Raw genomic sequence first — 54,905 nt, forward strand, 5'->3', positions numbered from 1 at the left:
AGAGGGTGACGACCGGGCCGGGGCGCACCGCCAGGATGTCGCCGCGCACGCCGAAATCCTGGACCGTCTGCTGCAGGTTGAGGGCGTTCTGCTCCAGCACGTCGGCATCGACCTCCTCGGTGCCGGTGGCCGGCGGCTCGGCCAGGAGGTCGAGGGCGGGGTGCTCGTAGTCGGCGTTCTCCACGAAGGACATCGGCACGTGCCGGCCAGCCGGGATGAGGAGCGGGCGCTCGGGCAGGATCGCGCGCGGCATGTGCACGGCCGGAACCTCCGGCGCGGCGACGGCCTCCGCCTCGGGGGCAGGCGCCCCGGCCTCGACCGCGAGGGCTTCCTCAACCGCGAGAGCCTCCTCGACCGGGTCGGTCGACGCGACCGCCTCGCTCGACGCCACGGGCGCGGAGACCTCGATCTCGGGCTCGGGGGCGGACAGGCCCTTGGGGTTGCGCAGCAGCACCGGACGCGTCGGGATCGGGGTCGGCACGAAGGCGGGCTCGGCCGCCCGGGGCGCCGCCGGTACAAGGGCCGGCATGCCTGAAGCCGGAACGCCGGAAGCCGAGACGGTGGAAACCGGGACAAAGGGAGCCGGGACGAAGGGCGCGACGGGCACGAACTGCATCGCCCCCGGCAGGGCAGGGGAGGGGGCCGCGGCCGCCATCGGCGCAGCGGCCTCGGCGCCGACAGGGGCGGCCGGACGGCCGGCGCGGATCGCCGCGCGGGCCGCCATGGCGTGGAGGGGAGCCGGACGGGCCGGCGCGGCCCCCGGAACCGCATTGTCCTGGCCCTCGACCGGGCACGGCGGGCCGAAGGTCTCGAACCGCACGAGGTGTTCCAGGCGGTAGCCGGCCCGGGCCGGGGCCGTCTCGGCGGTCACGGACGCGTCGGCCGGGGCAGGGGCCTCGGACGCGATCACCGCCTCGACGACGTCGAAGGCCGAGCGCGCGGGCGTGTTGCTCGCGGGGGTGTCGATCGCGGACACCGGCAGCGGCGCGGGCTCGGCCTGGATCGCCGACCAGGCGTCGAGGGCCGCGCCGTCGCGCCCGTCGAACCAGGCATGGACCTCGGACCAGTCCGGCACGTCCGACCAGTCGCGATCGTCGGGGATCACGGCCGCCTCGACAGGCACGATGCTTCCGGAGGCGGTCTCGGCCAGGGTGGTCTCGGCCAAGGTGGTCTCGGCCAGGGTGGTCTCAACCAAGCCGGTCTCGGCCAAGCCGGTCTCGGCGTGAGACGGTTCGGCCGGAGACATCTCGGCCGAGACGGCCTCGACGGGCGCGGGCTCCGGCGCGAGCGCGGCGGGCGCCTCCGCGTTGGGGCGGCCCTGGCGACGGTCGGGGCTGCGGAAGAAGCGCACGCCGGGGGGGGCGACGAAGGGCTGGCGCCACAGGGGCTCGGGCACCTGGGCGGCCAGGGCCTCGGCCTCGGCCTGCGCCGCGAGGGCGGCCTGCGCCCGCGCCTCGGCCTCGAGCCGGAGCGCCTCCTCCTCGGCCTGGAGGCGCAGGGCCTCGGCCTCGGCCTCCGCATGGGCCTGGGCGCGGGCGGCACGCTCGGCATCCAGCGCCCGCTGGCGGCGCTCGTGCAGCACCGGGTCGGGGGTGCGGGTGTAGCGCACGGCCGGGCCGGCCGTCTCCGCCGCGACGGAGGCCGGGGCCTCGCCCGCCTCGGGCATGATCGCGGAAGGGCGGCGCGGGGTCCGGATCAGGACGCGGGGCGCGGGGGCGTCGGCCTCCATCAGGCCGTCATCGAACCCGGCCGTGGGGGCGGCGCGGCGCGGGATCATGTCGAGGGTGGCGCGGTCGTCGAAGACCTGGGCGGGCCAGGCCTGGATCGCGGGGGCGGGCCGGAAGGCGAGGCCGACCTCGTTGCGGCCGACCAGGGCCTGCGGGCTCGTCATCCAGCTCGGAGCCGGGCGGGTGGCCGCCACCGTGTAGTCCGGCCGCTGCGGCGGGCCGGCGAGGCGGCGGGACAGGGTCGCCCGCAGATTCATCAACCGGTGCGCCAGGGCGCCGATCGACAGGCCGAGGCGGTCGCCGCCGCGAACGGGGCGCGAAGGATCACGATGGGAGTAGGGGAGCCGTCCCGATGCGCGCATGATTGGCCGGATGTACTCAAAACGGGTCCGCCGCCGGGAGCGGCGCGGTTCAGCGCTGAGTTAGGGGCATCGTCGTTAACAGACGCTTGATCCGACCCCGCGACCGTGGCCCGATCGCCTCGACCCAGGCGCTTAAAACCGTGCCCGCCGGCCCCGGAGCCTCCTGGCCCCTGCCCTTCGCTTGCCCTTCTCTTGCCCTTCTCTTGCCCTTCGCCTGCCCTGCACCAGTCCATCGCATGCCCTTAAGCCTTGCGCTGGAGGCGGATGGCCACAGGCGTTAAGGTGCGGCGCGACCAGCCCGGAGCCCCGCCCCTTGCCCAGTCCCTCGGCGACCACCCCCGCCCCGGCCGATCCCGGCTTCCGCTCCCTCTACCGGCACGGCTTCGCCCGGGTCGCCGCCTGCACCACCCGCAGCCACCCGGCCGACCCGGCCCGCAACGCGGAAGGCATCCTCGCCCTCGCCCGCTCGTGCGATCGCGCCGGGGCCGCCGTGGCGGTGTTCCCGGAGCTCTGTGTCTCGGCCTATGCCATCGAGGACCTGTTCCTGCAGGTGACGGTGCTGGAGGCCGTGGAGGCGGCGGTGGCGCGCCTCGTGGCGAATTCGGCCGCGCTCCAGCCCGTCCTCGTCGTCGGCGCGCCCCTGCGCTGGGGCCACCGGCTCTACAACTGCGCCCTGGCCATCCACCGCGGCCGGCTCCTCGGGGTGGTGCCGAAAAGCTTCCTGCCGACCTACCGGGAGTTCTACGAGAAGCGCCACTTCGCCTCCGGCGCCGGGATCGCGGGCGAGACCATCCGGGTCGCCGGCCTGGAGGCGCCCTTCGGCACCGACCTGCTGTTCGCCGCCGCGGACGTGCCGAACCTGGTGCTCGGCCTCGAGGTCTGCGAGGACCTCTGGGTGCCCGCCTCCCCCGGCACCGACGCGGCGCTGGCCGGCGCCACCGTGCTCGCCAACCTGTCGGGCAGCCCGATCACGGTGGGCCGGGCGGAATCCCGGGCGATGCTGTCGCGGGCCGCCTCGATGCGCTGCCTCTGCGCCTACGTCTACGCCGCCGCCGGCACCGGCGAATCCACCACCGACCTGTCCTGGGACGGGCAGACCAGCATCGACGAGAACGGGGAGCGTCTCGCCGAGGGGCCGCGGTTCTCCTCCGAGCCCGTGATGACCCTGGCCGACATCGATCTCGGCCGCCTCGCCCAGGAGCGGCTCCAGATGGGCAGCTTCGACGATTCGGGCCGGGCCGTGCCCCGCGGGCCCACCTATCGCCGGGTGGCCTTCCGGCTCGATCCGCCGGCGGCCGACCTCGGGCTGAAGCGCGCGGTCGAGCGCTTCCCCTTCGTGCCCGCCGATCCGGCCCGCCTCGCCCAGGATTGCTACGAGGCCTACAACATCCAGGTGGCGGGCCTCGCCCAGCGCCTGGAGGCGACGGGGACGAAGAAGGTCGTCATCGGCGTCTCGGGCGGACTCGATTCGACCCACGCCCTCATCGTGGTGGCCAAGGCGCTCGACCGCCTCGGCCTGCCCCGGTCGAACATCCTGGCCTACACCCTGCCGGGCTTCGCCACCTCGGAGGGCACCAAGGCCAACGCCCACGCGCTGATGGAGGCGCTCGGCACCACCGCCCGCGAGATCGACATCCGCGAGGCCGCCACCGTAATGCTCAAGGGGATGGACCACCCGTTCGGGCGCGGCGAGCCGGTCTACGACGTCACCTTCGAGAACGTGCAGGCGGGCCTGCGCACGGACTACCTGTTCCGGCTCGCCAACCAGAACGGCGCTCTCGTCATCGGCACGGGCGACCTGTCGGAGCTGGCCCTCGGCTGGTGCACCTACGGCGTCGGCGACCAGATGAGCCATTACGGCGTCAATGCCGGCGTGCCCAAGACCCTGATCCAGCACCTGATCCGCTGGGTCATCGCCTCGGGCCAGTTCGCGCCGGATGTCGGCGTCACCCTGCGGGCGATCCTCGCCACCGAGATCTCGCCCGAACTGGTGCCGGTGGAAGCGGGCGCGGCGCCGCAGAGCACCCAAGGGGTGATCGGCCCCTACGCGCTGCAGGATTTCAACCTGTTCTACACCCTGCGCTACGGCTTCCCGCCCTCGAAGATCGCCTTCCTGGCCCTGCACGCCTGGGGCGACGCGGGCGCCGGCTCCTGGCCGCCGGACTTCCCCGACTCCGAGCGCGGCGCCTACGACCTGGGAGAGATCCGGCGCTGGCTCGCGGTGTTCCTGAAGCGGTTCTTCGGCTTCAGCCAGTTCAAGCGCTCCGCCCTGCCCAACGGACCCAAGGTCTCGGCCGGGGGCTCCCTGTCTCCGCGCGGCGACTGGCGCGCGCCCTCCGATGGAAGCGCCGCGCCCTGGCTCGAAGACCTGGCCCGTAACGTTCCGGAGACCTAATCGACACAGTGCTGTCCGATTGCCTGCTTAGGGCGTAGCTTGGGTGGGCGAATCGGAGGTTGACCGATGCAGAATTACAACGTTTTCTGCCTCAGGAGCGTCGAGGGCCTGTGCTGCGCCGTGCCGGAGAGCCGCGCCGTGCCGCCCTTCCTCGGGAACGACCGCTGGGCCTTCGGCGGCAAGCTCGAGGTGGCCGGCGACGCCCCCGCCGATTTCGACGACCGCGCGGCCGAGACCGCCGTACGCTTCAACGGCTTCTACCTGTTCCAGACCATGGACAGCCGCTTCCACTGACCCGATGGGCGAACGCGGCGTCAGGTCCGACGCCGGGCGCGCCGTCGCGCATCGCGGCGATCATTCCTTAAGGGCCCCCGTGCCAGGGTGCCCCGCGTGTGACGCGGAGTCGGAGACCGACCCAGGGTGGAGCAGCACGGCATGTCGGAGCATCGCAGGGAGTCGCGCCTGAGGACCTTCCTCAAGGGCCGGATCATCTTCAACAAGGGTGCCTCGACCATGGACTGCCTGGTCCGGGACCTGTCCGCCTCCGGCGCCCGGCTCGCCCTGACCGAGACCACGACGCTGCCCGAGAGCTTCGACCTCTACATTCCGCAGAAGGACCGGACCTACCGCGCCACCCTGTGCTGGCGCCGGGCGGACGGCATCGGCATCACCTTCGTGGACGAGGCCGCGCCGGCGCCGGTCCCCGTGCCCGTCCCCGCCGCGGCGGCTCCGCCCCCGGCGGACGAGGCCGCCGCGATGCTCGCCCTGGTGCGCCGGATCAGCGAACTCGAGGCCGAGAACGCCGCCCTGCGCCGGCTCCTCGCCAACCCGCCGGTGAGCGGCGCCGCCTGACTCAGCCGGCCGCGAGGGCGGCCCGGATGCGGGCGGCGTGCTCCGCCAGGACCGCCCGGTCCGCCATGCCGCCGGTGTGGCGCTGAAGCGGCACGCCCTCGAAGCGCGGCACGATGTGGACGTGCAGGTGGAACACCGTCTGCCCCCCCGCCGGCTCGTTGTACTGGAACACCGTCAGCCCCTCGGCCGCGAAGGCCGCCTTCACCGCCCGGGCGACGCGCTGCACCGTCCTGGCCAGGGCCGCGAGAGAATCCGGGTCGGCGTCGAGGAGGCCGCGGGCCGGAGCCTTGGGGATCACCAGGGTGTGGCCGTCCCCCTGGGGCATCACGTCCATGAAGGCGAGGGTGTCGGCATCCTCGTAGACCCGCTCGGCGGGGATCTCCCCGCGCAGGATCTTGGCGAAGATGTTGTCGGGATCGTAGGCGGGCGTTGGGCGCGTCTCGGTCAAGGCAGCCGGCTCCGGGTCTGGGGCGTGCGTTTCGGCGCGCACGATGCACAGGCCGACGCGCCGCGTCCACCGTCCCGGGCGCCTCCGGGCCGGCCCCTCGCCGCCGCGTAGCGCCGCGACGGGACCGCGCCGGCCCGCCCTTGACCTTCCCACGATGGGAAGCCCCATCTGAGGCAAACGCCGCGCCGCTCACCCCGGCGCACCCCGGCATGGACCGGCCGCGCACCGCTTCGGACGCGCCGTCCACGCCCCGGACCGCATCCCGTGGCGGCAGGCCTCGCCACCGGATCCGCACGGAGTTTCCGATGTCCAACCCCACCCAGACGACGCACCCGACCGGCACCCGGACCGCCATCCTGTTCCGCATGGTGATGCCGGAGCACACCTGTCCCTACGGCCTGAAGGCCAAGGACCTCCTGGAGCGCCGGGGCTTCACGGTCGAGGACCATTGGCTGACGACCCGCGCGGAGACCGACCGCTTCAAGGACGAGCAGGGGGTCAAGAGCACGCCGCAGACCTTCATCGACGGCCGGCGGGTCGGCGGGTTCGACGACCTGCAGCGGCATTTCGGACAAACCGTCCCCGACCCGGACGCGACCCGCTACACGCCGGTCGTGGCGGTGTTCGCGATGACGGCGCTGATGGGGCTGGCGGCGAGCTACGCCGTGTTCGGCACGCCCTTCACGGCCCGGGCGGTGGAGTGGTTCATCGCCTTCAGCATGTGCGTGCTCGCGATCCTGAAGCTGCAGGACGTGGAGACGTTCTCGTCGATGTTCCTGGGCTACGATCTCCTGGCCCGGCGCTGGGTGCGCTACGCCTACGCCTATCCCTTCCTCGAAGGCCTGGCGGGCATCCTGATGGTCGCCGGAGCCTGGAACGGGATCTCGATCCCGGTGGCCCTCTTCATCGGCAGCGTCGGCGCCGTCTCCGTGTTCAAGGCGGTGTATCTCGACCGGCGCGAGATCAAGTGCGCCTGCGTCGGCGGGTCGGGCAAGGTGCCCCTCGGCTTCGTCTCGCTCACCGAGAACCTGATGATGGTGGGCATGGCCCTCTGGATGCTCACCCGAGCGATGTGACCCGCGGGCCGAACGAAGGGGTTCCGGGGACCGGCGGGCGCCAGCACGAACGCGGCGCCCCGATCATCCGGATGGGGCGAGCGGAGGGGCGAACCTTCCGGGCGCCCCGTGCGTTGCCTGCGCTTTGCCCCCCACCGGCGACGCATGGCCGGACGCGCGGCCCGCAGCGGCGCCCGTCGGGACCGCGCCGTCCGCCCCAGAAGCCCGAGAGATCCGTCCCGCATGGCCCACGAGAGCACCAGCGCCATCTATACCGCGGCCGGGGCCAACCTCGCCATCGCGGCGGCCAAGTTCGTCGGCGCCTTCCTCACCGGCAGCTCGGCGATGCTGGCCGAGGGCGTCCACTCGGTGGTCGACACCACCAACCAGATCCTGCTCCTCATCGGCATGAAGCGGTCCCGGCGTCCGGCCACGGCGAAGCACCCGTTCGGCTACGGCCGCGAGGTGTACTTCTACGCCTTCATCGTCGCGCTGTTCATCTTCCTGGGCGGCGGCGCCTTCGCGGTCTACGAGGGCATCCACAAGCTCCAGCATCCCGAGCCCTCGGCGGACGCCGTGGTCTGGGGCTACCCCGTCTCGGGCTTCTGGGTGAACGTGGCGATCCTGGGCTTCTCGGTGATGGCCGAGGGCTATTCCTGCTTCGTGGCCATGAAGGCGTTCTGGGCGGAGAAGGGCCAGCGGCCGCCGCTCGCCGCCATCCGCCGGAGCAAGGACCCGGCCCTGTTCACCGTGCTGGCCGAGGACGTGGCCGCCCTGATGGGCCTCGTGGTGGCGCTGGCCGGCGTGATCCTGGCCCGGCTCCTCGACATGCCCGCCCTCGACGGCTGGTCCTCCATCGGCATCGGCGTGATCCTGATCGGGATGGCGGCCCTCCTGATGATCGAGACTCACGGCCTCCTGATCGGCGAGGCCGCCGATCCGGAGCTCGTGGCGGCGATTCGCGCCGTGGTGCGCGACGAGGCGGGCGTCCACCACGTCAACACCGTGCTGACCCAGCATCTCGGCCCGTCCGACGTCCTGGTGAACATCAGCCTCGACATGGACGACGACCTCAGCGCCGGTGAGATCGAGGCGATGGTCGCCCGGGTCGAGACCCGGCTGAAGGCGCACAGCCCCGACGTGACGCGGGTGTTCATCGAGGTCCAGGCCCGGGCGACGACGGCTCCGGACGCCCTCGGCGGCGCCCCGGCCTCGGCCAACGCCTGACGCGGACCGTCAGCCGCCGTCCGACGGGTCTACCGCGATCAGCGCCCGGATCTGCGTGGCGCGGATCTCGATCGAGAAGGGCTTGGTTACCACCGCCATGCCGGGGGCGAGCAGGCCGCGGTTGCGGACGGCGTTCTCGGCATCGCCGGTGATGAACAGCACCGTCAGGCCCGGGCGCAGCGCGGATTGCAGCACCGGGAGGCCGGACGCCCTGTCGCCAGCCTCGACGGGGGTGCAGCCGAGGTCCTCGAGGATGTTGTGCGCCCGCATCCGCCCTTGAGGCTGGCGTACCGGTCCGGGTCGTAGACCGTCGCGCTGGCGCAAACCCGCATGGCCTCCGATCGAGGGCTGCGTACGGCCCAATCGTCCGACATCACCGGCCCGTCGATCAGCCCCAGCTCTTTCCGACGGCATGCCGGACGGCATCGGAGATCACCGTGTCGAACGCGACCATGTCCCGCGCGGCATCGACCGATCGCAGCAGGGTCGCGAGCGACAGGACGTCCTCCGAAGGCTTCGGATGCGACATCTCGATGGGGGCAACCCCCAGGCGGTCGAGGAGCGCGGTATAATACTCGTTGGTATAGTCGCTGTGCCCCACGACCTTGATCCGCGAGATGATCTCCATGGCGACGATGGAGTTGCCGGGCCCGAACGGGTCACTGGGCGAGCGTGTTCCGAACTGCCGGCAGAGCGGGTTGTACAGGAAGCGGTAGCACGGCTCGGGCAGCATCCGCAGGAAGCGCTTGATGTTTCGGCTGTTCGACAGATCGTACTCCGCCGCGAAGCGGACGGATTCCAGGAGCGCGCCCAGGCGCCAGTTTTGCGCGGGATCGTCCGCGACCGCCTTCTTCGCTTGAAGCCACCGCATGCGGGCGGCCATCTCCACGAAGGGGTCCTGCACCAGGACGCCGCTGACGCAGTTGTCGTCCTGGAAGAACACCTCGTAACGCGGAAAGATCACGGCCCCCGTGATGAGCGACGACGTCAGCCAGGGGCCCTGCATGATGCTCTGCACGACCTCTTCCGAGAGCCGGTCGACGTTGAAGTAGCTGTACTGGAAGAGGTCGAACAGGTTCTGCTCGACGAAGGTGTTCTTCTGCACGGTCGTGGTGATGTTGATCAGCTTCGCGGGCAGGAAAACCTTCTCGCGAAGGGACCGGAAGATCAGAATGTTCGTGTCGGCATCGAAGATTTCGATCCGATTCGCGGAGAAGAGCTCCGGCAACTCATTCTCGGTGATCATGTAGACGCATTGACCGGTCGAGTGCCAGCCATGCGCGCGAATGTTATCGTCCGTGATCCAGGCCGACAGCTCCAAGGTCCGGCGCCCGTCGACGGAGATGAAGACTTTGCTGATTGCGCGCGGATTGTCGGGCGCCAGCCAGAAGTGTATCCCTCCGCTCACTTCCTTGTTGACGAAAAATCTCATCGTTGGGTCCTAAGGAACACCTGCGCGGATCGCTCGACCGGCAGGCCTGACACAAGCCTGGATTGAGGAAGACACGGCGACGTCGAAACGCCGCGCAGCGGACCGTCGCGCCGCACCGGATGCGCCGCACTGGATGCCTGGGCTCGCCCGTCCGATCGATCAAGGGGCCCGGGTCCCGGGTCCCGCGGCAAAAACAGACATCCCGCTCGGAAGATCCGCACCTCGACGCGCCCATGCCGACACCGGGGCTTGGATCACGGCCGGGCCCGAACCCTGACCCCACCCGGGCGCGCCCGGGTGCGGGGCCTGGGACCGGAAGGCGGATCAGGAAACCCTGCCGTCGTTTCGCATCCCCCCGGCCCCATGAACGGACCCGCCGCCGGACGGCCCCCCGACCCACCTCGGCATCGAGGGCCGCGTTCTCGCACACCCTGGATTCTCTCGTCCAGCGCCTTCGGGTCTCAGGGAGAAATCCGGGCGGCCGAGCGCGCCCTTTGGGCGGGGTTCGCACGCGCACGGCCCCGTAGAGCTTGCGGCTCCGCAGGGGAGGGCGCGGCGGACGCCCCGCTCAGGCGAGTTCGAGCTCGAGGGCGACGTCGGTCAGGTAGTAGGCGATGCGGCGGCGCGCCTCCGGATCGGCGCAGGCGACGCTGAAGCCGACGGTGAGGGTCTGGCCCGCGTAGCGACGCAGGACCGATTCCGCCATCAGGGCGGCCTCCCGCTCGGCCATCGCGGTCAGGACGCGGCGCCCGTCACGGGTCTCCAGGGTCACGCGGTAGGTCGGGGCGTTCATCATGGATCAGTCCCTGCGCGTGGGAACGGTGACATCGACCGGATCCGCGCACGGTCCTAGCAACGGCGGAGACGGCAAGACCGATCCCCATCGATCGATCCACGGCACGGCAAACGGTGATGCAAGGTTCGAACCTGCGGCCCCGCCCCCGGTTCACGACATCTCGATCCCGTGAAGACGGGGCGGCGCCAGGCGCCGAGACGGACGGGCCGGGCAACACGCCGCCTCGGGGGCCGCGCTGATGCCCGACGCTCCGGCCCCCGCCAGCATCGCCCCCGCCAGCATCGCCCCCGCCCGGGTCCAGCCCGAGCGACGGGCGGGCCGCGCGTAAGGGGCGGCTTCGCGCCGGTGACGCCCCGGGGATGACGGCTCAGGCGGCCGTCGCCCCGCGCGCCTCCATCCCGAGGGAGCCGACCAGGAAGGCCCGAGCCCGGCTGACGCGGCTCTTCATGGTGCCGACCTGACAGCCGATCAGCGCGGCGGCGGCCTCGTAGGTCATCCCCTGGGCCGCCACGAGCACCAGCGCCTCCCGCTGGGCGGGCGGCAGCTTGCCGAGATGCTGCCAGACCCGGCGCAGGTCGCTGCTCGCCTCCTGCGCGGCCGGCGCCACCACCTTCGCGGCGAAGGCACCGTCCGCATCCTCGACCTCGCGCTTCCGCTTGCGGCACTCGGTGTAGAACTGGTTGCGCAGGATGGTGCAGAGCCAGGCCTTGAGGTTGCTGCCGGGCTCGAAGCGGTGCCGGTTCGCCCAGGCCTTCAGCAGCGTCTCCTGCACGAGGTCGTCGGCCGCGTTCGGCGCGACGGCGAGCGACAGGGCGAAGGCGCGCAGGCCGGGCAGGGCGTCGAGCAGTCCGGCGCGGAAGTCCGCGGCGGCGGGCGGATGGACCTCCAGCCGGGCGATCAGGTCGAGCAAGGCCGTCGGAGGCGCCTCGGCCAGAACCGTGGCGTAGAAGACCTTCAGCTCGGATCCGAGATGCAGCCGCACCCCCTCGGGCATGGCCCGGACTGGAGCCGCAGCGTCTGCCTCCCCGTTCGCCGCTGCCGATCGCCCCGTGCCTGCAGTCATGCCGTATCCCCACCTCCCCGGATCGCACCGCAAGCCGGGACGATCCGGCAACTCGGTCGGGAGCTTCTGGCATACCAAGGCTGAACGTCGGCTAACGAACTCTTCACCCGATCGTCACCTGCCCGGGCCGGACGGGCCGGTATCGGGGCCGGGACGGCCGCCTGGTCCCGCCGGTCGGCCGGCTGTTCGCGCTCCGATGCCTGTCGGGTCAAGCGGTTCCGGGGCCTGTCGGATTGGGCCAGGACTTTCCTAACCTTGGCCACGGATCGCGCCCACCGGGCTGGGGATGACGCCGACGGGTCCGGCGCATTCCGGCCGGCGGGACGGCGCGGGGCCCGACGCGGCCGGTCCGAACGCCCCGTCGCCGAGCCTCCGCCCCGAGTCTCCGCTGCCGAGCCTCCGCCGCGGCGGCTGGCCCTTTCAGGAGGCGGGCGCCGGCTCCGCCAGGGCGGCCGCGACGGCGGCCTCCAGGGCCTCCGGCTTGGTGGAGGGCGCGTAGCGGGCGATCACCCGGCCATCGCGCCCGACGAGGAACTTGGTGAAGTTCCACTTGATGGCGCGGCTGCCGAGGAGGCCGGGCTTCGCCTGCGTCAGGTGCGCGAAGACCGGGTCGGCCGCGGGGCCGTTCACCGCGACCTTGGCGAGGACCGGGAAGCTGACATCGTAGGTCAGGCTGCAGAACCGGGCGATCTCGGCCGCATCCCCCGGCTCCTGGGCGCCGAACTGGTTGCAGGGAAAGCCCAGCACCACGAGCCCGTCCGTCCGGTGCTTCTGCGCCAAGGCCTCCAGCCCGGCATATTGCGGCGTGAACCCGCATTTCGAGGCGGTGTTGACGATCAGGATCACCTGCCCCCGATGCTGGGCCAGGGGGTAGGGCGCCCCGTCGGCTGCCCTCGGAATCAGGTCGTGCAGGCTGTTCATGGACATCGACCGTGCGGCGTGCGGAAGGGGCCCTCTCCTAAGACCCCGCCGCCCCGGTTCGCAAGCGCCGTCGCCGGGATGCCGCGGATCGTCCCCGCCGCCGGCATTCCCGCTGCACCGGCGTGTACCGATGCGGCGATCCACGCCCTCGAGGACGCCCAAACTCCTCGCCCGCACGCGCTCAGTCGCCGTTCAGGCCTCAACACCACACCTTTCGATTGCAGATCGATCGGAGCTGCTCGCATAACGACAGCGGCGACGACAGCGGCACCGGCCCCGGCGACGCCGGCACCGCGCACGCCTGCGGGCGCGGCGGCACGGCCCTCGTCCGCCGAGGCGGGGCGCGGCGCATCGACGACGGGTGGGCGTCCGGAAACCGCCGCCCCCAGGGCGGCGGGCGCGGCGGCGGCGGTCGATCTGAGCGCGGCCGCGCAGCGGCAGATCGCCCAGAGGGGCACGGGGGCCGCCGGTCGTGTCCGGTCCCTTGATGAAATCGTCCAGGCGCGCACGAAGGCCCTGGCCGGTACGCTGACGGAGCGCCTGACCCGTCTCGGGGTACCGGAGGACGAGCCCATCGTGCTGCGCCTCGACGATCTCGGCCAGGTCAAAACCGACAGCCCCCACCGGGAGGGCATCGAGACACTGTTCCGTGAGCCCCCCGAGATGAGACAGGCGTTCCGGGACGTCGCTGCACGCAACGCCATGCAGGCAGCCCAGACGGCCCTCGAGGCCTTCGCCGCCGAGACGAAGGCGGCCTGGGACGACGCGGCGCGCTCTGCGGCCTCCGGGCGCTACACAACCCGGCTGAAGACGTCGCAGGCGTTGGCGGGGACGATGACGCTGAGTGACGGCGACCTGCACGCGGCGAGCGTGGCGTTCATGGACGCCGCCGTGGGCGACGGGGCTCCGGCCCGGGCCAGCCGACGGGCCGAACAGGTCGCCGCGAAGCGGGTGTCGCTGACGGCCTGAGCCATCGGCCGGCCGGGGAAACCCGGATCCGCTTCGGGGTCAGCGAGCCGGAGCCGATCCGGCGCCGGCCCGCAGATCCGCATCGGCGCACGATTCACCCGTCCGGAGGCGATGCGGGCCCTCATCGGGCTCGTCGCGCGCAGTCCGTGCGGGGACCCGCCGGGTCCTGCCGTCGGGTCCTGCCGGCGGACATGGTCACCATCCGGCCCGACCACGCCCCGCGATTCCGGCTGGAACCGCGGGGGTGATCCCGGCGGTCCGCTCCTCAGGCTGCGGAACGCCGCTCCACGAGGCGGGCGAGGAAGGCCGAGCCGAGGGGAATGATGCTGTCGTCGAAGTCGAAGCTCGCATTGTGCAGGCCGGGGCCGGGCGTCGAGCCGATCCAGGCATAGGCGCCGGGCACCCGCGCGACCATGTCGGCGAAGTCCTCGCTGCCCATGCGCGGCTTCGACTGGTCGTCGACGCCCTCGGGGCCGAACAGCTCGCGGGCGATGTCGGCGGCGGCGGCGGCGTGCTGGGGGCTGTTCATCAGCACCGAGAACACGTCGCGGATGTCGACGTCGATGGTGGCGCCGTAAGCCGTCGCGATACCCGCGGCGATCTCCCGGATGCGGGTGGTGACGAGGGTGCGCAGGTCCGCGTCGAAGGTCCGCACCGTGCCGGTGATGTGCGCGCCCTCCGGGATGACGTTGTAGGCGGCGCCCGCGTGGAACTGCGTCACCGACAGGACCGCGCTCTTGAGCGGGTCGGCGTTGCGCGAGACGATCGACTGCAGCGCCTGGACCAGGGTGGAGCCCACCACGATGGGGTCGATGCCCTGCTGCGGCTGGGCCGCGTGGGCGCCGCGCCCGGTGATGCGAATGTCGAAGAAGTCCGCCGCCGCCATGGCCGGGCCGGGGCGCAGCTTGATCTTGCCGTGCGGGCCGTTGGGCTGGTTGTGAATGGCGTAGATCTCGTCGCAGGGGAATTTTTCGAACAGGCCGTCGGCGATCATCGCGCGGGCGCCGCCCTGGCCCTCCTCGGCCGGCTGGAACACGAACAGGGCGGTGCCGTCGAAGTCCCGGGTCTCGGCGAGGTAGCGCGCGGCGCCGAGCAGCATCGTGGTGTGGCCGTCATGGCCGCAGGCGTGCATCTTGCCCGGCACCGTCGAGCGGTAGGGCAGGTTGGTCTCCTCCTCGATCGGCAGGGCGTCCATGTCGGCGCGCAGGCCGATGCGCCGGCCGGAGCCGGTGCGGCCCTCGAGCACGCCCACCACCCCGGTGCCGCCGATGCCGCGATGGACGGCGATGCCGTAGCGGGCCAGCTCCGCGGCGACGATGCCGGAGGTGCGGACCTCCTCGAAGCCGAGTTCCGGATGGGCGTGGAAATCGCGGCGGATCGCCACGAGATCGTCGGCGAAGGTCTTGATGCGGTCGATGGGGCTCACGGATCGTCCTTGGGCTCTCGCGCCTCTCGGGGGCGGGCTGGGCTGGGTCGGAGGGGCGTCCTCAACCGGAAGGATTCGCCTCCGGCGCGGCCCCAGGCAAGTCGGATGCCGTTTCGTCGGACGCTTCGGGCCAAGATCCAGGCACGATTTCCCGCCGGAAGGGGGTCATCGTGTCCAGAACTTCGGCGGCCTCGAGCACGTGTTCGCGCTCGCGCGTCAGGTAATCGGCCACCGCCCGGCGCAGGGCCGGGTCGGCGATGTCGTGAGCCGAGTGCATGAGGACTGGGCGGTAGCCGCGGGCGAGCTTGTGCTCCCCTTGCGCGCCCGCCTCCACGCGCTTCAATCCGTGGGCGATGGCGAAGTCGATGGCCTGATAGTAGCAGACCTCGAAATGCAGGAACGGGTGGTCCTCGATGCAGCCCCAGTTGCGGCCGTAGAGGGCGACGTCGCCGATGAGGTTGATGGCGCCGGCCACGTAGCGGCCCTCGCGCTTGGCCATCACCAGCAGCACCCGCTCGGGCATGCGCTCGCCCAGGAGCCCGAAGAACGCCCGGTTCAGGTAGGGCCGGCCCCACTTGCGCGCGCCGGTATCGGCGTAGAATTCGTAGAAGGCGTCCCAGTGGGCGGGGGTCAGGTCGGCACCGGTGACGTGCTCGATGGTCAGGCCGGTCGCCAGGGCGTCGCGGCGCTCGCGCCGGATCGCCTTGCGCTTGCGGGAGGCCAGCGCCCCGAGGAAATCCTCGAAGGTGGCGTAGCCGGCATTGTCCCAGTGGAACTGCTGGTCGACGCGCTGGAGGAAACCCAACGCCCCGGCCTGGGCCCACTCGCGCTCCTGCATGAAGGTGACGTGGATCGAGGAGGCCTTGGTCTCGGCGCGCAGGGCGCGCAGGCCGGCGACGATCGCGGAGGCCGCCGCGTTCACGTCCTGCCCCGGCGCGATGAGGAAGCGCGGGCCGGTGACGGGGGTGAAGGGCACGCTGACCTGGAGCTTCGGGTAGTAGCTCCCGCCCGCCCGCTCGTAGGCGTCGGCCCAGCCGTGGTCGAAGACGTACTCGCCCTGGCTGTGGGACTTCAGGTAGCAGGGCGCCACGCCCACCAGCCGTCCCTCGCGCTCCACCGCCACGTGCAGGGGCAGCCAGCCGGTCTTGCGCGAGACGCAGCCCGAATCCTCCAGGGACGACAGGAAAGCGTGCGAGGTGAAGGGGTTGTGGGTCTCGTCGCCCCCCGCCAGGGTCTCGGCCGAGGTGGCGCAGGCATCCCACTCGGCCGCCGCGATCCCGGTCAGCCCCGGCACCGCCCGCACCTGCAGTTCCGTCACGGTCTCGGCCGGAGCGTCGGCTCCGTCGCCGGCCTCGGATGCGTCGCCGGACCCGGATTCATGGCCGGACCGATCTGTCTCGCCGGGTTTCATCATCGCCGGGCAATCTAGTCCCCGGGGGCGGGCGGGCCAAGGGCGGCCCGGCGCCCCGCACCGTCGCAGGGGGTCGACCGGGGCCCTACGGACGGAACCCCTCGAACACCATCTGGTCGGCATGGGCCTCGGCATGGCGGCGCTGGTCCGGGTTGCGCACGGTCCAGGTCATCACCGGGCGCCGGCCCAGGAGCCGGCACAGGACGGTGGGCGCGCAGGGCAGGTCGTCCACCCGCCAGGACAGGAAGTCCGGCCGGGTCTCGTCGAAGTGCAGCAGGTCGGAGAGGGCGCGCCGCAGGCTCGGGGGCAGCGTCGCGTAGGCGGGGTCGTCCTGGCGCGTCTCGGCAACGATGCCGCGCGGGAGCCCGGGCGCCAGCGTCCGCAGGGCGGTGACGATGTGCGGATCGAAGGATTTCAGCGCCACCGGGCCGTCATAGGCGACCGCGAGGGCGGCCACGCGCTCGGCGAGCCGCAGGTCGCCGCTGTAGCGCGACTTCACCTCGATCACGAGGGGCGTGCGCCCGCCGATCCGGGCGAGGAAGTCCGGCAGGGTCGGGATGCGCTCGGCACTCCCCGCCACCGCCAGGGCGGCGAGGGCGGCGGCGGGCCGCGTGCCGACCGTCTCCCCGGCCGCGGTCAGGCGGCCCAGGGTCTCGTCGTGGAACACCATCGCCTCGCCGTCGGCGCTGAGCTGCACGTCGCACTCGATGGCGTAGCCGTCCCGGATGGCCGCCTCGGCGGCAGCCCCCGTGTTCTCCGGTACGCCGGCGGCGCGGTCGTGCAGGCCGCGATGGGCGATGGGCCGGGCGATGAGCCAGTCGGGGGCGTTGGGACCCGTCACCGGGCTCACTTGACCTCGAACATCGCCTCGACCTCGACGGCCGCGTCGAGGGGCAGCTCGGCGACGCCGACGGTGGAGCGGGCGTGGCGGCCGCGGTCGCCCAGGATCTCCACCATGAGGTCGGAGGCGCCGTTCATGATGCCGGCGAGTCCCGCGAAGGTCGGGACCGCGTTGATGAAGCCGCCGAGGCGGACGCACTGCACGACACCGCGATCGAGATCGCCCACCGCCGCCTGAAGCTGGGCCAGCACGTTGAGGGCGCAGAGCCGGGCCGCGGCGACGCCGTCCTCGGCCGAGACCTCGGCCCCGAGCTTGCCCTTGTGTGCGTCGGCGATTCGGCCGTCGGCCCCGAAGCAGATCTGCCCGGAGATCACCACGAGGTTGCCGCTGCGCACGAACGGCACGTAGTTCGCGACGGGGGCCGCGGCCTTGGGCAGGGTCAGGCCGAGGGCCTCCAGGCGTTCCGTGACGGTGCTCATGCTGCGTCGTTCCTCTGCTGGGCGGCCGCGGGTCGTCCGGCCGGCGTGCCGCGGCTCTGAGCACTTCCGGGGGCGGGGTGCAAGGCATGGTACGAGGCATGGCTGAAGGCAGGCCGCGCAGCGCGCGCGCAACAGCCTAATTGGCAGGCATGTCAGGACTGTGAACCCGGTCTGTCGTTGACAGAATTGGGCATTTCTCTAGTAATCGCGCGCGTGCCGCCCCATCCGAGGCGGCACTTTCATTTGGTGCGGTCGCGTTCCTCGCGTGCCCGCGAGACACACGGGAAGACGGGATCGTGACATCCGCCCTTCTGCCGACCTATGCCCGGGCTCCCATCGCCTTCGAACGCGGCGAGGGTGCATGGCTCGAGGCGCGCAGCGGCGAGCGATACCTCGACTTCGGCGCCGGTATCGCGGTGAACGCCCTGGGCCACGCCCATCCGCACCTCGTCCAGGCCCTGACCGCGCAGGCGCAGAAGCTCTGGCACACCTCGAACCTGTTCGAGATCCCGGAGGGTGAGCGGCTGGGCCGGCGCCTCGTGGACGCGACCTTCGCGGACGTGGCCTTCTTCGCCAATTCGGGCGCCGAGGCCAACGAGGCCGCCATCAAGATGGCGCGCAAGTACCACGCCGCCGACGGCCATCCAGAGCGCTTCCGGATCATCACCGTCGAGGGCGCCTTCCACGGCCGGACGCTCGCCACCATCGCGGCCGGCGGCCAGCAGAAGTACATCGAGGGCTTCGGCCCGAAGGTCGACGGCTTCGACCAGGTGCCCTTCGGCGACCACGAGGCCCTGCGGGCCGCCATCGGCCCGGAGACGGCCGCGATCCTGATCGAGCCGATCCAGGGGGAGGGCGGCGTGCGCCCGGTGCCGCCGCAATGCCTGCGCGGCCTGCGCGAACTCTGCGACGCGCACGGCATCCTGCTGATCATGGACGAGGTCCAGACCGGGGTCGGGCGCACGGGCAAGCTGTTCGCGCACGAGTGGTCAGGGGCGGCCCCCGACATCATGAGCGCGGCCAAGGGCATCGGCGGCGGCTTCCCCCTCGGCGTCTGCCTCGCCACGGCGGACGCCGCGCGCGGCATGACGGCGGGCAGCCACGGCACCACCTTTGGCGGCAACCCCCTGGCCATGGCGGTGGGCAACGCCGTCCTCGACGTGGTGCTGGCCGACGGCTTCCTCGACCACGTCCAGCGCATGGGCCTGATCCTGAAGCAGCGCCTCGCCGCCCTGCAGGACCGGCATCCGGCCGTCATCGCGGACATCCGCGGCGAAGGCCTGATGCTCGGCCTCAAGCTCCACGTGCTGAACACCGAGTTCGCCGCCGCCGCCCGCGACGCGCACCTGCTGGTGATCCCGGCGGGGGACAACGTGGTGCGCCTGCTGCCGCCGCTGATCATCACCGAAGCCGACGTGGCGGAGGCGGTCACCCGCCTCGACACGGCGGCCGGCCGGCTCGGAACGCGCCTGCGCGGCGCCGCCGAGTAGCCGCGGGGAGTCGGACACGTCACCGGACGGCCGCACGACCCGGCCGCGCGGCCGGACCCGCCCCGACCGAAACTGCCCAGACCGAAACTGCCCAGACCGAAACTGCCCAGACCGGATTTGCCCAGACCGGGACCACGCACACGAAGAACGGACCGATGACCACGACACTGAACGGGACCGGCCACGGAACCCGCCACTTCCTCGACCTCAAGGATTTCTCGGCCGAGCAGCTGCGCACGGTGCTGGACGCCGCCGCCCGCATCAAGGCGCACCGCCGCAAGGGCACCCTGGCCGAGGACCGCCCCCTCATCGGCAAGACCCTGGCGATGGTGTTCGACCGGCCCTCGACCCGGACCCGGGTGTCGTTCGACGTCGGCATGCGCGAGCTCGGCGGCGAGACCCTGATGCTGACCGGCAGCGAGATGCAGCTCGGCCGGGGCGAGACCGTGGGCGACACCGCGCGGGTGCTCTCGCGCTACGTCGACGCGATCATGATCCGCATCCTGGACCACGGCCTGATGCTGGAGCTGGCCGAGTACGCCACCGTGCCGGTGATCAACGCCCTGACCAAGGTCTCGCACCCGTGCCAGATCATGGCCGACCTCCTGACCTTCGAGGAGCATCGCGGGCCGATCCGGGGCCGCACCGTGGCCTGGTCGGGGGACGCCAACAACGTGCTCGCCTCCTGGGTGCACGCCGCCGCGCGCTTCGACTTCACCCTCAACATCGCGGCCCCGCCGGAGCTGTCGACGCCCCAGCCGCTCCTCGACTGGGCGAAGGCGCAGGGCGCCACCGTCAACGTCACCACCGACGCCTACGAGGCGGTGGACGGGGCGGATGCGGTGGTCACCGATTGCTGGGTCTCCATGGGCGACGAGGACGACCAGCACCGGCACAACCTGCTGGTGCCCTACCGGGTCGATGCCCGCCTGATGGCGGCCGCGGCCCAGGACGCGATCTTCATGCACTGCCTGCCGGCCCATCGCGGCGAGGAGGTCACCGCCGAGGTGATCGACGGGCCGCAATCGGTGATCTTCGACGAGGCCGAGAACCGCCTCCACGCCCAGAAGGGCATCCTCGCCTGGTGCCTGCAGGCCCACGGCCTCTGACGGCCGCGACCGCCCCGGGGACGAGCGGCCGCCCGAAGACCTGGTGGGGGAAGACCTGCTGGGGGGGGGGGAACCTGCTGCGGGACCACCCGTGCACGGGCCGCATCCCGGCCCCGTCGCGCCGCCGCGCCCGGATGCCTATATAGGGACCATCCTTCCCTGAGGGTTGGGCGCGGACGCGCAACGAGCGCGGCCGTTCCGACCGGTGCGCCGCCGACACCGTTCGGCGATCTCATGACCCTGCCCCCGAGGGTCACGTGGTTCATGGCCCAGCCCTCGCGTTCGTCGAGCCCGATCGGAGCTGCCATGACTTCTGGAATGCCTGCTGGAACGACCGCCGGATCCGTCCCCCCGCTCCTCATCGAGGGCGACGACGACGTGGTGCTGCCCTTCGCCGTCGAGGCCCTCGACGTGCGCGGCCGCGTGGTCCGCCTCGGCCCGTCCGTCGACACCATCCTGCGCCGGCACGGCTATCCCGACGCGGTGGCGCGCCTCCTCGGCGAGGCGGCGGCGCTCACCGTGCTCCTCGGCTCGTCCCTGAAGTTCGAGGGCCGCTTCCAGCTCCAGACCAAGACCGACGGCCCGGTCGAGATGATCGTGGTGGACTTCGAGGCGCCCGACCGCCTGCGCGCCACCGCGCGCTTCGACACCGCACGGGTGGACGCCCTCGGCGCCGGCCCGCTCCGGGACCAGGACCTGATCGGGCAGGGGCACCTGGCCATGACCATCGATCAGGGTCCCACCAGCAGCCGCTACCAGGGCGTCGTCGCCCTGGAGGGCCAGAGCCTGGAGGAGGCGGCGCACCAGTACTTCCGCCAGTCTGAGCAGATTCCGACCCAGGTCCGCCTCGCGGTGGCCGAGCAGTATGCCGGCGGCGCCCGCACCTACCGGGCCGGCGGTCTCCTGGTTCAGTTCCTGCCGCAATCCATCGACCGGGCGCGGCTCGCCGACCTGCCCCCGGGCGACATTCCCGAGGGCCACGTCCATCTCGACGCGAACGGGGTGCCGGAGGACGATGCCTGGGTCGAGGCCCGCAGCCTCGTCTCCACCATCGAGGACCACGAGCTCGTCGACCCGGAGGTCTCGGCCGAGCGCCTGCTGTACCGCCTGTTCCACGAGCGCGGCGTGCGGGTGTTCGAGGCGCAAGGGGTGCGCGAGCAGTGTCGCTGCTCGCCCGAGCGGGTGATGGGCATGATCACCTCGTTCTCGCCTCAGGAGCGCCGGGACATGATCGCCGATGACGGCCGCATCGGCATCACCTGCGAGTTCTGCTCGCGACGCTACGACCTCGATCCGGCGGCGGTGGAAGCCGAAGTCACGGCCCAGTCGGGCAACTGATCCAGGGCTGCCGCGACAGATGTCGCGGCAGCATTGCCAAGCTTGACTGTTGTAGATTACAAGACGCTGCAAATTCTCGTCCCTACAGCCGGGATTTGTATTTGAACCGTTTCTGAGGTTTCGACGTTTGGGGTTTCTCAAGAGTGCTCAACAAGAGCTCAGGAGGAACGTCGATGAAGAAATTTGTGGTCGGCAAGAACCTGATCGGCAAGCGTCTGGTCAGCAAGCATCTGGTCAGCAAGAATTTCGTCGTTGGTCTGACGGCACTGCTGATGACGACCTCGGCCTACGCCCAGGGTGCGGGCCAGGCCGGCACCGCCGGCGGCAGCGAGGCCGGGGGCCGTGGCGGGGCCGCCGTACGCAGCCAGGGCGGCGAGGGCGCTGCGGGCGGCGCCCGCAGCGAAATGGGCGGACGGGCCGAGGCCGGCGGACGCCGCGAGGGCGGCCGCGGCGACACGGCGGCCCGAGACTCCCAGGGTCAAGCGTCCCAGAACCAAGCGTCCCAGGGCCGGGATTCGCAGAACAAGGATTCGCAGTCCCGCAGCGCGGACCGGGGCGACCGGGATGGCGTGCGCGGCGACCGGGCGACCCGGACCTCGTCCCGCCAGGATTCCTCGTCCCGAGAAGACCGGGTCGGCGGCCGCGAGCAGCGCGACCGGATCTCGGTCAGCAGCCGCAGCGAGTCGCGCAGCGAGCGCTTCGAGGGCGGGCGCCGCTCGGGCCGCTTCGTCTTCATCGGCGGCCAGCGCGTGGTCTACGGCTCGCCGGAATACCGGCGCCTCGTCACCGTCGAGCATCGCGGCGGCGACCGCGTGGTCGAGCGCTCGCGCCGGCGCTACGTCACCATCCGGGGCCAGCGCGTCCTCTACGGCTCGCCCCAGTACCGGCGCCTCGTGCGCGTCGAGGAGACGACCACCCGCCGTCCCGGCACCCGCTACGTGGTCGTGCGCGGCCAGCGCGTGGTCTACGGCTCGCCCGAGTATCGCCGCCTGACGGTGACCGAGCGGCGGGGCGGCACCGTCGGCGCCCGCTTCGAGGAGCACGGCTTCCGCGGCAAGGCCGTCTCCTCCCGTACCGACGAGCGGCGCGATACGCGCAACGTCCGCGCGAGCCAAAGCGAGTCGCGGGAGGGCATCCGCAACGCCGAGACCCGCCAGCAGGGGGGCCGCACCGGCGCCGAGGCCGAGCGCAGCATGAACCGCGACCGTGGGACCGAGGGCTCGGGGATCCGCAACGCGGCCGACCGCTCGGGGGGCGCCGAGCGCGGCACCCTGAACACCGGCAGCCGGACCGGCGGCGCCGAGCGCGGCCTGAATGCCGGCGCGCAGGGCGGCAAGGCCGGCAACACGGGTGGGGGCAGCATGGGTGGCGGTAACATGGGTGGCGGCGAGCGCACCGGCGGGCAGGGCGGCGCGGGCCGCAACTGATCGCCGAGCCGATCGCCAAGCTGATCGCCAAGCCGATCGCCTGATGGGAAACGGCGCCGGGCCTCTTCGCGGAGGTTCGGCGCCGCGCGTCGCGCTCAGGCCTTCAGGACCGGATCGGCGATGTCGCCGCCGCCCCGGCGGGCGAGGTAGGCGGGCTGGAACAGGCACATCCGCACCGCGTCGCGGTACTTGCCGTTGACGAAGAACTCGTCCTTCAGGATGCCCTCGGGCTCGAAGCCGCAGCGCTCGTAGATCCGCACCGCGCGGGCGTTGTCCTTGTCCACGTGCAGGTAGAGCTTGTGGATGTTGAGGACGCTGAAGGCATAGTCCATGGCGATGCGCGTGGCCCGCGGGGCGTAGCCCTGGCCCTGGAAGGCCGGGTGGATCGCGATCTGGAATTCGCAGCGCCGGTGCAGGTGGTTGATCTCCACGAGCTCCACGAGGCCGGCGGGGGCCCCCTCCGAATTGGCGATGATGAAGCGCCGCTCGGTCTGGTTGTGAATGTTGCGCTCGTAGAGCTGCGCCAGTTCGGCGAAGGACTCGTAGGCCTCCTCGAACCAGTAGCGCATGATGCTGTCGTTGTTGTTGAGCTGATGCACGAACATCAGGTCCTCGCGCTCCAGCGGGCGCAGCTTCACCGGCCCGTCCGCCGCGATGGTGCGGGACGTGAAGGCCGTCACAGGGTCACGCACGCCGCCGCGAGGCGGTCCATGAAGGCCTCGCCGGCCTTGAGCGCCGCGAGCGTGATGTACTCGTCCGGCTGGTGGGCCTGGTCGATGGAGCCGGGGCCGCAGACCACGGTGGGGATGCCGGCGACCTGGAAGCGCCCGGCCTCCGTGGCGTAGGGCACCGAGATCGTGTGGTTGCGCTCCGCCACCCGGAGCGCCAGCCGCTCGGCGGCCGAGCCGGGCTCCGGCGCGAGGCCCGGCACCGCGACCTCCTCCAGCGTCTCGATCCGCCCGTAATCGCCGTAGCGGTTGAGCCGGTCGCGCAGCACGCTGCGCACCTTGGCCTCGAACAGGGCCGGGATCTCGCCCATGTCGAGGTCGGGCAGGCCGCGGAACTCCCAGTGGAAGGTGCAGACCTTGGGCAGGATGTTGCGGGCCGTGCCGCCCGCGATGGTGCCGACATGCACGGTGGTGGCGGGCGGGTCGAAGCGGCCCGAGGCGTCGCCCCGGGCGATCATCGCGTCGGCGATCCGGTTCAGCTCGGAGACCAGGTCGGCCGCCGCCATCACGGCATTGGCCCCGAGCATCGGCTTGGCCGAGTGCGCCTCGTGCCCGTGCACGGTGGTGAGGTAGGTGACGATGCTCTTGTGCGCGTCGGCCACCTCGAGGTCGGTGGGCTCGCCGACGATCACCGCGGCCGGGCGCGGCAGGTCGGCCCCGAAACGCGCGATGGTGTCGGTCACACCCAGGCAGGTGGTCTCCTCGTCGTAGGACAGGAGGATGTGGATCGGGCGCTTGAGGTCGGCGGCCTGGAAGCGCGGGATCGCCGCCAGGGCGAGGGCGCAGAAGCCCTTCATGTCGACGGCGCCGCGCCCGTAGGCGCGCCCGTCCGCCACCCGCAGGGTGAAGGGGTCGGCACTCCAGGCCTGCCCCGTCACCGGCACCACGTCGGTATGGCCGGAGAGCACGATGCCGCCGTCGACCATCGGGCCGATGGTGGCGAACAGGGCCGCCTTGTCGCCGCTGGCGTTGGGCACGCGGACGAAGGGCACCCCGAGCCCGTCGAGGGCGGCCGCCACGCTGTCGATCAGCGCGAGGTTCGATTTCGAACTCTCGGTGTCGAAGGCCACGAGCCGCGCCAGCCAGTCGAGGGTCTCCGGACGCGGGCCTTCGGTGGACATGGCCCTAGTGCACGCTGCGGCGGACGTGGGGCGAATCGAGCGAGAAGGCCGGGATCTCCGCCTCGAAGCTCTCGCCGCCATGGGTCGCCATGGTGTAGCTGCCGGCCATCAGGCCGTCGGGCGTGGTGAGCGGGCAGCCGCTGGTGTAGCTGAACGATTCGCCCGGCTCGAGCACCGGCTGCTTGCCGACCACGCCGGCGCCGCGGACCTCCTGGGTCTCGCCGCGTCCGTCGACGATGCGCCAGTGGCGGGAGCGCAGCTGCACCTGCTCGGGGCCGTTGTTCACGATCTCGACCGTGTAGGCGAAGAAGTAGCGGCTCTCGGCCGGCGACGATTCTTCCTCGACGAAGCGTGGCATCACGGTCACGCTGATTCCGCGCGTCTGAGCCTTGTACATCCTCGTCATGCCTCCCTGGCCGGACCTGAACCCCGAGCGCGCTGCGTCCGCGACAAGCACAGGGCGTCGTGGTACGGCCCTCGCAAAACCGCGTCAATCGTGGCGAATGCGGGGCTGCCCGCGCAAGATCGAGGTCCGTGTCCCGTGGTCGAGGAGACCGTTTCGCGCCTGTCCGTCCGGTCCGCCGGCCGGGCCCTCCTCGCCAGCCTCGCCCTCGCGGGCCTGACCGTCGCCTTCGCCTGGGCGGCGCCCGAGCGCAACGGCTGGGCCGCCCTGGCCCTGGCCGTGGCGCTGGCCCTCGACGGGCTGGCGCAGGCGGCGGGGGCCTGGCTGGCCCGCCGCGGGGGCGGGGCGCCGCGGATCGCCGGCCTGCCCTCCGTGGTGCTGGCCTTCGGACCGGCCGCCGGCCTCGGCGCGGTCCTGTTCGGCGTCGCCCTGGCGGTCTGGCCGGCCGGCTTTCCGATCCTCGCCAGCGCCCTGGCGGGGCTGGTCGCCATGGGGGCCATCGCCCGCCTCGCCCTCGCCTGGATCGTGCTGCGGATCGACCGGGACCCGGAGGTTTAACCGGACCTTAGGCGATCCGGCCGCATTTCGTGCAGGATGCGGCGTTCCCGCCCCGGCCGCCGGGGCGGTGCCCGATGGACCAGCGGGTGGTGCGAGCGGATGCCGGACGGGATTGAGGACGGGGCGGGACGCCACCAGCACGGGATTCTGGCCGCGAGCGGGATCCAGGCCCTGACGCGCGCGGGCGCGATCCGGCCCGACACGCCCTACGCTCCCGACCAGATCCAGCCCGCGAGCCTCGACCTGCGCCTGGGCGCCCGGGTGTTCCGCGTGCGCACCAGCTTCCTGCCCGGCACCCGCACGGTCTCCGCCTGCATCGCCGCCTTCGCGCTGCACGAGATGGACCTGCGCCACGGGGCCGTGCTGGAAACCGGCTGCGTCTACATCGCCGAGCTGCAGGAGCACCTGGCCCTGCCGGGCGACCTCGCGGCCAGCGCCAACCCGAAGAGCTCCACCGGCCGCATCGACGTCTTCACCCGGGTCATCACCGACCGGGGCGCCGCCTTCGACCAGGTCGAGCCCGGCTATCACGGGCCGCTCTATGCCGAGATCTCGCCCCGCACCTTCCCGGTGAAGGTCCGCACCGGCTCGCGCCTGTCGCAGATCCGGTTCCGGCGCGGCGAGCCCCGCCTCACGGACACCGCGCTCGCGGCCCTGCACGCGGCCTCGCCCCTGGTCGACGCCCCGAACCCGAGCTTCCAGGGCGGCATCGGCGTCTCCATCGACCTCTCGGGCTTCTCGGGCCTCATCGGCTACCGCGCCCGGCGTCACACCGGCCTCGTCGACGTCGACGCCCCGGGCACGCACCGGGCGGCGGATTTCTGGGAGCCCCTGCACGCCGACCCGTCCAGGGCCCTGATCCTCGACCCGGGCCAGTTCTACATCCTGGCCTCGAAGGAGGCTGTGCAGGTACCGCCCGACTTCGCCGCCGAGATGGTGCCGTTCGATCCCCTGGTGGGCGAGTTCCGGGTCCACTATGCCGGCTTCTTCGATCCGGGCTTCGGCTTCGCCGCCGCCGGCGGGGCGGGGGCCCGCGCCGTCCTCGAGGTGCGCTCGCGCGACGTGCCGTTCCTGCTCGAGGACGGCCAGATCGTCGGCCGCCTCGTCTACGAGCGCATGGCCGAGCGCCCCGCCACCCTGTACGGGGCGGGCGCCGGCTCGAACTACCAGGCCCAGGGGCTGAAGCTCTCCAAGCACTTCGTCTGACGCGCGGCCCGCGCGCCGACGGCCGGCCCTTCGCCGGTCAGGGCGGGCCTCCCCCCGCGACCGATCCAGCTGCAATTCGAATGGCACCGATCGGAACTATGCGTTTCCCCGATGCCGGGACGCGTGGCACGGTCCCGGGGCTCCATCGCCGATGGAGCGCGCGCCGATCCCGGATCGGGGGCTCGCCGCGATCCCCTTGCGCCGTTCGAGAAGCCCCCGTCAGCCTCGGCCCTCGCCGCGACCCAGCCGTCCCCGTCCGCCGCGCCGTCGCTCGGGCCGCGGGCAAGGGGAAGGGGAAGGAGGGTCGCGCGCCCGACGCCGGTCCGCATCTCCTTCGACGCGTCCCCCATCGACACGGAGACCCCCATGAAGGCCGTCGGTTTTCACACCTCCCTGCCCATCGGCGATCCCCAGGCGCTGGTCGATCTCGCGCAGCCCCGGCCGGTGCCGCGCCCCCGCGACCTGCTCGTCCGCGTGCAGGCGGTCTCGGTCAACCCGGTCGACGTGAAGGTCCGCGGCCGGGTGACGCCGGCGCCGGGGGCGCCGCACATCCTCGGCTACGACGCGGCCGGCCTCGTCGAGGCGGTCGGCCCGGAGGTCCGCCTGTTCAAGCCGGGGGACGCGGTGTTCTATGCCGGTGCCCTCGACCGGCCAGGCACCAACGCGGAGTTCCACGCGGTGGACGAGCGCCTCGTCGGGCCGGCGCCGCGGACGCTGACGCCGTCGCAGGCCGCCGCCCTGCCGCTGACCGCGCTCACCGCCTGGGAGCTGCTGTTCGACCGCCTGCGCGTCCCCTACGGCGCGATGGCGGGCGGCGACGCGCTCCTCATCATCAACGGCGCCGGCGGCGTCGGCTCGATCCTCACCCAGATCGCCGCCCGGCTCACCGGCCTCACCGTCATCGCCACGGCCTCGCGCCCCGAGACCGAGGCCTGGTGCCAGGCCATGGGCGCGCACCACGTCATCGACCACCGCAAGCCGATCGATCGGGAGCTGGCGCGCATCGGCCTGCCCCAGGTGCGCTACGTGGCCAGCCTGAGCGGCAGCGACCAGCACCGCGACGCCATCGTGGCGGCCCTGGCCCCGCAGGGCGCCCTGGCGCTGATCGACGATCCGGAGACGTTCGACATCGTGCCGTTCAAGCGCAAGAGCCTGTCGGTGCACTGGGAGCTGATGTTCACCCGCAGCCTCTTCGGCACGCCGGACATGGACCAGCAGCACCGCATCCTCACCGAGGTGTCGCGCCTCGTGGATGCCGGTCTCCTGCGCAGCACCCTGCGGGAGGAGATGGGCGCGATCACCGCCGAGGCCCTGCGCCGGGCGCACGCCGCCCAGGAGAGCGGGCGCAGCATCGGCAAGACGGTGCTGGCCGGCTTCTGAAGCCGGTCCGGGGCCGTTCAGGCGATCCTGAGGGCCCAGATCAGGGACAGGCTGACGAGCAGGAGGACGACGAGCGAGCCGGTCACCGCCAGGGTGACCCGGCCGCCGACCCGGGCCAGGACCCGCACGTCGACGCCGAGGCCCAGGGCCGCCATCGACACCACGGTGAGCAGGCCGGCGAGGCGCGTCACCGGCTGGGAGGCCGCGTCGGGGACGAGCCCGACCGAGCGCAGGGTCGCGAGGGCCAGGAAGCCCAGGATGAACCAGGGCACGATCTTGAAGAAGCCGAGGCGCCCGGGCCGGCCCTTGGCCGAAGAGCCCTCCGCCGGCAGGTGCGGCGCGATGAAGGAGAAGGCCACCACCACGGGCCCGAGCATCAGGACGCGGACGAGCTTGACCAGGGTGCCGACCTGGGTCGCCAGGATGCCCACCGGCACCGTGGCGGCGAGCACCTGCGGCACCGCGTAGACCGTGAGGCCCGCCAGGGTGCCGTACTGGTGCTCGGACAGGCCGGCGAGGGGGATGAACAGGGGCAGGCCCAGCACCATCAGCACGCCGAGCACCGCCGTGAAGGCGATGGCGGCCACCACGTCCTTGCTGTCGGCCCCGATCACCGGCGCCACCGCGGCGATGGCGGAGTTGCCGCAGATGGCGTTGCCGCAGGCCACCAGGATCGCCATGCGGGGCGGCAGGCCGAGCACCCGGCAGATGGCGTAGCTGGCCACGATCGCCAGCACCACCGTGGCGACGATGCCGACGAGGAGGCTCGTGCCGGAGGCGACGATCGCCCCGAGGCTGATCGAGGCGCCGAGCAGGGTGACGGCGAGCTCCAGCACCTGCTTGGCCGAGAAGGCGATTCCGGCCCGGAAGCGCTCGCCCGGGCTCCACAGGGTGCGAAGGGCGATCCCCAGCAGGATCGCGATGACCAGGGCCTCGACGTAGGGGTGGCCGGTGGCGCGCTCCTCCAGGGCCTGCACGGCCAGGGCCGCCGCCGTGACGGCGAGACAGACGAGGAGGCCGGGCACCAGCGAGGCGATCCGGCCGCCGGCGGCCTCCGGCTTGCCCGCGCCGGCGGGGGCCGTCGTGATGCTCTTGGTGCTCATGCTGCCTTTCCGCGAGGCAATCGGAAGGAAATTCTGCCCCGGGCTCGGCGGCGAGAACAATGCTCTCCCGTGGCGAAAATCTTCGCAAAACCCATCCATTGATTGGGCAGGGTCAAAGCGCGACATTCACCCCTATGAGCAACCGTTCCGACAGCCCGGCGATGGCCTACGATCCCTTCGGCGAGCCCGTCGAGATCGCGTGCCAGGGCGCCCCCAACGCGGGCGACCGTCGGGCGCGCAGCGTCGCCGTGATCGGCTTCTGGCTGATCGCCGCGACCCTGACGGCGAGCCGCGTCTACCTGGCCGACGAGCCGGTGGCGCAGATGGTCGCGAACGCTCATGCGCAGGTTGCCGCCTTCATCACCGCCATCCTGTAAGGGTCCGGCGCCGCTCGGAGCGGCGCCCGTCATCGTGTCCGAGGCCTAGTACGCCGCCGCGAGGTATTCCGCGATGGCCTTGCCATCCGCCTCGTCGACCGGCGCGTGATAGACCTTGCGCATCTTCGTCACCTCGCTGGTCCAGAAGGCCGCCCCCTGGGCCGGCGGCTGCATCGCGATGTAGTCGACCGCGTGGCAGCTCTGGCAATGGGCCTCGGCCGCCGCGAGGCCGGCCTCGTGACCGGGCGCCGGGCGCAGCTGCGCGGTCGGCTCCGGCAGGTCGTAGGTCCGGGGTGCGGCGGCGGCCGGGAGGCTCGCGAAAACGTATCCGGCCAAGACACATCCGGCCAAAACACATCCCACCCGGACATATCCCCTCAGGAGGCCGGTGGCGGCCCGTGCCGCCGCGGGAGAACGCACGGTCATCCTGATTCTCCTCATGCCGCCCGCACCCGGACGGTCTCGACCCCGTTGCGCATGTAGCCCGGCGGATTCCAGCGCGACTCCATCGGCTGGGTGGCGCCGTCCTGCCCCGTCGCCCGGACCCGGAGGGCGTGCATCCCCGCGGGGAGATCGACCGACAGGGTCCAGGGCCGGAACGAATAGCGCCCGAGATCCGGGCCGAGGCTCGCCTCGGTCCAGCTCTGCCCGTCATCGGTGGAAACCGCCACCGCCCGGATGCCCGAGCCGCCGTCGAAGGCGATGCCGCGCAACGCCGTGCGCCCGGCCGGGATCGCGGCCCCGTCGGCGAGGTTGGTGACGAAGGAGCGGATGACGAAGCGGTTGATCGGCACGGTGGCCTTGGGGGTCTGGCCGGGCTCGACGCAGGCGCAGGGATTGTCCGGGATGCGGTAGGCCGCGCGCATCCAGAAGCCCTCGTAGGGCTTGTCCGTCACCGTGATGGCGTTGAGGTGCTTGACCCAGTAGGTGCCGTAGAAGCCCGGCACCACGAGGCGTAACGGATAGCCGTTGAGCCAGGGCAGGTCCTCGCCGTTCATGGCCCAGGCCAGCATCACCTCGCCGTCGCGGGCATGGTCGATGCCCAGCGCCTTGGCGAAGTCGGGGGTCTCGGGTAGGACCGGGCCGTCGAGCCCCTCGAAGACGACCTGCACCGCCCCGGCCTTCACGCCCGCCCGGTCGAGCACGGCCTTCAGGGGGACGCCGGTCCAGCGGGCATTGCCCATGGCGCCGTTGGCGAGCTGCCCGCCCGCGACCCGCGGCGCGACGAAGCCGCGCGAATTGCCCGAGCACTGGTTGACCGCGACGATCTCGGCCCCCGGCATCGCCTTCAGCTCGGCCAGCGACAGCGCGACCGGCCCGTCGACATGGCCCGACACCGTCAGGCGGAAGGCCTCGGGATCGATGGTGGTCGGGATGTCGGCCAGGTGGTAGCGGACGAAGAAGGCATCGTTCGGCGTGATCACCCCCTCGTCGAACACCCCGAAGGGCGTCTCGAGCTGCGGCGGCCGCGCCGTCATCTGCAGCAGCGGGCGCTTGCCCGGATAGGCCACGAGGGGGCGCTCGCCGTTGCCGAAGGGCAGGGTGACGGACTCGCCGGCCCGGGCCGCCCAGGGCGCGAGGGCGGCCCCGGACGCCGCGAGCAGGCCGGCCCCGGCCTGCCGGAGGAGCGTTCTGCGATCGGTCTCGGTCATCCCGGTCATCTCCCGTCCGGCTGAAGGCGTCCGCGCGGTCAGCGCAGGACGGAGGCGTAGTGGATGTCCTCGGTGAGGCAGGTCGACAGGCGCCACTCCACCGGCCGGTCCTCGAGATCGACGGCGACGCGGTCGACCTCGAGCACCGGAATCCCCGCCGGCACCCCCAGCAGGGGCGCCTTGTCGGGGCCCAGGGCGATCGCCTTCAGGCGCTCGTGCGCGGTGGCGATCGTGATGCCGAACCGGGTCGCGTAGAGGCTGTAGAGCGTGTTCGGGAGCTCCATCGCGGCCAGGCCGGGGAACAGGCTCGACGGGACGGCGATCGTCTCGACGAGGCAGATCCGTCCGTCGAGGGCGCGCACCCGCTCCAGCCGCACCACGCGCGCGTTGCGCAGGAGGGCGAGCCGGTCGCGCTCGTCGATGGTGGCCGCGGCCTCGGCGATCGCGACGACGCGGCTGGTCGGGGTGCCGGCGACCGCTCCGTCGGGGCGCAGCTTGAAGAAGCGGAAGACGCTCTGCTTGTCGTCGTGCTCGGCCACGAAGGTGCCGCGGCCCTGGCGGCGCACCAGCAGGCTGTCGGCGGTGAGCGCGTCGAGGGCCTTGCGGACCGTGCCCTGGCTGACGCCGAGCTCGGCCGCCAGCACCCCCTCGCTGGGCAGGATCTGGCCCGGCTGCCAGACGGCGTCGGCGAGGCGGCGCAGGAGCGTGTCGTAGACCTGCCGATAGAGCGGCCGGAAACCCACCGCATTCCCACCTGTGCGTTCCATGTCGGTGCGCCGCTGCTCCCCGGGCGTGGGCGGAGGAAAGGAGAGGTTTCCCAGCACGGTGTCCCGTCCCTCGTTAAGGCCGAGCCCGGCTCCGGGCAATCGGTCGATCCGCAGGGCCGGCGGCCGGGGGCGGGTCCCGCTCGGGAGCGCGGCCTTCATCGTCAGAGCGCCGCGATCTCGGCCACGAGGGCGTCCGGGACGCTGAGCCCCTCGGCCTCGGCCCGGGCCCGGAGGGCGAGGCGACGGGCCCCGGGCAGGCGGGCCCCGTCCTGCACCTCGATGGAGCCGGCGAGTTCCGCGAACCGGGCCAGCGCCCCGGGGCCGAAGGCATCCGCCGCGAGGGCGATGACGAGCTGCCCGGTGCCCGGCGGATCGCCCTCGGCGTCGAGGAACGAACTCGCCTCGCCGGCGAAGCGCCCGCCGGTCAGGCCGGCGGCGAGGAGTTCCACCATCAGGGCCAGCGCCGTGCCCTTGGCGTCGCCGAGGGGCACCATGGTGCCCTTCAGGGCCGCGGCCGGATCGGTGGTCGGCGCGCCCGCGGCATCGAGGGCCCAGCCCTCGGGGATGGCCTCGCCGCGCTGGCGGGCGGCCATGATCGCGCCGCGGGCGACCTTCGAGAGGGACAGGTCGACCACGATCGGCGGGCGGCCGGGCAGGGGGCAGGCGAAGGCGAGGGGGTTCGTCCCGAACACCGCCCGGGATCCGCCCCAGGGCGCCATGGCGGCGGGGGTGTTGGCCAGCAGGATCGCCATGAGCCCGGCCTCGGCCAGGGCCTCGACGGGGCGGCCGGCCGCGCCGCAATGGTGCGAGCGCCGGAGGCCGGCCGCCGCGACGCCCTGCTCCCGGACCATCGCCGGCAGTTGCTCCACCACGGCGTCGAGGGCCGGGTAGGCGAAGCCGTGGGCGGCGTCGACGGCGAGGAGGCCGGGTCGGGGCCGCGTCACCGCGACCGCGGCGTCGCCCACCACCTTGCCGGCCCGGACCTGGGCCGCATAGGAGGCCACCCGCGAGAGCCCGTGGCCCTTCAGGCCATCGGCCTCGGCCCCGACCAGGGCGCGGGCGACGCTGTCGGCGGCGGGCGGGCGGGTGCCGCAGCGGACCAGGGCCTCGCTGACGAGGGCGTGGGCGGCGGCGAGGCTCAGGGTGGTCATGGCGGTTCAGTCCTCGGCGAGGTGGCGGCGCACGGCCTGGGCCGTGACGCGGGACACGCGCACGTTCGATTCCCGGGTCACCCCGGCGATGTGCGGTGTCAGGATGAGGTTGGGCAGGTCGCGGAAGAGGGCGCCCGCGGCGGCATCGAGGGGTTCGTGCGGGAAGACGTCGAGGGCGGCCCCGCCGAGATGCCCGGCCCTGAGCGCCGCCGCAACCGCGGCGCCGTCGACCACCTCGCCCCGGGCGGCGTTGATCAGCACCGCCCCGGCGGGCATCCGGGCGAGGACGCCCGCATCGATCATCCCCCGGGTCTCGGGCGTGAGCGGCACGTGCAGGGAGAGGACGTCGCTGTCGGCGATGAGCCCGTCGCGATCGGCGCGCACCACCGGACCGCCGTCCGGCCGCCAGGCCGGGTCGTCGGCCGGCAGGAAGGGGTCGTAGGCCGAGACCCGCATCCCGAGGGCGAGGGCGCGACGGGCGGTCTCGCGGGCGATGGCACCGAAGCCGACGAGGCCGAGGCGCTTGCCCGAGATCTCCCGGCCCATCAGGGCGTTGCGCGGCCAGGTCCCGGCCGCCATCGCGGCGCTGGCCCCGTAGGCGCCGCGCAGGAGCAGCATGGCGGTGCCGATGACGTACTCGGCCACCGCGACGTCGTTGGCGCCGGTGGCGGGATAGACGGCGACGCCGCGGGCCCGGCACGCGTCAAGGTCGATGTTGTCGAGGCCGACGCCGAGGCGACCGACCACCTTCAGGTCGGGGGCGGCGGCCAGCAGCGCCGCGTTCACCTGGGTGCGGTTGCGGACCACGAGGGCGTCCGCATCGGCCAGGGCCGCCCGCAGGTCCTCGGGCCGGTCCACCAGGGCCGGGTCGTAATGTGTGGCGAACCCGCCGAGCTCGGCCGCGATGGCGGCCTCGTCCATGAACTCGGCGATCACGACCTTCGGCACGCGGCCGGTCCGGGTCGGGGGTGGGGTCAGGTCTGGGGGCGTCATATCTGGGGGCGTCATGGCACTGGGCCTCCGGTTTGCGGGGACGCGGCGCGTCAGGTGGCGGGGAGCGCGGCGGCCATCGTCCGGTGGCGGGCCGGGCTCGGGGCGCTGGGGGCGGGCGCCTCCTCGAACGCCTCGTCCGGCTCGTCGAGGCTGTCGAGGTCGGGCTGGATGCGCCCGTCGAGGACCGCGCGGGCATGGGCGAGGTCGATCTTGCCCTCCCAGCGGGCGATCACCAGGGTCGCCACCATGTTGCCGATGGCGTTGGTGATGCAGCGCAGCTCGTTGAGGATGCGGTCGACGCCGATGATCAGCGCGATGCCGGCGACGGGCAGGAGCTGGGACGCCTGCAGGGTGGCGGCGAGCACGAACAGGATGGCCCCGGCGACGCCCGCGACCCCCTTCGAGGTCACCAGCGCGATGGCGAGGATCCCGAGTTCCTGCTCCCAGGTGAGCGGGATGTTGAGTGCCTGGGCGATGAAGCCGATCGCCATGGTGAGGTAGATGCACGAGCCGTCCATGTTGAAGGACAGGCCGGCCGGCATCACCAGGCCGGTGACGCCCTTCTCGACGGAGAGACCGCCGAGCTTGGCCATCAGGCGCGGCAGGACAGATTCCGTGCTGGTCGTGCCGAGCAGGATGAACATCTCCTCGCGGACGTAGAGGAACAGCTTCCACAGGCTCAAGCCCACGTAGAACCGCATCACGCCGCCGAGGAACAGCACGATGAACACGAAGAAGGTCAGGTAGAGGGACAGGATCAGCATGCCGTACTGGGCCAGGATGCCGAGGCCGAACTTGCCGATGGTGAAGGCCATGGCGCCGAACGCCCCGATGGGGGCGAAGCGCATGATGATGCCCACGACCTTCATCAGGATATCGCCGAAGGCGTGGATGACCTTGAGCGGGAACTGCCCCTTCGGCCCCATGGCGGCGAGGCCCATCCCCACCAGCACGGAGAAGAACATCACCTGCAGGAGGTCGCCCTTGGCGAAGGCGTCCACGGCGCTGTGCGGGATGATGTTGGCGATGATCTCCATCACGCTCTGGGCGTGGGCCTTGCCGGCGATCGTGGCGACGCTCTTGGCGTCCAGGCTCTCCACCGTGGCGTTGATGCCGTCGCCCGGCCGCAGCAGGTTGACGAAGAGCAGGCCGGCGCCGAGGGCCACGGTGGTCGAGACCTCGAAATACACGAGGGTCTTCAGGCCCATCCGGCCGACGCTCTTCATGTCGCCCACATGGGCGATGCCGACCACCACCGTGCAGAAGATCACCGGCCCGACGACCATCTTGATCAGGTTGATGAACATGTCGCCGAGGATCTTCAGGCCGACGGCGAAGCCGGGGGCCAGCACGCCCACGACGATGCCGAGGGCGATGCCGATCAGGACCTGACCGTAGATCGATCGCAAGAAACGTATGGGCGCGGATCGTATCGGCGCTGATTGCATTGGCGTTCCTCCCACGCGCGCTTCGAACGGGATGCGCCGCTCTGCGGTCTTCATCCCTTCGCGAAAATTCCGCCTTCGCGAAAAATTCCGCCTTCGCAGAAACCCCGATGGCGTCGGGGCGGGACGCCGCGTTCCGGGCCGGAACGCGGCGGGAGAGGCCGCCGGTCAGGCGCTCCGGTACAGCTTCGTCATCACGAACTCGCGGTGGCCGAGGGATTCGGCGGCCGTGAGCCGTCCGTTCGCGGTCCGCACCACCATGTCGATCAGGGCGTCGCCGGCCTGCGGGATGGTCATCTCCCGGGTGAGCACGCCCGAGACGTCGACGTCGATGTGCTCGCCCATGGTGCGCACCGTGCGCGGGTTGCCGGTGATCTTGATCACCGGGACGATCGGGTTGCCGATGACGTTGCCCTGGCCGGTGGGGAAGGTGTGGACCACGTAGCCCGCCGCCGCCATCAGGGTCACGCACTCGGCCGCCGCCGAGGAGGTGTCCATGTAGTAGAGGCCCGGCCCCCTGGCGGGGGACTCGGCCGGCTGCAGCGCGTCGATGTAGCGGCAGTCGTGGCCGATCTTCTCGAGGTTGCCGAGCGCCTTCTCCTCGATGGTGCTCAGGCCGCCGAGGATGTTGCCCTTGGTCGGCTGGGAATCCGAGAGATCGTCGGTCTTGTGGGCCTCGATGACGTCGTCCTGGTAGGACTTCCACATAGCGAACCACTTGTCGCCGATCTCCGGCGTGGCGGCGCGCTCGCGGCAGAGGTGCTCGGCCCCGGTGATCTCCGAGGTCTCGCCGAACACGCCGTAGATCCCCTGCGGGATCAGCTTGTCGTAGAGGTTGCCCACGGTGGGGCAGGAGGACAGGCCGGTGGTGGTGTCGGACTCGCCGCACTTGGTCGAGATCCAGAGGTCCGAGATCGGGCATTCCTCGCGGGGCAGCTCGGTCGCCCACTGCACGAAGCGCTTGGCCTGGTAGCTCGCCTTGGCGATGGTGGCGATGTCGCCGTGCCCCTCGATGCCGAAGCCGACCACGGGCTTGCCGGTCTTGGCGATGCCCTCGACGATCCGGTTGGTCCACTGGTCCTCGATGCCGATCACCACCACGGCGGCGACGTTCGGGTTGGAGCCGATGCCGATCAGGGTGCGGAAGTGGAGCTCGAGATCCTCGCCGAACTGCAGGCGGCCGTAGGCGTGGGGCAGGGCCATCGTGCCCTTGACGGTGTTGGCGACCGCCTCGCAGGAGGCGTTCGAGAGATCGTCCAGGGGCAGGAGGACGACGTGGTTGCGCACGCCGACGCGGCCGTTCTCGCGGCGCCAGCCCATGAAGGTGGCGGCCTTGACGTCCGCCGAGGGGCGGGCGGCGCCGAGGGCGCCGGTGGCGAACTGGTCGGGGGCTCCGCCGACGAAGGGGGAGGTGGTCTCGGGGGCGTTCATGATCGTCTCTCCGGGCATCGCGACCTCACCAGCGCTTCGTCTTGAGGTTCTGGACATGGACGTGTTCGCCCTTGGCGACGTCCTTGATGATCTTGCCGATGTCCTGGCCGTACTTGATGGCCGTGTCGCCGGCCTTCAGGTCGGTGAGCGCCACCTTGTGGCCGATCGGGATGTCGTGGCGGACATGCACCGCGAAGGTCGAATCGTTTTCGGTGATGACGCCGAACGCATCGGTGTCGGCACCGAGGCCCTCGATGACCGCGACCGCGACGTTGTCCAGCGGGCTGTGGGCGAGAAGGTGCGGCTTCGTCCGCCCCTCGCCCGATCCGGCGTGGCTGTTCATTCCGAGATCCTCCTTGGTGAAGCCGTCGGCTCTTTGCGGCGACTGAGTCTTATATAAGACATGAGATTTTCCGGCGTCAATCCGGAAGGCGCCCCCCTCGTGTCAGCGGACGCGTCCGGAGCGATCCCGCCCGGGGAAACGCGCCGCCGGCCATCCGCTTCCCCCGAGCGGACCATCGCCTGCATCGACACCGGCTTGATCCCCGCATAATCTTATATAAGACATAAATACTCACGTTCCGCGGTCCGGCCGGTCCGCCTCCCGACGATCCCCGCAGACCGAGACGCCGCGTGAGCGAGACCCTCCAGATCGTCCTGTGCCTTGCCTGCGCCGGCCTCATCTCCGGCCTGACGGGCTTCGCCTTCGCCCTGGTGGCCTCCGGCACCCTGCTGTCGATCCGGGCGCCCGTCGAGGCGACCGCCCTGGTGCTGACCTGCAGCATCCTCTCGCAGGCCCTGTCGGTGATGCGGCTGCGGACCCTGCCGCCGCGGGCGACGGCCCTGGCGATGATCGGCCCCGGACTCCTCGGGGCGCCGATCGGCATCTACCTCCTCAACGATCTCAATCCCGCCCTGATCAAGGTGCTGATCGGGGTCTTCCTGATCCTCTACAGCGCCGGGGTGGCGCTGCTGCGCAGCGACTTCCGGGTGCCGTTCGGCAATGCCTGGAGCGACGGCGCCGTGGGCTTCCTCGGCGGTATCCTCGGTGGCATCGCCGGGCTGTCGGGCGCGCTTCCCACCGCCTGGAGCCTGGTGCGTGGCTGGGAACCGCGCATGCAGCGGGCGGTCTACCAGAGCTTCACCCTGGTCCTGCAGGTCTGGTCCCTGGCGATCCTGGCCGTGCTCAACCCGTTCCCGCCCGAGTTGCTGGGCGACCTCGCCCTCGGCCTCCCCATCGTCCTCGTCAGCGTGCTGGCCGGGCTGTCGCTGTTCGCGCAGATCGACCAGCGCCGGTTCCGCGCCCTCGTCCTGGCGCTGCTCGCCGCCATCGGCATCACCACCACCGCCCTGGCGCTCCCCGGCCTGCTGCCCTGAGGCGCCGCCGGGCCTGGCCCCGGAGAGGGGGGAGAAGACCGAATACCAGGTTGTCGGGACGCTTGATTTCGCGCGGCGTTTCTTCAGCTCGCCGCGAGGCGTTTCTTCCTGAAGCGTTCGCGATCCCCGGGCGGTCTCCGCGAAACGATCCAGCCGCCGCCGGATGCGCGGTCCGCACGCCGGGGCTTCGACGACGGCCCGTCCGCCCGCCCAAGGTTGCGCGCATCACGCAAAATTGTTGACGTGATGCGCGTTATGCGCAGAATGATGCGATTCGACACGATCGGCACCCGATGACGATCGACGCATCATCTTCAAAAGCGAAAAAATTGCGCGAAACGCGCACGGAGGAAACGCGCATGCAGATCCCGATCAAGCGGGCCATCGAGGCGGTGCCCGGCGGCATGATGGTGGTGCCGCTCCTGGCCGGCGCCCTGATCGCCACCTTCTTTCCCGGCACCCCGAAGCTGTTCGGCTCGTTCACCGGCGCGCTCTTCTCCGGCGCCCTGACGATCCTGGCGGTCTTCTACGTCTGCATGGGCGCCAGCATCGACTTCCGCGCGACGCCCTACATCATGAAGAAGGGCGGCACCCTGCTGATCGTGAAGGTCGGCATCGCCATCCTGCTCGGGCTGATCTTCGGTCAGGTCCTCGGCGAGGCGCCCGTCGCGGCCGGCATGTTCGCGGGCCTCTCCACCCTGGCGGTGGTCGCCGCCATGAACGACACCAACGGGGGCCTCTACATGGCGCTGATGGGCCAGTACGGCCGCCCTCGCGACGTCGGGGCCTACACCGTGATGTCCCTGGAGAGCGGGCCGTTCCTCACGATGGTGACCCTCGGGGTCGCCGGACTCTCGGCCTTTCCCTGGCAGACCCTGGTGGGCGCGATCCTGCCGCTCCTCGTCGGCATGATCATCGGCAACCTCGACCGGGAGATGCGCGCCTTCCTCAGCCGGGCGATTCCCGTGATGATCCCGTTCTTCGCCTTCGCCCTCGGGGCCGGCCTCGACCTGAGCAAGGTCTGGCAGGCGGGCCTGCTCGGTCTCGCCATGGGCGTCGCCGTGGTGATCGTCACCGGCATCCCGCTGTTCTTCGCCGACCGGCTCACAGGCGGGACCGGCGTCGCCGGGATCGCGGCGGCCTCGACGGCGGGCAACGCCGCCGCCGTGCCGGCGATCGTCGCCTCGGCCAATCCGGCCTATGCCGACGCCGCCGGGCCGGCGACGATCCTGGTGGCGGCCTGCGTCGTGGTCACGGCGATCCTCGTGCCGATCGCCACCGCCTGGGCCTCCCGGCGCTTCGGCGGCGCGGCCGACGTCGAGATCGAAAGCGAGGCCGGGAGCCCGGAGGTCGCGGCGCCCGCGCCGCCCGTCGCCGGCCGCTGACATGACCGCCGCCGATTCGGCCCGCCGCTGGCTCATCCTGGCCGACGACCTGACGGGGGCGGCCGATTGCGCCATCGCCTTCGGGCGACGCGGCCTCGACGCGGCGGTGACTTGGGGGGACGCCGCGGGCGTCGCCGACCGGGACCTCGCGGTGCTGGCCTACGATGCCGACAGCCGCGGCCTGTCCGGGGAAGCGGCGGCGGCGCGGCACGCCGACCTGCTGGGACGCTGGTTCGAACCGGACCGGGTCCTGTTCAAGAAGATCGATTCGACCCTCCGGGGCCAGCCCGCCGCCGAGACCGCCGCCACCATGGCGGTCCTGGCGGCCCGGACCGGCTCCGCCTTCGGGATCTGCGCCCCGGCCTTCCCGGCCACCGGCCGGACCACCCTGGAGGGCCGGGTCCGGGTGGACGGCCGCCCCCTCGAGGCGGCGGAGGTCTGGCGCCGCGACCACACCTACGCGAGTGCCGACCTCGGGACCGTCCTCGCCAGCGCGGGGATCCGCAGCGAGACGGTGCCGCTGGCGGCCGTCCGCGGACCCGGCCTCGCCGCCGACCTCGCCCGGATCGCCGCCGCGGGTCCGGCCGTCGCGGTCTGCGATGCCGAGACCGAGGCCGACCTCGGCCGGATCGCGGCCGCGGGCTTGTCCGTGGCGCCGGCCCCGTTCTTCATCGGCAGCGCGGGCCTCGCGCATGCGCTCGCCGGCCTCCCGACGGCGCCGGCGATCCCGCCCCGGTCGCACCCGCCGAGCCGCTTCGGCAGCCTGATCGTGGTCGGCTCGCTGGCGGCCGCCAGCCGCGCGGCCGCCCGCAGGCTTGCCGGATGCGACGGCGTCACCCACCTGCCCGTGGACTCCGAGACGCTGCTCGACGACGGACCGGGCCGTGCCGCCTTCGCCGGGCGCGTCGCCGCCATCCTCGAGGCCGGCGGCGACGCCCTGGTGGAGATCACCACCGCGGGCGAGCCCGACATGGCCCTCGGCCCGCGCCTGGCCCGGGGCCTCGCCGAGGCCCTCGACCCGGTGGCGGGCCGGATCGGGGCCGTGGCGGCCACCGGCGGCGAGACCGCCGCGGCGCTGCTGGCGCGCCTCGGCGTCGACGGCATCCGCCTCGTCGACGAGATCGAGCCGGGGGTCTCCCTCGGCCTGACCCTGGGACGGCTCACCGTGCCGGTCGCCACCAAGGCCGGCGCGTTCGGCGACGCCGACTCCCTCATCCGCATTCGCGCGCGCCTGCGCGCCGCCCGAACCGAAGGACGCTTCTCATGACCGGCCCCAGCTCCACCCGCCCGACCCTGGCGATCACCATGGGCGATCCCGCCGGCATCGGGCCGGAGATCATCATGAAGGCCCTGGCCCATGCCGACGTCCAGGCGACGTGCCGGCCCCTGGTCATCGGCGACGCCGAGCGCCTGCGGCAGGCCGGCCGGATCGTCAGCTCCGGCCTGACGGTCGATTCCCTGTCCGCGGCCGGGGAGGCGGACTTCGACGGCGGCGCGGTGCAGTGCCTCGACCTCAAGGTCGTGCCGGCCGACCTGCCGTTCGGGCAAGTCTCGCCGGTCGCCGGGGAGGCGGCCTACCGCTACATCGAGAAAGCCGTGGCGGTGGTGCAGGCCGGGCAGGCCCAGGGCATCTGCACGGCCCCCCTGTCGAAGGAGGCGCTCCACGCCGCGGGTCACAAGTTCCCCGGCCACACCGAGCTCCTCGCCCATCTCACGGGCACGCCGGAGGTCTCGATGATGCTGGTCTCGCCCAAGCTGCGGGTGATCCACGTCACAACCCATATCGGCCTCATCGACGCCATCGCGAAGATCGAGCCCGGCCTCGTCGAGCGCGTCATCGCCCGCGGCCACGCCGTCCTGGTGAAGGCGGGCATCGCCGATCCGAAGATCGGCGTCTGCGCCATCAATCCCCATGCGGGCGAGAACGGCCTGTTCGGGCGCGGCGAGGAGGCGGAGAAGATCACCCCGGCCATCGCGGCCTGCCAGGCGAAGGGCTGGGACGTGCGCGGGCCGCTGCCCGCCGACACGCTGTTCTTCCTGGCCGGGCGCGGCGACTACGACATGGTGGTGGCCATGTACCACGATCAGGGACACGGCCCGATCAAGGTCCTGGGGCTCGAGGCGGGGGTGAACATCACCGTGGGCCTGCCGGTGATTCGCACCTCCGTCGACCACGGCACGGCCTTCGACATCGCCGGCAAGGGGATCGCGGACGAGCGCAGCCTGATCGAGGCCCTGCGCCAGGCGGTCGACCTGGCGCCGAAATCGACCGCCGCCTGACACCGCGCCCCGCCCGCGCCGCGGCCGCCGATCCGGGTGAAACGCCCTGGCCAGCGGCCGCGACCTCGGCCATGACGAGGGACCGAAGCCGGGAGAGCCACGAACCCATGTCGATGCGCAGCCAGGAGCGTCGGGCGTTGCTGCTGGAGGCGCTGAGCGTCGGCGAGATCGACGTCGACGATGTCGCGGCCCGCCTGAAGGTCTCCGCCTCGACGGTCCGGCGCGACCTTCAGCACCTCTCCGCCACCCGGGCGGTACGCCGGACCTATGGCGGGGCGATCCTGACGCGCCATCCGCCCGAGACCACCCTGACCGAGCGGCTCGCGGTGAACGGCGCCGAGAAGCGGGCGATCGCCCGCGCCGCCCTCGACCTCGTGGCGGACGGGGACACGCTGATCCTCGATGCCGGCTCGACGGTGGCGGCCTTCGGCCAGCTCCTCGCCAAGCGGCGGCTGCGGATCATCACCAACAACCTCGCGCTGCTGCCCTTCCTGGCCGAGGCCCCGGAGCTCGACCTCGTCGTGCTCGGGGGGGCCCTGCGGGCCACCAGCATGAGCACCGTCGGCCCCCTCGCCATCGAGGCCCTGCGCCTGATGACGGCGGACCGGGCGATCGTCAGCGCCGACGGCGTCGTGGCCGGGCGCGGCCTGTGCGAGGCGAGCCTCGATCAGGTCGCCCTCAAGTCCCTGATGATGCGCCAGGCGCGCGAGGTGATCGTGCTGGCCAATGCGGGCAAGCTCGGCCGCGCCGAGCAGACCGCCTGGGCCCCCCTTCCGCGCGACTGGACCCTGGTGACGGATTCGGCCGAGCCACGCGAGCAGCTGCGGCGCCTGGCCGAGGCCGGCGCCCGGATCCACGTGGCGACCGACCGGGACGCTTGAGGCGCGCACCGGCTACCGCCGGGCCGTCCGCCCGGGCTAGGATCGCCCGCTCCTGAGCCGGAGGCCGGACCCGTGCGGCGACGCCTGATGAAGTTCCTCCACACGATGGGCTCGACCGGCCTGCTGGGCGCGATGGCGGCCCTCGTCGTCATGCTCGGCGTGGCGCCGCCGCCGAGCGCCCTCGACGGCTACGCCGCGGCGCGGGCCGCCATGGGGGCGGTCGCCACCTGGATCGTCCTGCCGAGCCTGGCGCTGACCCTGGTCTCCGGCCTGCTGGCCATGACCCTGAACCGCGGCTTCCTCAACGCGGGCTGGGCCTGGCTGAAGCTCGCCACCGGCGTGCTGATGTTCGAGGGCGTGCTCGTCTACGTGCAGGGACCGATGCGCCAGGAGGCGGAGCAGAGCGCCCTGGCGCTGGCGGGACGGGTCGATCCCGCCACCCTGGCGGCCACCCTCGGGCCGGAGCGCAACACGCTCTGGGTGTTGCTGGCGGTGGCCACCGCGAACGTCGTCCTCGGCATCTGGCGGCCGCGTCTCTTGCGCCTGCCCCGCTAAGGGGATCGCGGCCGGGCCACGACCCGATCCTGGCGCCCGGCTGGCAAGCGCGTCGGACCGCGCGGCTTCCAAGTGCTCCTCCGAGTTTCGCGCCGAGTGCCCGCCGAGTATCCCGCCGAATGTCCCGCGAAGGCTTTCTCGGAGCCTGTCTTGGTAAAAGCCGCGGTCACGCCAGTCACAGGACAGCATTGCGATCTGGCACCAGCGATCATCGGCCGGCGAGCCGTGTTGTGATCCGACATCGACCAGGTCAGGACTGGGTCCAAGCCCGTAGACGCGCCCGGCAATGGGTTTAATCCCGAAAAATCGCGACCCGTTGTAGAATTATTCTGCTTGCACGGGTTCGTGGCATACCAAATAATGCAAGTGCGCTGCCCGGCAAGTGAACCACAGGATTCGCCTCAGGCGTGCGGGCCGCATTCCAGCATTCCGACCGGGATATTCAGCACTGACTGCCCGGCCTTAAGCAAAACGAGGAACTCAGCTCATGGCGATGACGGCTGCCGCGCCCCCTATGACGAAACCTTCCGTCAATCGATGGTTGCAACTGATCCTCGGCGTGGCCTGCATGGTCGCGGCCGCGAATATACAATATGCCTGGACACTCTTCGTTCCGGAGATCCAGAAGACCTTCGGCTGGGATCGCGCGGCGATCCAGGTCGCCTTCACGATCTTCGTCGTGGTCCAGACCTGGCTGACCCCGATCGAGGGCTACTTCATCGACAAGTACGGCCCGAGCCGCGTGGTGCTGTTCGGCGGCCTGATGACCGGCCTCGCCTGGGTGATCAACTCCTACGCCACCTCGCTCACCGGCTTCTATGCCGGATCGGTGGCGGGCGGCATCGGCGTCGGTTGCGTCTACGCCACCTGCATCAACAACGCCCTCAAGTGGTTCCCGGACAAGCGCGGCCTCGCGGTCGGCCTCACGGCGGGCGGCTACGGCGCGGGCTCGGCCCTGACGATCATCCCGATCGCCAACATGATCTCGCAGGGCAGCTACGCCCAGGCGTTCTTCATCTTCGGGCTGATCCAGGGCGGCATCATCATGCTGGCGGCCCTCGGCCTGCGCGCGCCGGCCAAGGACGAGGTGATCTTCTCCACCAAGGTGCTGCAGACCCGGCGCGACTACACCCTGCGGGAGGCCCTGCGCACGCCGGTCTTCTGGGTGATGCTGCTGATGTTCACCTGCACGGTGACGGGCGGCCTGATGGCGGTGGCCCAGCTCGGCGTCATCGCGCAGGACCTCGGCGTGAAGGAATTCCAGGTCAACCTGTACTTCTTCGCCATGGCCGCGCTGCCCTTCGCGCTGATGCTCGACCGGATCATGAACGGCATCTCGCGCCCGCTCTTCGGCTACGTCTCCGACCGCATCGGCCGCGAGAAGACGATGTTCATCGCCTTCACCATGGAAGGCCTCGGCATCGTCGCGCTGGGCTATTTCGGCACCAACCCGTGGGCCTTCGTCATCCTCTCGGGCATCGTGTTCCTGGCCTGGGGCGAGGTCTACTCGCTGTTCAGCGCCACCGCCGCCGACACCTTCGGCTCCAAGCACATCGGCAAGATCTACGGCGTGCTCTACTGCGCCAAGGGCTTCGCCGCTTTGTTCGTGCCGGTGGGCAACCTGCTAATGCAGGCCACCGGGACCTGGGCGACGGTGCTCTACACCGTGGCGGTGATGGACCTCATCGCGGCCTTCCTCGCCATCGCCGTGCTGCGGCCGATGCTGAAGCGCCACCACGCCGCGCAGGGCGTCGCCCAGCCGGCCGGGGTTCTGGCCCACGCCTGACCCGGCCCGCGTCCCGGCCCTCGGGCCGGGGCCACTCTCGCGAGCCGGGCCCAGAGCCCGGCTCGAAGCCGTCCGCGCTCCCTGCGATCCCCGGCGGTATCAATCAGCCTTCCAACCGGCCAAGGCTTCGAAGAAGGTGACGAGATGGTCCTCTCCGTCCTCCTCGCACTGGTGAGCATCCCCTTCGCGTTCGTCGTGCTGCAGACCGCCGACTTCAATCGCGACGTCTTCACCGTGCTGTACGTGTCGTCTCTCGGCCTGGTCCTCTCGGCCATCCTGCTGGTCGGCGGCTATTACCTGCTGCCCCTGCCGCCGATCGTCCCCGAGCCGGTGCATCGCTAGCCGCGGCTTCGGCGTCGCAGGATCGACGGGCAGCGCCTGTCCGTCATCCCGGCCGGCGAGCCCGGCCCCGGCCGCATGACCGCCTTGCGGCCTGTGGCATACCAAGCCCCGTTGTGCAGTGCGATAACGATCCGTCGCACCGCACCCGGGATCCCACGATGCTCTCCCTGTTCGTTCTCGGCCTGGCCGCCGTCGCCATCGGCCCGATGCTGGCCCTGCTGATCGACGCGGAGGCCACGGGATCGTCGGTCGCCGACACGGGCTCCGCCGGCATGTTCGTGACGCTCAACGACAACGCCCTGCAGACGGCCCGTCGCGCCGCCTGATCGCGGCGCGTCCCACCCGACGTTTCGACCCGCCCGGCGTCCGTCGCGGCGGGTGTTTTCATGCCGCGCCGTGAGCGGACGGCGTCAGGGGGTTCTGGGGGGCTTGGCCGCGGCGGCGCGGGCCGGCCGGACCGGCTTGGCGGCCGCCGCCGGATCCTCGATCGCGAGGGCTCCGCTCGCGTCGTCGAGCACCGGGATCAGGTCGAGGCTGAGGGCCGAGCGCGCGCCGCTCCCGTCCCCGCGCCCCGAGGTCGGCGCCGGGGCGGCGGGGCCCGCGCCGCGTGCGTCGCGGCTCGGAACGGGCTCGGCCCCGGCTCCCGCCGCCGCGACCGGCCCCCTGGCAGGCGCACGGGGGGGCACCGGGGGCTCGGCCGCGGCCCGCGCGACCGGCTCGGCGGCCCAGACCCGAGCGACGGCGGGCGCTTCGTCCATGACCGGGGAGGGGGCCTTCACGGTGAAAACCAGCAGGATGGGCAGGCCGAGGCCGGCCACCAGGGCGAGGCCCGCGATCGCCCCCGAGCGCATGCCGCGCAGGATCGGATGCGGCGCGGCCTCGGACACGGAGCGCAGCGGTCCGATCCGGTGCCGGGGCGTGCGGCGCCACCGCCGGTGAGGGGCAGGGCGGCGGGACAGGCCTACGGAAGAGTCCACGCCCATGACACAGCGTTGCGAGACCGGGACATTCCGGCAATCCGAAAGTGTTCGCCTACCGATACCGACAAATCAACATCTTTTATCAGTGAAGCGTCGGCCGGGACCGACGAAACTCTGCGATCGCGCAGATCAGGCCCCTGCCGCCGCCTGGTCGACCAGCCAGACCAGGCGGCCAACACTGCGCAGATGGCGGGCGGGCAGGTCCTCGCCGCGCGCGAGTCGGCGTAAGGGTTCCTGCTTCCCGGCGCCCGTCACGAGGACCAGGGTCTCGCGGGCCGAGGCGAGGGCCGGAAAGGTGAGGGTGATGCGCGGCACGAAGGGGGCGAGCCCCGCCTCCGGCACCGGCGCCGTCCAGGCGTGCCGCTCCGCCAGGGCCGGCTTGCCGGGGAACAGGGAAGCCGTGTGCCCGTCCTCGCCGAGGCCCAGGAGGACGAGGTCGAACAGGGGCCGGGCGGGATCGAGGACGGCAGCGCCGTAGAACGCCCGCAGGGTCTCGGCATAGGCGCGCGCGCCCTCCTCCGGGGTTCCGCCCGTGTCCATCCCGTGCAGGTGGCCCTCCGGGATCGGCGCATCGCCGAAGGCCTCGCGGGCCATGCGGACATTGCTCGCCGCATCCGTCCACGGCACCATCCGGTCGTCGCCGAAGAACCAGTGCAGGCGCTCCCAGGGCAGCCGCGCCCGGTAATCCGGGCCGCTCAGCCGGGCGTAGAGGCGCTTGGGCGTCGCGCCGCCGGAGAGGCAGACCGCGATGGCCGGCCGCGGCGCCGAATCGCAGAGGGCCACGAGGCGTTCGGCGGCGGCCTGCGCCACCGCGTCGGCATCGGGCAGGATCTCGGCGGCCTCGGGCAGGGGGATCATCGGCGCGGGACCTCGGTGGGGGCGGGACGCGACCGGGGACAGGCCCCCGGGACGCGGGGCGACCGCCGCGGGGTTATTTCGGTTCCTGGTGGCCGCCGAAGCCCTTGCGCATGGCCGAGAGCAGCTTGTCGGCGTAGCTCGCCTCCTCGCGGGAGCGGAAGCGCGCGTAGAGGGCGGCCGAGAGCACGTTGGCCGGCACGGATTCCTCGATGGCGGCGTTCAGGGTCCAGCGTCCCTCGCCGGAATCGGCGACGAAGCCGGAGAAGTCCTCCAGGTGCTCGTCCTGGGCCAGGGCCCCGGCGGTGAGGTCGAGGAGCCAGGACGAGACCACGCTGCCGCGGCGCCAGACCTCGGCGATGTCGCCGATGTTCAGCTGGAAGCGCTGGGCCTCGGGCAGGTCCTCGGAATCGGCGTGCCGGAGGATGTCGAAGCCCTCGGCATAGGCCTGCATCAGGCCGTACTCGATGCCGTTATGGACCATCTTGACGAAGTGGCCGGCCCCGCTCGGGCCGGCATGGATGTAGCCGGCCTCCGCCCGCGGGTCGCGGCCATCCCGGCCCGGGGTCTTCGGGATGGTGCCGAGGCCGGGCGCCAGGGTCCGAAAGATCGGGTCGAGGCGCTCCAGGGCGGCGCTGTCGCCGCCGATCATCATGCAGTAGCCGCGCTCCAGGCCCCAGACGCCCCCGGAGGTGCCGACGTCGACGTAGTGGATGCCGGCGCCCTTCAGCGCGGCGGCGCGGCGGATGTCGTCCTTGTAGAAGGAGTTGCCGCCGTCGATGATGACGTCGTCCCGGGCCATCAGGCCCCCGAGGGTCGTCACCGTGGCCTCGGTGATGGCGCCCGCCGGGAGCATCACCCAGGCGGCGCGGGGCGCGCTCAGCTTGGCGACGAAGTCCTCCAGGCTGTCGGCCCCCGTGGCGCCCTCCGCCACCAGGGCGGCGACCGCCTCCGGGTTCTGGTCGAAGACCACCGCCTGGTGCCCGTCCCGCAGGAGCCGGCGGACGATGTTGCCGCCCATCCGGCCGAGGCCGATCATGCCGAGTTGCATCCGTGTCTCCCGTGCCCGCGAAGAGCCGCCGGACTCGCGTCCGGCCGTCGCACGCTCCCTCGCGCGAAGGGCTATCGCATTTGGCCTGCCAGGGCGAGGCGGCGGTCCGGCCGCCGCCCCTGCGTCCGGCGCGCGGGTCACCCCCTTGCCGGACGCCGTCGCCGCCCTCAGGCGGAGGTCGGCCCGACCCCGGGCTCGGCCAGGACCGGGCTGGTGCCGATCTCGGCCGCCTGCGCCTCGACCACGGCGGCGGCCGTGACGTTGACGATGCCGCGGGCGGTCACCGAGGGCGACAGGATGTGGGCGGGCTTGGCCGGGCCGATGAGCAGGGGCCCGACGGGCAGGGCGTCGGCCAGCACCTTGGCGAACTGGAAGGCGATGTTGGCCGCATCCAGGTTCGGCAGGATCAGCACGTTGGCCGCCCCCTTCAGGCGCGAGGCCGGCATCACCCGGTCGCGGATCAGCTCCGACAGGGCGGAATCGGCCTGCATCTCGCCGTCGACCTCGAGGTCGGACCGGCGCTCGCGGATCAGGCCCAGGGCGGTGCGCATCTTCACCGCCGAGCGCGAATCCGACTGGCCGAAATCCGAGTGGCTGAGGAGCGCGATCTTCGGGGTCAGGCCGAAGCGGCTGACGTGCTCGGCGCAGGCCACGGCCACGTCCGCGATCTCCTCCGCGCTGGGATCCGGCCGCACGTGGGTGTCGGCGAGGAAGTAGGCGCCCTCCTTGGTGACGATCAGGCTCATGGCGGCGAAGTCGAGCACGCCCGGCGCGAGGCCGATCACGTCGCGGATCACCCGCAGGCGGGTCTCGAAGCGGCCCTCGAGGCCGCAGATCAGCGCGTCCGCCTCGCCGCGGCGCACCGCGATGGCGCCGATCACCGTGTTGTTGGTGCGCACCAGGGTGCGGGCGGCGTCCGGCGTGATGCCGCGCCGTCCGGCGGCCTCCAGGTAGGTGGCGACGTAGTCGCGGTAGCGCGGATCGTCCTCGGGATCGATGAGGTCGAAGTCGACGCCCTGCTTGAGGGAGAGGCCGAAGCGCTTGATCCGGGTCTCGATCACCCGGGGCCGGCCGACGAGGATCGGCCGCGCGACCTTGTCCTCGCAGATCGCCTGCGCGGCGCGCAGCACGCGCTCGTCCTCGCCCTCGGTGTAGATGACCCGCTTGGGGTTCTCCTTCGCCTTGGAGAAGATCGGCTTCATGATGAAGCCCGAGCGGTGGACGAAGCGGTCGAGGCTGTCGGTATAGGCCTGGACGTTCTCCAGGGGCCGCCCGGCGACGCCCGAATCCATCGCGGCCTGGGCCACGGCGGGGGCGATGCGCAGGATCAGGCGCGGGTCGAACGGGCTCGGGATCAGCGAGCGCGGGCCGAAGGGCCGGGCCTCGCCGCCATAGGCGCGGGCGACCACGTCGGAGGGCGTCTCGCGGGCCAAAGCCGCGATCGCCTTCACGGCGGCCTGCTTCATCTCCTCGTTGATTGAGGTGGCGCCGACGTCGAGGGCGCCCCGGAAGATGTAGGGGAAGCACAGGACGTTGTTGACCTGGTTCGGGAAGTCCGAGCGCCCGGTGCAGATCATCGCGTCCGGGCGCTTCTCCTGCGCGAGGTCCGGCATGATCTCGGGGTAGGGGTTGGCCAGCGCCATGATCAGCGGCTTGTCGGCCATCTTCTCCAGGTATTCGGGCTTCAGCACGCCGCCGGCCGAGAGGCCGATGAAGACGTCGGCGCCGGGGATCACCTCGGCGAGGGTCCGGGCCTGCGTCTCCTGGGCGTAGACGTCCTTCCAGCGGTCCATCAGCTCGGGCCGGCCCTTGTAGACCACGCCCTTGATGTCGGTGACGGTGATGTTCTCGACCCGGGCGCCCAGCGACACCAGGAGGTTGAGGCAGGCCAGAGCGGCCGCACCGGCGCCCGAGGTGACGATGCGGACGTCGCCGAGCTGCTTGCCGGCGAGTTCCAGGCCGTTGAGGACGGCGGCCGCCACGATGATCGCGGTGCCGTGCTGGTCGTCGTGGAAGACCGGGATGTTCATCCGGGCCCGGCACTGCTCCTCGACCTCGAAGCACTCCGGCGCCTTGATGTCCTCGAGGTTGATGCCGCCGAAGGTCGGCTCCAGGGCGCAGACCACGTCGACGAGCTTGCCGACGTCGTTCTGGGCCACCTCGATGTCGAACACGTCGATGCCGGCGAACTTCTTGAACAGGACGGCCTTGCCCTCCATCACCGGCTTGGAGGCGAGCGGCCCGATATCGCCGAGGCCGAGCACGGCCGTGCCGTTGGTGAGCACCGCGACGAGGTTCTGGCGGATGGTGAGGGTGGCGGCCTCCTGCGGATCCTCGTGGATCGCCATGCAGGCGGCGGCGACGCCGGGCGAGTAGGCGAGCGCCAGGTCGCGCTGGTTGCCGAGGGGCTTGGTCGCCTGGATCTCCAGTTTCCCGGGCCGCGGCAGTCGGTGATAGACGAGCGCTCCCGACTTGAGATCGTCGGACATATTGTCGCCCATGGTCGTCCTCCTGAGGATTGCGCGCTGCCCCGGCGTCGGAGCGCGTCTCCCATCATCGGCGGGATCTTCGCTGGGGGCTCCTGTTGCACCGGCTGCCGGATGGGCGCAACCCGCGCGCGGAGGCCCGGATCGACCGTGCCCGCCCGCCCTCCGGGCCGGTTTTCCCTTCGGCACAAACTCCTACGGCGGGGCATTCCTGTCGCGTCCGGACTGGAGTCCGACGCTGACGATTGGCGCATTTTGTTCCATCGTGCCGGGGATTGCGTTCCTGGCCGCCCCCGCGGCGGGGGTGGCGGGCGGCCCGGCGTTGCGGCCCCGCGCCGAATCCCGTACCCGCATGCCTCCTGCTCCGCATGACGTGAACCGATCCAAGGCCCGCGACGATGTCCGACACGCCCCCCGACCGCCTCGCTGTGAATCCCAACAGCCCGTACTACGACGAGAAGATCCTCGAGCGCGGCATCGGCATCCGCTTCAAGGGCGTCGAGAAGACCAATGTCGAGGAATACTGCGTCAGCGAGGGCTGGGTCCGCCTCTCGGCCGGCAAGACCCTGGACCGCGCCGGCAATCCCATGACGGTGAAGCTGAAGGGCCCCGTGGAGCCGTATTTTCGCGATGACGCGCCGGCCGAGGGCTGAGCCTCAGGCCGACGCGTCCTCCGGCGGGACCGGCGTCGGCCCCCGGTAGGGCTGGATCTCGGTGCCGCGGATGTTGTCCGCTTCCCGGCCGTGCAGGAGTGTCGCGAGCGCGGCCCGGTCGCCGGCCAGAAGCGGCTCGGACACGCTCCGGACCATCCGGCGGCGTTTCGCGCCCGTGCCGCATCCAGGTCGCCGCGAGCGATGTGGAAGATCAGGCGGGCTTCCGGCCCTTGCGGCACCTTGCGGTCGGTGCAGACCGCCCAGAATGCCGACGGAGCATCGATCGCTCGAAGCCGGGGAAGTGCACCCATTGCGATGACCGGGAGGGGGTCCTCGATCGTCGCCGGGTCCGACCCGTCCCATTCCGCCACGCGGGACGATGCAGGTAGCCGGAACAGCCGATGCTTGTCAGCAGATCGGCACCGGGCAGGAAGCTCTGCAACATCGCCCTTTGCGGCGTACAGACGTCCTCGTGCGAACTGCGGTCGGGACGCGCAGGGCCACGTGGCGGCCCGGACGAGGCCCGAGATAGGGGACCCGATCTGCTTCAGGTCGTCATGCTGCGCTGCCAGGGCCCCGAAAACCTGCTTGATTTGCCTGGCGTTCGTCATCGGGTCGGCCTTCTTTCATTCCCGATGATGCGCCGCGTGCCAGGGAAATCGAGGGCCACCATCCGTGCGATCCGGGTCGCACGCCGCGCTGCGAAGCCGCTCTCGCCGGCCGGCGTCCGGGGCAGATCGGGATCGTACGCCCGGGAGAGGAGAGGCCCGACGCGGAGCCGTCCGCGTTCGACGCTCAGGGCCGCGAGGTCATAGGGGCGTGTCGCGCGTTCCGCGCTCTGACGACCTGACAGGGATACAGGCGTGGGAGGTGGGCGTGGGACGTGGGCGGAGTTCCGGAGAGATCGAGCGACCGGCCCATTTCTCTCACGGAACCCCACATATCTATCAATAAAAGCCTGTTCTAGCCCTATATTCAGGCCTGGGATGGTCCGTTGGCACCCGTTTCGCCCTCCCGCTTCGCTCGCTCGCCGGCGAAATTCCGCACCGCCACGGCCACCGCCTCCGCCAGCGCCGTCTCGGAGGTCGGGTCGCGCAGGACGAGGCTGGTGATGGCGTCGGGGTGGTTCTTGCGCTGCTTTGCCGTGCGGGCGTGATTCGAGACCCGCAGGGCGAAGGCGCAGGCCTCGGGCTTGAGGTAGACGCTGTCGCCCCGGGTGTTGCGGGCCACCACCGCGAAGCCCTGCGCCGCGAGGCGTTCGACGGCGCGGGCCAGGGCCTCGGCGGGCCGGAGGACGACGGTCATGCGCGCGGAGTCCCGCCGGCCCGAAGGCACGCGGCCGCCCCCGTGCGGGGAGGGCCCGGGCGCGGCCGCCTCAGGCGCCCTTCTCGGGCAGGTTGAGGCGGATGTGGAGCTCGCGCAGCTGCTTCGGCGTGGCCTCGGCGGGGGCGCCCATCATCAGGTCCTCGGCGCGCTGGTTCATCGGGAACAGCACGACCTCGCGCAGGTTCTGCTCGCCGCAGAGCAGCATGACGATGCGGTCGATGCCCGGCGCGATGCCGCCGTGCGGCGGGGCGCCGAGCTTCAGGGCGTTGAGCATGCCGCCGAACTTCTCCTCCAGCACCTCGACGCCGTAGCCGGCGATGCCGAAGGCCTTCTCCATTACGTCGGGGCGATGGTTGCGGATCGCGCCCGAGGACAGCTCGGTGCCGTTGCAGACGATGTCGTACTGGAACGCCTTGATGTTCAGGATCGTCTCGGCATCCGCCGGGTCGAGGGCGAGGAACGCCTCCCGGTCGAAGTTCGGCATCGAGAACGGGTTGTGCGAGAAGTCGATCCGCTTCTCGTCCTCGTTCCACTCGTACATCGGGAAGTCGGTGATCCAGCAGAACGCGTACTGGTCCTTGTCGGACAGGCCGAGCTCGTCGCCGATGCGGATGCGGGCCTTGCCGGCGAGCGCCGCCGCCTTGGCCTCGGTCCCGGCGGAGAAGAACACCGCGTCGCCGGCCTTCGTGCCGGTCTTCTGCGCGATCAGGGCCTGGACCTCCGCCGGGATGAACTTGGCGATCGGACCCTTGCCGGTGAGCGTACCGCCATCGTCCTCGAAGATGATGTAGCCGAGCCCCGGCGCGCCCTCGGCGCGGGCGAAGTCGTTGAGCTTGTCGAAGAACGAGCGGGACTGGGTCGCCGCCCCCGTGGCGGGGATGGCCCGGACCACGCCGCCGGACGCGATCACGCCCTTGAAGGCCTTGAAGGCGACGTCCTCGCGGGCGAACTCCGCCGTCACGTCGGCGATGATCAGCGGGTTGCGCAGGTCCGGCTTGTCGACGCCGTACTTCAGCATCGCCTCGGCATAGGGGATGCGCGGGAAGGTGCCGGTGACGCGCTTGCCCTCGGCGAATTCCTCGAAGACCGAGCGCAGGACCGGCTCCACCGCCTGGAACACGTCCTCCTGCGTAACGAAGCTCATCTCGATGTCGAGCTGGTAGAACTCGCCCGGCGAGCGGTCGGCGCGGGCATCCTCGTCGCGGAAGCAGGGCGCGATCTGGAAGTAGCGGTCGAAGCCCGCGATCATCGTCAGCTGCTTGAACTGCTGCGGGGCCTGCGGCAGCGCGTAGAACTTGCCCGGGTGGACGCGGGACGGAACGAGGTAGTCGCGCGCGCCTTCCGGCGAGGAGGCGGTGAGGATCGGAGTCTGGAACTCGAAGAAGCCGCCGTCCCGCATGCGCCGGCGCAGGCTGTCGATGATCGCGCCGCGCTTCATGATGTTGGCGTGCAGCTTCTCGCGCCGCAGGTCGAGGAAGCGGTACTTGAGGCGCGTCTCCTCCGGGTAGTCGAGGTCGCCGAAGACCGGCATCGGCAGCTCGCCCGCCGGGCCGAGAACCTCGAGGTCGTCGATGTAGACCTCCAGCGCGCCGGTGGGCAGGTCCGGGTTCTCGGTGCCGGCGGGGCGGGTGCGGACCCGGCCGTCGATGCGGATGACCCATTCCGAGCGCGCCGCGTTGGCGGCCTGGAAGGCCTTCGAATCCGAATCCACCACGCACTGGGTCAGGCCGTAATGGTCGCGCAGGTCGATGAACAGCACGCCGCCATGGTCGCGGATGCGGTGGCACCAGCCGGAGAGGCGGACGCTCTCGCCGACGTCGGACGGCCGGAGCGCCCCGCAGGTATGGGTCCGGTAACGGTGCATG

The 54,905-nt window shown here is 71.7% G+C and carries 54 protein-coding genes; 24 read left to right on the forward strand and 30 right to left on the reverse strand.

The features are described 5' to 3' along the window. The coding region (locus CRT23_RS29590; RefSeq protein WP_280951968.1) for a DNA translocase FtsK at positions 1 to 2,089 on the reverse strand (2,089 nt) is incomplete at its 3' end. A 313-nt stretch (positions 2,090 to 2,402) separates the two neighbouring features. Between CRT23_RS29590 and CRT23_RS08645 the strand changes: the two genes are divergently transcribed. From CRT23_RS08645 to CRT23_RS08655, 3 genes are all read left to right on the forward strand, one after another. Next, the gene (locus tag CRT23_RS08645) at positions 2,403 to 4,484 is read left to right on the forward strand and encodes an NAD(+) synthase (RefSeq protein WP_103709374.1); all 2,082 of its coding nucleotides are present in this window, start codon (positions 2,403 to 2,405) and stop codon (positions 4,482 to 4,484) included. A gap of 66 nt (positions 4,485 to 4,550) precedes the next feature. Further along, positions 4,551 to 4,778, forward strand: coding sequence for a hypothetical protein (locus CRT23_RS08650; protein WP_103709375.1), 228 nt, complete (start codon positions 4,551 to 4,553; stop codon positions 4,776 to 4,778). 141 nt (positions 4,779 to 4,919) lie between these two features. Continuing rightward, positions 4,920 to 5,336 carry a PilZ domain-containing protein gene (locus CRT23_RS08655; protein ID WP_055950844.1) on the forward strand — a complete coding sequence of 139 codons (417 nt, stop codon included), beginning with the start codon at positions 4,920 to 4,922 and terminating at the stop codon, positions 5,334 to 5,336. Position 5,337: 1 nt separating this feature from the next. On the opposite strand, the gene CRT23_RS08660 is transcribed toward CRT23_RS08655, so the two are convergent. After that, a complete protein-coding gene (locus CRT23_RS08660; RefSeq protein WP_055950847.1) occupies positions 5,338 to 5,784 on the reverse strand; it encodes an HIT family protein in 447 nt (148 codons plus the stop codon). A gap of 305 nt (positions 5,785 to 6,089) precedes the next feature. On the opposite strand from CRT23_RS08660, the gene CRT23_RS08665 reads away from it, so the two are divergent. Both CRT23_RS08665 and CRT23_RS08670 read left to right on the forward strand, forming a co-directional pair. After that, positions 6,090 to 6,860, forward strand: coding sequence for a glutaredoxin (locus tag CRT23_RS08665; protein WP_103709376.1), 771 nt, complete (start codon positions 6,090 to 6,092; stop codon positions 6,858 to 6,860). Between the two features lie 222 nt (positions 6,861 to 7,082). Continuing rightward, positions 7,083 to 8,066, forward strand: coding sequence for a cation diffusion facilitator family transporter (locus CRT23_RS08670; RefSeq protein ID WP_103709377.1), 984 nt, complete (start codon positions 7,083 to 7,085; stop codon positions 8,064 to 8,066). A 9-nt stretch (positions 8,067 to 8,075) separates the two neighbouring features. On the opposite strand, the gene CRT23_RS08675 is transcribed toward CRT23_RS08670, so the two are convergent. The 5 genes from CRT23_RS08675 to CRT23_RS08695 form a co-directional block, all read right to left on the reverse strand. Then, entirely contained in the window at positions 8,076 to 8,336 is a 261-nt protein-coding gene (locus CRT23_RS08675) for a hypothetical protein (RefSeq protein ID WP_103709378.1), read from the reverse strand. A 118-nt stretch (positions 8,337 to 8,454) separates the two neighbouring features. Further along, positions 8,455 to 9,498 (reverse strand): hypothetical protein, encoded by a 1,044-nt coding sequence (locus CRT23_RS08680; protein WP_055950856.1) that lies wholly within the window; start codon positions 9,496 to 9,498, stop codon positions 8,455 to 8,457. A 568-nt stretch (positions 9,499 to 10,066) separates the two neighbouring features. Then, a complete protein-coding gene (locus CRT23_RS08685) occupies positions 10,067 to 10,294 on the reverse strand; it encodes a hypothetical protein (protein WP_245436065.1) in 228 nt (75 codons plus the stop codon). Between the two features lie 367 nt (positions 10,295 to 10,661). Beyond that, the gene (locus tag CRT23_RS08690; protein ID WP_103709380.1) at positions 10,662 to 11,357 is read right to left on the reverse strand and encodes a sigma-70 family RNA polymerase sigma factor; all 696 of its coding nucleotides are present in this window, start codon (positions 11,355 to 11,357) and stop codon (positions 10,662 to 10,664) included. Between the two features lie 420 nt (positions 11,358 to 11,777). Next, positions 11,778 to 12,278: a glutathione peroxidase gene (locus CRT23_RS08695; protein ID WP_103709475.1), complete on the reverse strand. Its 501-nt coding sequence runs from the start codon at positions 12,276 to 12,278 to the stop codon at positions 11,778 to 11,780. 78 nt (positions 12,279 to 12,356) lie between these two features. Here CRT23_RS08695 and CRT23_RS08700 point away from each other — a divergent pair, with 78 nt between their 5' ends. Then, entirely contained in the window at positions 12,357 to 13,247 is an 891-nt protein-coding gene (locus CRT23_RS08700) for a hypothetical protein (protein ID WP_103709381.1), read from the forward strand. Between the two features lie 265 nt (positions 13,248 to 13,512). Here the strand turns inward: CRT23_RS08700 and CRT23_RS08705 are convergent, their stop codons facing one another. From CRT23_RS08705 to CRT23_RS08720, 4 genes are all read right to left on the reverse strand, one after another. Beyond that, positions 13,513 to 14,673 carry a M20 aminoacylase family protein gene (locus CRT23_RS08705; RefSeq protein WP_055950864.1) on the reverse strand — a complete coding sequence of 387 codons (1,161 nt, stop codon included), beginning with the start codon at positions 14,671 to 14,673 and terminating at the stop codon, positions 13,513 to 13,515. A 61-nt stretch (positions 14,674 to 14,734) separates the two neighbouring features. After that, complete coding sequence (locus tag CRT23_RS08710) at positions 14,735 to 16,087, reverse strand: GNAT family N-acetyltransferase (protein WP_245436067.1); 1,353 nt, start codon at positions 16,085 to 16,087, stop codon at positions 14,735 to 14,737. Positions 16,088 to 16,169: 82 nt separating this feature from the next. Continuing rightward, positions 16,170 to 16,925, reverse strand: a complete 756-nt coding sequence (locus tag CRT23_RS08715; protein WP_103709477.1) for a glycerophosphodiester phosphodiesterase family protein — start codon at positions 16,923 to 16,925, stop codon at positions 16,170 to 16,172. A 5-nt stretch (positions 16,926 to 16,930) separates the two neighbouring features. Further along, complete coding sequence (locus tag CRT23_RS08720; RefSeq protein WP_103709382.1) at positions 16,931 to 17,404, reverse strand: RidA family protein; 474 nt, start codon at positions 17,402 to 17,404, stop codon at positions 16,931 to 16,933. Positions 17,405 to 17,700: 296 nt separating this feature from the next. Between CRT23_RS08720 and CRT23_RS08725 the strand changes: the two genes are divergently transcribed. From CRT23_RS08725 to CRT23_RS08740, 4 genes are all read left to right on the forward strand, one after another. Then, positions 17,701 to 18,894, forward strand: a complete 1,194-nt coding sequence (locus CRT23_RS08725) for an aspartate aminotransferase family protein (RefSeq protein WP_055950868.1) — start codon at positions 17,701 to 17,703, stop codon at positions 18,892 to 18,894. A 155-nt stretch (positions 18,895 to 19,049) separates the two neighbouring features. Next, on the forward strand, positions 19,050 to 20,003 hold the full coding sequence (argF, locus tag CRT23_RS08730) for an ornithine carbamoyltransferase (protein WP_103709383.1): 954 nt from the start codon (positions 19,050 to 19,052) through the stop codon (positions 20,001 to 20,003). A gap of 318 nt (positions 20,004 to 20,321) precedes the next feature. Further along, a complete protein-coding gene (locus CRT23_RS08735; RefSeq protein WP_103709384.1) occupies positions 20,322 to 21,341 on the forward strand; it encodes an Hsp33 family molecular chaperone in 1,020 nt (339 codons plus the stop codon). A 173-nt stretch (positions 21,342 to 21,514) separates the two neighbouring features. Next, complete coding sequence (locus CRT23_RS08740) at positions 21,515 to 22,768, forward strand: hypothetical protein (RefSeq protein WP_181017294.1); 1,254 nt, start codon at positions 21,515 to 21,517, stop codon at positions 22,766 to 22,768. Positions 22,769 to 22,863: 95 nt separating this feature from the next. Here CRT23_RS08740 and speG read toward each other — a convergent pair whose 3' ends face one another. From speG to apaG, 3 genes are read right to left on the reverse strand one after another with little or no spacing between them, the layout of a single operon-like run. Continuing rightward, positions 22,864 to 23,460, reverse strand: coding sequence for a spermidine N1-acetyltransferase (gene speG, locus CRT23_RS08745; protein ID WP_280137536.1), 597 nt, complete (start codon positions 23,458 to 23,460; stop codon positions 22,864 to 22,866). Further along, the gene (argE, locus tag CRT23_RS08750) at positions 23,445 to 24,617 is read right to left on the reverse strand and encodes an acetylornithine deacetylase (protein WP_103709386.1); all 1,173 of its coding nucleotides are present in this window, start codon (positions 24,615 to 24,617) and stop codon (positions 23,445 to 23,447) included. The genes speG and argE overlap by 16 nt, the downstream gene beginning before the upstream one ends. A gap of 4 nt (positions 24,618 to 24,621) precedes the next feature. After that, the gene (apaG, locus tag CRT23_RS08755) at positions 24,622 to 25,014 is read right to left on the reverse strand and encodes a Co2+/Mg2+ efflux protein ApaG (RefSeq protein ID WP_055950877.1); all 393 of its coding nucleotides are present in this window, start codon (positions 25,012 to 25,014) and stop codon (positions 24,622 to 24,624) included. Positions 25,015 to 25,158: 144 nt separating this feature from the next. On the opposite strand from apaG, the gene CRT23_RS08760 reads away from it, so the two are divergent. The 3 genes from CRT23_RS08760 to CRT23_RS08770 all read left to right on the forward strand — a co-directional run bounded on the left by CRT23_RS08760 (position 25,159) and on the right by CRT23_RS08770 (position 28,164). Then, the gene (locus CRT23_RS08760) at positions 25,159 to 25,578 is read left to right on the forward strand and encodes a hypothetical protein (protein ID WP_055950879.1); all 420 of its coding nucleotides are present in this window, start codon (positions 25,159 to 25,161) and stop codon (positions 25,576 to 25,578) included. Between the two features lie 99 nt (positions 25,579 to 25,677). After that, the gene (locus tag CRT23_RS08765) at positions 25,678 to 26,784 is read left to right on the forward strand and encodes a 2'-deoxycytidine 5'-triphosphate deaminase (RefSeq protein WP_055950881.1); all 1,107 of its coding nucleotides are present in this window, start codon (positions 25,678 to 25,680) and stop codon (positions 26,782 to 26,784) included. A 366-nt stretch (positions 26,785 to 27,150) separates the two neighbouring features. After that, positions 27,151 to 28,164: a zinc-binding alcohol dehydrogenase family protein gene (locus CRT23_RS08770; RefSeq protein WP_103709387.1), complete on the forward strand. Its 1,014-nt coding sequence runs from the start codon at positions 27,151 to 27,153 to the stop codon at positions 28,162 to 28,164. Between the two features lie 17 nt (positions 28,165 to 28,181). On the opposite strand, the gene CRT23_RS08775 is transcribed toward CRT23_RS08770, so the two are convergent. Continuing rightward, positions 28,182 to 29,267, reverse strand: coding sequence for a putative sulfate exporter family transporter (locus tag CRT23_RS08775; protein WP_082512958.1), 1,086 nt, complete (start codon positions 29,265 to 29,267; stop codon positions 28,182 to 28,184). Between the two features lie 134 nt (positions 29,268 to 29,401). Here CRT23_RS08775 and CRT23_RS08780 point away from each other — a divergent pair, with 134 nt between their 5' ends. Beyond that, a complete protein-coding gene (locus CRT23_RS08780) occupies positions 29,402 to 29,644 on the forward strand; it encodes a hypothetical protein (protein ID WP_055950885.1) in 243 nt (80 codons plus the stop codon). A gap of 45 nt (positions 29,645 to 29,689) precedes the next feature. Here CRT23_RS08780 and CRT23_RS08785 read toward each other — a convergent pair whose 3' ends face one another. From CRT23_RS08785 to CRT23_RS08820, 8 genes are all read right to left on the reverse strand, one after another. Then, entirely contained in the window at positions 29,690 to 29,980 is a 291-nt protein-coding gene (locus CRT23_RS08785; protein ID WP_348628841.1) for a cytochrome c, read from the reverse strand. Between the two features lie 101 nt (positions 29,981 to 30,081). Continuing rightward, complete coding sequence (locus tag CRT23_RS08790) at positions 30,082 to 31,296, reverse strand: molybdopterin-dependent oxidoreductase (RefSeq protein WP_103709388.1); 1,215 nt, start codon at positions 31,294 to 31,296, stop codon at positions 30,082 to 30,084. 38 nt (positions 31,297 to 31,334) lie between these two features. Beyond that, positions 31,335 to 32,222: a GntR family transcriptional regulator gene (locus CRT23_RS08795; RefSeq protein WP_245436071.1), complete on the reverse strand. Its 888-nt coding sequence runs from the start codon at positions 32,220 to 32,222 to the stop codon at positions 31,335 to 31,337. A 2-nt stretch (positions 32,223 to 32,224) separates the two neighbouring features. Next, positions 32,225 to 33,214: an Ldh family oxidoreductase gene (locus CRT23_RS08800; RefSeq protein WP_103709389.1), complete on the reverse strand. Its 990-nt coding sequence runs from the start codon at positions 33,212 to 33,214 to the stop codon at positions 32,225 to 32,227. 6 nt (positions 33,215 to 33,220) lie between these two features. Further along, positions 33,221 to 34,162: an NAD(P)-dependent oxidoreductase gene (locus CRT23_RS08805; RefSeq protein ID WP_181017300.1), complete on the reverse strand. Its 942-nt coding sequence runs from the start codon at positions 34,160 to 34,162 to the stop codon at positions 33,221 to 33,223. 95 nt (positions 34,163 to 34,257) lie between these two features. After that, positions 34,258 to 35,616, reverse strand: coding sequence for a cation:dicarboxylase symporter family transporter (locus tag CRT23_RS08810; RefSeq protein ID WP_245436073.1), 1,359 nt, complete (start codon positions 35,614 to 35,616; stop codon positions 34,258 to 34,260). 204 nt (positions 35,617 to 35,820) lie between these two features. Then, positions 35,821 to 36,972: a UxaA family hydrolase gene (locus CRT23_RS08815; RefSeq protein WP_103709481.1), complete on the reverse strand. Its 1,152-nt coding sequence runs from the start codon at positions 36,970 to 36,972 to the stop codon at positions 35,821 to 35,823. Positions 36,973 to 37,108: 136 nt separating this feature from the next. Further along, positions 37,109 to 37,426, reverse strand: a complete 318-nt coding sequence (locus CRT23_RS08820) for a UxaA family hydrolase (protein ID WP_055950896.1) — start codon at positions 37,424 to 37,426, stop codon at positions 37,109 to 37,111. Positions 37,427 to 37,716: 290 nt separating this feature from the next. Here CRT23_RS08820 and CRT23_RS08825 point away from each other — a divergent pair, with 290 nt between their 5' ends. From CRT23_RS08825 to CRT23_RS28415, 9 genes are all read left to right on the forward strand, one after another. Beyond that, the gene (locus CRT23_RS08825) at positions 37,717 to 38,460 is read left to right on the forward strand and encodes a sulfite exporter TauE/SafE family protein (RefSeq protein WP_055950898.1); all 744 of its coding nucleotides are present in this window, start codon (positions 37,717 to 37,719) and stop codon (positions 38,458 to 38,460) included. Positions 38,461 to 38,819: 359 nt separating this feature from the next. Beyond that, positions 38,820 to 39,845, forward strand: a complete 1,026-nt coding sequence (locus CRT23_RS08830; protein ID WP_103709391.1) for a 2-keto-3-deoxygluconate permease — start codon at positions 38,820 to 38,822, stop codon at positions 39,843 to 39,845. A gap of 1 nt (position 39,846) precedes the next feature. Continuing rightward, positions 39,847 to 41,112 carry a four-carbon acid sugar kinase family protein gene (locus CRT23_RS08835; RefSeq protein ID WP_103709392.1) on the forward strand — a complete coding sequence of 422 codons (1,266 nt, stop codon included), beginning with the start codon at positions 39,847 to 39,849 and terminating at the stop codon, positions 41,110 to 41,112. Further along, complete coding sequence (pdxA, locus tag CRT23_RS08840) at positions 41,109 to 42,125, forward strand: 4-hydroxythreonine-4-phosphate dehydrogenase PdxA (protein ID WP_103709393.1); 1,017 nt, start codon at positions 41,109 to 41,111, stop codon at positions 42,123 to 42,125. The genes CRT23_RS08835 and pdxA overlap by 4 nt, the downstream gene beginning before the upstream one ends. A 107-nt stretch (positions 42,126 to 42,232) precedes the next feature. After that, complete coding sequence (locus tag CRT23_RS08845) at positions 42,233 to 43,006, forward strand: DeoR/GlpR family DNA-binding transcription regulator (RefSeq protein ID WP_055950907.1); 774 nt, start codon at positions 42,233 to 42,235, stop codon at positions 43,004 to 43,006. 87 nt (positions 43,007 to 43,093) lie between these two features. Further along, positions 43,094 to 43,561, forward strand: coding sequence for a hypothetical protein (locus CRT23_RS08850; RefSeq protein ID WP_055950908.1), 468 nt, complete (start codon positions 43,094 to 43,096; stop codon positions 43,559 to 43,561). A gap of 514 nt (positions 43,562 to 44,075) precedes the next feature. Next, a complete protein-coding gene (gene oxlT / locus CRT23_RS08855; protein ID WP_055950911.1) occupies positions 44,076 to 45,347 on the forward strand; it encodes an oxalate/formate MFS antiporter in 1,272 nt (423 codons plus the stop codon). A gap of 144 nt (positions 45,348 to 45,491) precedes the next feature. After that, positions 45,492 to 45,689 (forward strand): hypothetical protein, encoded by a 198-nt coding sequence (locus CRT23_RS08860; RefSeq protein WP_055950913.1) that lies wholly within the window; start codon positions 45,492 to 45,494, stop codon positions 45,687 to 45,689. Positions 45,690 to 45,847: 158 nt separating this feature from the next. Continuing rightward, entirely contained in the window at positions 45,848 to 46,015 is a 168-nt protein-coding gene (locus CRT23_RS28415; protein ID WP_181017295.1) for a hypothetical protein, read from the forward strand. 84 nt (positions 46,016 to 46,099) lie between these two features. On the opposite strand, the gene CRT23_RS08865 is transcribed toward CRT23_RS28415, so the two are convergent. The 4 genes from CRT23_RS08865 to CRT23_RS08880 all read right to left on the reverse strand — a co-directional run bounded on the left by CRT23_RS08865 (position 46,100) and on the right by CRT23_RS08880 (position 51,076). Next, a complete protein-coding gene (locus CRT23_RS08865) occupies positions 46,100 to 46,576 on the reverse strand; it encodes a hypothetical protein (protein ID WP_103709394.1) in 477 nt (158 codons plus the stop codon). 222 nt (positions 46,577 to 46,798) lie between these two features. Beyond that, positions 46,799 to 47,527 (reverse strand): 6-phosphogluconolactonase, encoded by a 729-nt coding sequence (gene pgl / locus CRT23_RS08870; RefSeq protein ID WP_103709395.1) that lies wholly within the window; start codon positions 47,525 to 47,527, stop codon positions 46,799 to 46,801. A 73-nt stretch (positions 47,528 to 47,600) separates the two neighbouring features. Then, positions 47,601 to 48,575 carry a phosphogluconate dehydrogenase (NAD(+)-dependent, decarboxylating) gene (gene gnd / locus CRT23_RS08875; RefSeq protein ID WP_103709396.1) on the reverse strand — a complete coding sequence of 325 codons (975 nt, stop codon included), beginning with the start codon at positions 48,573 to 48,575 and terminating at the stop codon, positions 47,601 to 47,603. Between the two features lie 167 nt (positions 48,576 to 48,742). Then, a complete protein-coding gene (locus CRT23_RS08880; protein WP_055950919.1) occupies positions 48,743 to 51,076 on the reverse strand; it encodes an NADP-dependent malic enzyme in 2,334 nt (777 codons plus the stop codon). A 383-nt stretch (positions 51,077 to 51,459) separates the two neighbouring features. Between CRT23_RS08880 and CRT23_RS08885 the strand changes: the two genes are divergently transcribed. Next, positions 51,460 to 51,714: a DUF3297 family protein gene (locus tag CRT23_RS08885; protein WP_055950921.1), complete on the forward strand. Its 255-nt coding sequence runs from the start codon at positions 51,460 to 51,462 to the stop codon at positions 51,712 to 51,714. A gap of 3 nt (positions 51,715 to 51,717) precedes the next feature. Here CRT23_RS08885 and CRT23_RS28420 read toward each other — a convergent pair whose 3' ends face one another. The 3 genes from CRT23_RS28420 to aspS form a co-directional block, all read right to left on the reverse strand. Continuing rightward, positions 51,718 to 51,858, reverse strand: a complete 141-nt coding sequence (locus CRT23_RS28420) for a hypothetical protein (RefSeq protein ID WP_181017296.1) — start codon at positions 51,856 to 51,858, stop codon at positions 51,718 to 51,720. 831 nt (positions 51,859 to 52,689) lie between these two features. Next, positions 52,690 to 53,019, reverse strand: a complete 330-nt coding sequence (locus CRT23_RS08890; RefSeq protein ID WP_103709397.1) for a hypothetical protein — start codon at positions 53,017 to 53,019, stop codon at positions 52,690 to 52,692. Between the two features lie 70 nt (positions 53,020 to 53,089). Beyond that, entirely contained in the window at positions 53,090 to 54,904 is a 1,815-nt protein-coding gene (aspS, locus tag CRT23_RS08895) for an aspartate--tRNA ligase (RefSeq protein ID WP_055951008.1), read from the reverse strand. Between the last annotated feature and the right edge of the window lies 1 nt (position 54,905).

The organism is Methylobacterium sp. V23 (genome assembly GCF_002917135.1).
Classification (GTDB): Bacteria; Pseudomonadota; Alphaproteobacteria; order Rhizobiales; family Beijerinckiaceae; genus Methylobacterium.

What these genes read in the sequence shown, in the direction of transcription:
- CRT23_RS08650 (WP_103709375.1), top strand. Translation starts at nt 4,551, where the DNA reads ATGCAGAATTACAACGTTTTCTGCCTCAGGAGCGTCGAGGGCCTGTGC.
- CRT23_RS08655 (WP_055950844.1), top strand. Translation starts at nt 4,920, where the DNA reads ATGTCGGAGCATCGCAGGGAGTCGCGCCTGAGGACCTTCCTCAAGGGC.
- CRT23_RS08665 (WP_103709376.1), top strand. Translation starts at nt 6,090, where the DNA reads ATGTCCAACCCCACCCAGACGACGCACCCGACCGGCACCCGGACCGCC.
- CRT23_RS08670 (WP_103709377.1), top strand. Translation starts at nt 7,083, where the DNA reads ATGGCCCACGAGAGCACCAGCGCCATCTATACCGCGGCCGGGGCCAAC.
- CRT23_RS08675 (WP_103709378.1), bottom strand. Translation starts at nt 8,336, where the DNA reads ATGCGGGCGCACAACATCCTCGAGGACCTCGGCTGCACCCCCGTCGAG.
- CRT23_RS08680 (WP_055950856.1), bottom strand. Translation starts at nt 9,498, where the DNA reads ATGAGATTTTTCGTCAACAAGGAAGTGAGCGGAGGGATACACTTCTGG.
- CRT23_RS08685 (WP_245436065.1), bottom strand. Translation starts at nt 10,294, where the DNA reads ATGATGAACGCCCCGACCTACCGCGTGACCCTGGAGACCCGTGACGGG.
- CRT23_RS08690 (WP_103709380.1), bottom strand. Translation starts at nt 11,357, where the DNA reads ATGACTGCAGGCACGGGGCGATCGGCAGCGGCGAACGGGGAGGCAGAC.
- CRT23_RS08695 (WP_103709475.1), bottom strand. Translation starts at nt 12,278, where the DNA reads ATGAACAGCCTGCACGACCTGATTCCGAGGGCAGCCGACGGGGCGCCC.
- CRT23_RS08700 (WP_103709381.1), top strand. Translation starts at nt 12,357, where the DNA reads ATGCCGCGGATCGTCCCCGCCGCCGGCATTCCCGCTGCACCGGCGTGT.
- CRT23_RS08710 (WP_245436067.1), bottom strand. Translation starts at nt 16,087, where the DNA reads ATGATGAAACCCGGCGAGACAGATCGGTCCGGCCATGAATCCGGGTCC.
- CRT23_RS08720 (WP_103709382.1), bottom strand. Translation starts at nt 17,404, where the DNA reads ATGAGCACCGTCACGGAACGCCTGGAGGCCCTCGGCCTGACCCTGCCC.
- argF (WP_103709383.1), top strand. Translation starts at nt 19,050, where the DNA reads ATGACCACGACACTGAACGGGACCGGCCACGGAACCCGCCACTTCCTC.
- CRT23_RS08735 (WP_103709384.1), top strand. Translation starts at nt 20,322, where the DNA reads ATGCCTGCTGGAACGACCGCCGGATCCGTCCCCCCGCTCCTCATCGAG.
- CRT23_RS08740 (WP_181017294.1), top strand. Translation starts at nt 21,515, where the DNA reads ATGAAGAAATTTGTGGTCGGCAAGAACCTGATCGGCAAGCGTCTGGTC.
- argE (WP_103709386.1), bottom strand. Translation starts at nt 24,617, where the DNA reads ATGTCCACCGAAGGCCCGCGTCCGGAGACCCTCGACTGGCTGGCGCGG.
- apaG (WP_055950877.1), bottom strand. Translation starts at nt 25,014, where the DNA reads ATGTACAAGGCTCAGACGCGCGGAATCAGCGTGACCGTGATGCCACGC.
- CRT23_RS08765 (WP_055950881.1), top strand. Translation starts at nt 25,678, where the DNA reads ATGCCGGACGGGATTGAGGACGGGGCGGGACGCCACCAGCACGGGATT.
- CRT23_RS08770 (WP_103709387.1), top strand. Translation starts at nt 27,151, where the DNA reads ATGAAGGCCGTCGGTTTTCACACCTCCCTGCCCATCGGCGATCCCCAG.
- CRT23_RS08775 (WP_082512958.1), bottom strand. Translation starts at nt 29,267, where the DNA reads ATGAGCACCAAGAGCATCACGACGGCCCCCGCCGGCGCGGGCAAGCCG.
- CRT23_RS08780 (WP_055950885.1), top strand. Translation starts at nt 29,402, where the DNA reads ATGAGCAACCGTTCCGACAGCCCGGCGATGGCCTACGATCCCTTCGGC.
- CRT23_RS08790 (WP_103709388.1), bottom strand. Translation starts at nt 31,296, where the DNA reads ATGACCGAGACCGATCGCAGAACGCTCCTCCGGCAGGCCGGGGCCGGC.
- CRT23_RS08795 (WP_245436071.1), bottom strand. Translation starts at nt 32,222, where the DNA reads ATGAAGGCCGCGCTCCCGAGCGGGACCCGCCCCCGGCCGCCGGCCCTG.
- CRT23_RS08800 (WP_103709389.1), bottom strand. Translation starts at nt 33,214, where the DNA reads ATGACCACCCTGAGCCTCGCCGCCGCCCACGCCCTCGTCAGCGAGGCC.
- CRT23_RS08815 (WP_103709481.1), bottom strand. Translation starts at nt 36,972, where the DNA reads ATGGGCTGGCGCCGCGAGAACGGCCGCGTCGGCGTGCGCAACCACGTC.
- CRT23_RS08820 (WP_055950896.1), bottom strand. Translation starts at nt 37,426, where the DNA reads ATGAACAGCCACGCCGGATCGGGCGAGGGGCGGACGAAGCCGCACCTT.
- CRT23_RS08830 (WP_103709391.1), top strand. Translation starts at nt 38,820, where the DNA reads ATGCAGATCCCGATCAAGCGGGCCATCGAGGCGGTGCCCGGCGGCATG.
- CRT23_RS08835 (WP_103709392.1), top strand. Translation starts at nt 39,847, where the DNA reads ATGACCGCCGCCGATTCGGCCCGCCGCTGGCTCATCCTGGCCGACGAC.
- pdxA (WP_103709393.1), top strand. Translation starts at nt 41,109, where the DNA reads ATGACCGGCCCCAGCTCCACCCGCCCGACCCTGGCGATCACCATGGGC.
- CRT23_RS08845 (WP_055950907.1), top strand. Translation starts at nt 42,233, where the DNA reads ATGTCGATGCGCAGCCAGGAGCGTCGGGCGTTGCTGCTGGAGGCGCTG.
- CRT23_RS08850 (WP_055950908.1), top strand. Translation starts at nt 43,094, where the DNA reads ATGAAGTTCCTCCACACGATGGGCTCGACCGGCCTGCTGGGCGCGATG.
- oxlT (WP_055950911.1), top strand. Translation starts at nt 44,076, where the DNA reads ATGACGAAACCTTCCGTCAATCGATGGTTGCAACTGATCCTCGGCGTG.
- CRT23_RS08860 (WP_055950913.1), top strand. Translation starts at nt 45,492, where the DNA reads ATGGTCCTCTCCGTCCTCCTCGCACTGGTGAGCATCCCCTTCGCGTTC.
- CRT23_RS28415 (WP_181017295.1), top strand. Translation starts at nt 45,848, where the DNA reads ATGCTCTCCCTGTTCGTTCTCGGCCTGGCCGCCGTCGCCATCGGCCCG.
- pgl (WP_103709395.1), bottom strand. Translation starts at nt 47,527, where the DNA reads ATGATCCCCCTGCCCGAGGCCGCCGAGATCCTGCCCGATGCCGACGCG.
- gnd (WP_103709396.1), bottom strand. Translation starts at nt 48,575, where the DNA reads ATGCAACTCGGCATGATCGGCCTCGGCCGGATGGGCGGCAACATCGTC.
- CRT23_RS08880 (WP_055950919.1), bottom strand. Translation starts at nt 51,076, where the DNA reads ATGGGCGACAATATGTCCGACGATCTCAAGTCGGGAGCGCTCGTCTAT.
- CRT23_RS08885 (WP_055950921.1), top strand. Translation starts at nt 51,460, where the DNA reads ATGTCCGACACGCCCCCCGACCGCCTCGCTGTGAATCCCAACAGCCCG.
- CRT23_RS08890 (WP_103709397.1), bottom strand. Translation starts at nt 53,019, where the DNA reads ATGACCGTCGTCCTCCGGCCCGCCGAGGCCCTGGCCCGCGCCGTCGAA.
- aspS (WP_055951008.1), bottom strand. Translation starts at nt 54,904, where the DNA reads ATGCACCGTTACCGGACCCATACCTGCGGGGCGCTCCGGCCGTCCGAC.